The 57,671-nt window shown below is 61.7% G+C and carries 41 protein-coding genes (2 of these 41 running past the window's edge); 17 read left to right on the forward strand and 24 right to left on the reverse strand.

Going from position 1 to position 57,671, the window contains the following annotated elements:
- The 7 genes from KRX12_RS03720 to KRX12_RS03750 form a co-directional block, all read right to left on the reverse strand.
- Positions 1–244, reverse strand: partial view of a sodium:alanine symporter family protein gene (locus KRX12_RS03720; RefSeq protein ID WP_218363478.1) — the 5' portion only. The gene continues 1,217 nt to the left of window position 1, outside the view; the window shows 244 of its 1,461 coding nt (coding positions 1–244); it begins with the start codon at positions 242–244; its stop codon lies beyond the left edge, outside the window.
- A 60-nt stretch (positions 245–304) separates the two neighbouring features.
- Positions 305–1,159 carry a bifunctional DNA-formamidopyrimidine glycosylase/DNA-(apurinic or apyrimidinic site) lyase gene (mutM, locus tag KRX12_RS03725; RefSeq protein ID WP_218365781.1) on the reverse strand — a complete coding sequence of 285 codons (855 nt, stop codon included), beginning with the start codon at positions 1,157–1,159 and terminating at the stop codon, positions 305–307.
- A gap of 7 nt (positions 1,160–1,166) precedes the next feature.
- Positions 1,167–1,943, reverse strand: a complete 777-nt coding sequence (gene rnc / locus KRX12_RS03730; RefSeq protein ID WP_218363480.1) for a ribonuclease III — start codon at positions 1,941–1,943, stop codon at positions 1,167–1,169.
- On the reverse strand, positions 1,940–2,488 hold the full coding sequence (locus tag KRX12_RS03735) for a DUF177 domain-containing protein (protein ID WP_218363481.1): 549 nt from the start codon (positions 2,486–2,488) through the stop codon (positions 1,940–1,942). The genes rnc and KRX12_RS03735 overlap by 4 nt, the downstream gene beginning before the upstream one ends.
- A gap of 64 nt (positions 2,489–2,552) precedes the next feature.
- Positions 2,553–3,293: a DivIVA domain-containing protein gene (locus KRX12_RS03740; protein ID WP_151528499.1), complete on the reverse strand. Its 741-nt coding sequence runs from the start codon at positions 3,291–3,293 to the stop codon at positions 2,553–2,555.
- Positions 3,294–3,468: 175 nt separating this feature from the next.
- Positions 3,469–4,845: an NADP-specific glutamate dehydrogenase gene (gdhA, locus tag KRX12_RS03745; RefSeq protein ID WP_255550066.1), complete on the reverse strand. Its 1,377-nt coding sequence runs from the start codon at positions 4,843–4,845 to the stop codon at positions 3,469–3,471.
- Positions 4,846–4,940: 95 nt separating this feature from the next.
- The gene (locus tag KRX12_RS03750) at positions 4,941–6,083 is read right to left on the reverse strand and encodes a triacylglycerol lipase (RefSeq protein WP_218365782.1); all 1,143 of its coding nucleotides are present in this window, start codon (positions 6,081–6,083) and stop codon (positions 4,941–4,943) included.
- 168 nt (positions 6,084–6,251) lie between these two features.
- Here KRX12_RS03750 and KRX12_RS03755 point away from each other — a divergent pair, with 168 nt between their 5' ends.
- The gene (locus tag KRX12_RS03755; RefSeq protein WP_218365783.1) at positions 6,252–7,361 is read left to right on the forward strand and encodes a glycerate kinase; all 1,110 of its coding nucleotides are present in this window, start codon (positions 6,252–6,254) and stop codon (positions 7,359–7,361) included.
- Positions 7,362–7,378: 17 nt separating this feature from the next.
- Here the strand turns inward: KRX12_RS03755 and KRX12_RS03760 are convergent, their stop codons facing one another.
- Complete coding sequence (locus KRX12_RS03760; RefSeq protein ID WP_218365784.1) at positions 7,379–8,212, reverse strand: hypothetical protein; 834 nt, start codon at positions 8,210–8,212, stop codon at positions 7,379–7,381.
- A gap of 190 nt (positions 8,213–8,402) precedes the next feature.
- Positions 8,403–8,804, reverse strand: coding sequence for a hypothetical protein (locus tag KRX12_RS03765; RefSeq protein ID WP_218365785.1), 402 nt, complete (start codon positions 8,802–8,804; stop codon positions 8,403–8,405).
- Between the two features lie 42 nt (positions 8,805–8,846).
- Here KRX12_RS03765 and KRX12_RS03770 point away from each other — a divergent pair, with 42 nt between their 5' ends.
- Entirely contained in the window at positions 8,847–10,181 is a 1,335-nt protein-coding gene (locus tag KRX12_RS03770) for a DUF4921 family protein (RefSeq protein ID WP_218365786.1), read from the forward strand.
- 40 nt (positions 10,182–10,221) lie between these two features.
- Here KRX12_RS03770 and KRX12_RS03775 read toward each other — a convergent pair whose 3' ends face one another.
- Positions 10,222–11,178, reverse strand: a complete 957-nt coding sequence (locus KRX12_RS03775; protein ID WP_218365787.1) for an LCP family protein — start codon at positions 11,176–11,178, stop codon at positions 10,222–10,224.
- Between the two features lie 452 nt (positions 11,179–11,630).
- Here KRX12_RS03775 and KRX12_RS03780 point away from each other — a divergent pair, with 452 nt between their 5' ends.
- The 6 genes from KRX12_RS03780 (at position 11,631) to KRX12_RS03805 (ending at position 19,569) form a co-directional block, all read left to right on the forward strand.
- A complete protein-coding gene (locus KRX12_RS03780) occupies positions 11,631–13,016 on the forward strand; it encodes a sugar transferase (protein WP_255549013.1) in 1,386 nt (461 codons plus the stop codon).
- Between the two features lie 87 nt (positions 13,017–13,103).
- The gene (locus tag KRX12_RS03785) at positions 13,104–14,522 is read left to right on the forward strand and encodes a polysaccharide biosynthesis tyrosine autokinase (protein ID WP_218365788.1); all 1,419 of its coding nucleotides are present in this window, start codon (positions 13,104–13,106) and stop codon (positions 14,520–14,522) included.
- Positions 14,523–14,526: 4 nt separating this feature from the next.
- Positions 14,527–15,795 carry a polysaccharide pyruvyl transferase family protein gene (locus tag KRX12_RS03790; RefSeq protein ID WP_218365789.1) on the forward strand — a complete coding sequence of 423 codons (1,269 nt, stop codon included), beginning with the start codon at positions 14,527–14,529 and terminating at the stop codon, positions 15,793–15,795.
- Positions 15,796–15,798: 3 nt separating this feature from the next.
- Positions 15,799–17,313: a hypothetical protein gene (locus KRX12_RS03795; protein WP_218365790.1), complete on the forward strand. Its 1,515-nt coding sequence runs from the start codon at positions 15,799–15,801 to the stop codon at positions 17,311–17,313.
- A complete protein-coding gene (locus KRX12_RS03800) occupies positions 17,310–18,122 on the forward strand; it encodes a WecB/TagA/CpsF family glycosyltransferase (RefSeq protein ID WP_218365791.1) in 813 nt (270 codons plus the stop codon). The genes KRX12_RS03795 and KRX12_RS03800 overlap by 4 nt, the downstream gene beginning before the upstream one ends.
- Before the next feature lie 4 nt (positions 18,123–18,126).
- Positions 18,127–19,569, forward strand: coding sequence for a Coenzyme F420 hydrogenase/dehydrogenase, beta subunit C-terminal domain (locus KRX12_RS03805; RefSeq protein ID WP_218365792.1), 1,443 nt, complete (start codon positions 18,127–18,129; stop codon positions 19,567–19,569).
- A gap of 8 nt (positions 19,570–19,577) precedes the next feature.
- Here the strand turns inward: KRX12_RS03805 and KRX12_RS03810 are convergent, their stop codons facing one another.
- Positions 19,578–20,879: a hypothetical protein gene (locus tag KRX12_RS03810; RefSeq protein WP_218365793.1), complete on the reverse strand. Its 1,302-nt coding sequence runs from the start codon at positions 20,877–20,879 to the stop codon at positions 19,578–19,580.
- Positions 20,880–20,958: 79 nt separating this feature from the next.
- Here KRX12_RS03810 and KRX12_RS03815 point away from each other — a divergent pair, with 79 nt between their 5' ends.
- Both KRX12_RS03815 and KRX12_RS03820 read left to right on the forward strand, forming a co-directional pair.
- Positions 20,959–21,504, forward strand: coding sequence for a low molecular weight phosphotyrosine protein phosphatase (locus KRX12_RS03815; RefSeq protein WP_218365794.1), 546 nt, complete (start codon positions 20,959–20,961; stop codon positions 21,502–21,504).
- 156 nt (positions 21,505–21,660) lie between these two features.
- Positions 21,661–21,981 (forward strand): hypothetical protein, encoded by a 321-nt coding sequence (locus tag KRX12_RS03820; protein WP_218365795.1) that lies wholly within the window; start codon positions 21,661–21,663, stop codon positions 21,979–21,981.
- A gap of 2 nt (positions 21,982–21,983) precedes the next feature.
- On the opposite strand, the gene KRX12_RS03825 is transcribed toward KRX12_RS03820, so the two are convergent.
- A complete protein-coding gene (locus KRX12_RS03825; RefSeq protein ID WP_218365796.1) occupies positions 21,984–22,355 on the reverse strand; it encodes a PH domain-containing protein in 372 nt (123 codons plus the stop codon).
- Positions 22,356–24,097: 1,742 nt separating this feature from the next.
- Positions 24,098–25,183 (reverse strand): redox-regulated ATPase YchF, encoded by a 1,086-nt coding sequence (gene ychF / locus KRX12_RS03830; protein WP_218365797.1) that lies wholly within the window; start codon positions 25,181–25,183, stop codon positions 24,098–24,100.
- A gap of 122 nt (positions 25,184–25,305) precedes the next feature.
- Between ychF and KRX12_RS03835 the strand changes: the two genes are divergently transcribed.
- The 3 genes from KRX12_RS03835 (at position 25,306) to KRX12_RS03845 (ending at position 29,322) form a co-directional block, all read left to right on the forward strand.
- The gene (locus KRX12_RS03835) at positions 25,306–26,721 is read left to right on the forward strand and encodes an AI-2E family transporter (protein ID WP_218365798.1); all 1,416 of its coding nucleotides are present in this window, start codon (positions 25,306–25,308) and stop codon (positions 26,719–26,721) included.
- Positions 26,722–26,757: 36 nt separating this feature from the next.
- A complete protein-coding gene (locus tag KRX12_RS03840; protein WP_218365799.1) occupies positions 26,758–27,921 on the forward strand; it encodes a DNA recombination protein RmuC in 1,164 nt (387 codons plus the stop codon).
- Positions 27,922–28,008: 87 nt separating this feature from the next.
- Positions 28,009–29,322 carry a DUF6542 domain-containing protein gene (locus KRX12_RS03845; protein WP_370625533.1) on the forward strand — a complete coding sequence of 438 codons (1,314 nt, stop codon included), beginning with the start codon at positions 28,009–28,011 and terminating at the stop codon, positions 29,320–29,322.
- A 97-nt stretch (positions 29,323–29,419) separates the two neighbouring features.
- Here the strand turns inward: KRX12_RS03845 and KRX12_RS03850 are convergent, their stop codons facing one another.
- Positions 29,420–30,421: a 4-hydroxy-3-methylbut-2-enyl diphosphate reductase gene (locus tag KRX12_RS03850; RefSeq protein ID WP_151528477.1), complete on the reverse strand. Its 1,002-nt coding sequence runs from the start codon at positions 30,419–30,421 to the stop codon at positions 29,420–29,422.
- 167 nt (positions 30,422–30,588) lie between these two features.
- Here KRX12_RS03850 and xseA point away from each other — a divergent pair, with 167 nt between their 5' ends.
- A complete protein-coding gene (xseA, locus tag KRX12_RS03855; protein ID WP_218365801.1) occupies positions 30,589–31,833 on the forward strand; it encodes an exodeoxyribonuclease VII large subunit in 1,245 nt (414 codons plus the stop codon).
- 19 nt (positions 31,834–31,852) lie between these two features.
- Positions 31,853–32,095 carry an exodeoxyribonuclease VII small subunit gene (locus KRX12_RS03860; protein WP_151548843.1) on the forward strand — a complete coding sequence of 81 codons (243 nt, stop codon included), beginning with the start codon at positions 31,853–31,855 and terminating at the stop codon, positions 32,093–32,095.
- A 10-nt stretch (positions 32,096–32,105) separates the two neighbouring features.
- Here KRX12_RS03860 and KRX12_RS03865 read toward each other — a convergent pair whose 3' ends face one another.
- Positions 32,106–32,687, reverse strand: a complete 582-nt coding sequence (locus tag KRX12_RS03865; RefSeq protein WP_370625535.1) for a DUF4245 domain-containing protein — start codon at positions 32,685–32,687, stop codon at positions 32,106–32,108.
- Positions 32,688–32,961: 274 nt separating this feature from the next.
- Between KRX12_RS03865 and glpX the strand changes: the two genes are divergently transcribed.
- The gene (gene glpX / locus KRX12_RS03870; RefSeq protein ID WP_218363504.1) at positions 32,962–33,969 is read left to right on the forward strand and encodes a class II fructose-bisphosphatase; all 1,008 of its coding nucleotides are present in this window, start codon (positions 32,962–32,964) and stop codon (positions 33,967–33,969) included.
- A 200-nt stretch (positions 33,970–34,169) separates the two neighbouring features.
- On the opposite strand, the gene KRX12_RS03875 is transcribed toward glpX, so the two are convergent.
- Both KRX12_RS03875 and betT read right to left on the reverse strand, forming a co-directional pair.
- On the reverse strand, positions 34,170–35,759 hold the full coding sequence (locus KRX12_RS03875) for an aldehyde dehydrogenase family protein (RefSeq protein ID WP_218365803.1): 1,590 nt from the start codon (positions 35,757–35,759) through the stop codon (positions 34,170–34,172).
- Positions 35,760–35,891: 132 nt separating this feature from the next.
- Positions 35,892–37,991: a choline BCCT transporter BetT gene (betT, locus tag KRX12_RS03880; RefSeq protein ID WP_255550090.1), complete on the reverse strand. Its 2,100-nt coding sequence runs from the start codon at positions 37,989–37,991 to the stop codon at positions 35,892–35,894.
- Positions 37,992–38,403: 412 nt separating this feature from the next.
- On the opposite strand from betT, the gene betA reads away from it, so the two are divergent.
- A complete protein-coding gene (betA, locus tag KRX12_RS03885) occupies positions 38,404–40,170 on the forward strand; it encodes a choline dehydrogenase (RefSeq protein WP_218365918.1) in 1,767 nt (588 codons plus the stop codon).
- 85 nt (positions 40,171–40,255) lie between these two features.
- Here betA and KRX12_RS03890 read toward each other — a convergent pair whose 3' ends face one another.
- From KRX12_RS03890 to KRX12_RS03920, 7 genes are all read right to left on the reverse strand, one after another.
- Positions 40,256–42,619 carry an ATP-binding cassette domain-containing protein gene (locus KRX12_RS03890; RefSeq protein WP_218365805.1) on the reverse strand — a complete coding sequence of 788 codons (2,364 nt, stop codon included), beginning with the start codon at positions 42,617–42,619 and terminating at the stop codon, positions 40,256–40,258.
- A complete protein-coding gene (locus KRX12_RS03895) occupies positions 42,616–43,602 on the reverse strand; it encodes an ABC transporter permease (protein ID WP_218365806.1) in 987 nt (328 codons plus the stop codon). Before KRX12_RS03895 ends, KRX12_RS03890 begins: the two co-directional genes overlap by 4 nt.
- A gap of 44 nt (positions 43,603–43,646) precedes the next feature.
- Positions 43,647–45,185 (reverse strand): ABC transporter substrate-binding protein, encoded by a 1,539-nt coding sequence (locus tag KRX12_RS03900; RefSeq protein ID WP_218365807.1) that lies wholly within the window; start codon positions 45,183–45,185, stop codon positions 43,647–43,649.
- A gap of 90 nt (positions 45,186–45,275) precedes the next feature.
- A complete protein-coding gene (locus KRX12_RS03905; RefSeq protein WP_255550067.1) occupies positions 45,276–54,218 on the reverse strand; it encodes a type I polyketide synthase in 8,943 nt (2,980 codons plus the stop codon).
- Positions 54,167–55,291 carry a class I SAM-dependent methyltransferase gene (locus KRX12_RS03910; RefSeq protein ID WP_218365809.1) on the reverse strand — a complete coding sequence of 375 codons (1,125 nt, stop codon included), beginning with the start codon at positions 55,289–55,291 and terminating at the stop codon, positions 54,167–54,169. Before KRX12_RS03910 ends, KRX12_RS03905 begins: the two co-directional genes overlap by 52 nt.
- Positions 55,288–57,054 carry an ABC transporter ATP-binding protein gene (locus KRX12_RS03915; RefSeq protein WP_218365810.1) on the reverse strand — a complete coding sequence of 589 codons (1,767 nt, stop codon included), beginning with the start codon at positions 57,052–57,054 and terminating at the stop codon, positions 55,288–55,290. The genes KRX12_RS03910 and KRX12_RS03915 overlap by 4 nt, the downstream gene beginning before the upstream one ends.
- Positions 57,051–57,671, reverse strand: the 3' portion of a protein-coding gene (locus KRX12_RS03920; RefSeq protein WP_218365811.1) for an ABC transporter ATP-binding protein. It continues 1,149 nt past the right edge of the window; 621 of the gene's 1,770 nt are visible here — the last part of the coding sequence; the start codon falls outside the window, past its right edge — the gene reads right to left on this strand; its stop codon occupies positions 57,051–57,053. The genes KRX12_RS03915 and KRX12_RS03920 overlap by 4 nt, the downstream gene beginning before the upstream one ends.

Consider the following 57,671-nt stretch of genomic DNA (forward strand, 5'->3'; position numbering starts at 1 on the left):
CGTTGCCGGTGCCCACGCGCGAGGCCGCGGAGATGGTGAAGGCCTTAAACGCGGAGACGCCCTGTTTGCCTTCCGAAATATCGGAGGGCTTTTCGGTGATGGACTTGAACATCTCCGGCACGAACCGGAGCTGGACGAGCACGGTGCGCACACCGAAGTACACGCCAGCAATGACCAAAAGGGCGATGACCAGGTACCAGAAGTACTCATTAAATGAGTCAATCGCAGCGGTTAAAGATTCCATGAGGAAAAATATACCGCCGGACACGAATTCTTCCTACCGTAATGCTTCTCACTTAGGCGGTTAGTGCTGGCAGCGGCCACAAAAATAGGTCGAGCGACCCACCACTGTGATTCTTCTTATCTCGGTGCCACAGCGCGCACAGGGTAGCCCCTCTTGCCCATAGGCGTTGAGCGATCGCGCGAAATAGCCGGATGCACCATTGACGTTCACATAGAGATCATCGAAACTGGTGCCGCCTTGGGCGAGGGCCCGCCGCATCACCTGCTGTCCCGCCTCCAGCAGCGCCCGCAGCCGCTGCAGGCTGATGCGCTGGGCCGAGCGCGTCGGCGCAACCCCTGCCGCCCACAGCATCTCATCAGCATAAATATTGCCAATACCGGAGACGATGGTTTGTTCCAGCAGCAGTGCCTTGATCGGGCGCGCCCGCTGCTTCAACGCCGCCGCCACCTGCGGCAGCGACACCTCGGGATCGAGCAGATCGCGAGCGATATGGCTTATCGACGCCGGTATGCGCTGCCCCGACGTGCCCAGAGGCACCAGCTCATCCAGGCGCCAGTAGCCAAAGGTGCGCTGATCCACAAACCACACGGCAGGCCCGTCCTCCAGCTGCAGGGCGGCCCGCAGGTGCGGATGGGTGTCATGGACATGGGGATCGGTGCTAAGCAGCATCTGCCCCGACATGCCGAGGTGCACCACTACTGCTTGGTGGCTATCAAGACGCAGCCACATAAACTTCCCCCGCCGGGAGACCGCCTCGATCCGGCGGCCACACAGCCGGGCGGCGAACGCCTCCAGCGAGTCCTCATTGTGGCGGATAGCCCGCGGATGCAGGATGCGGGCCGCTGCGATGCGGCGCTGTTCCAATCGTGGCGCCAGGCCGCTGCGCACCACCTCTACCTCGGGTAGTTCCGGCATGGGGGTACTAGTCCACGCTGGCGGCGTCGAAAAGCGGCAGGGTGTCCCAGTCGTGCTCGAGGGCGGGCACCGCTTCGCGGGCGGCCTGCTGCTCGGCAGATTTCTTATTGGGACCTTCTCCCCTACCCACGAGGCGGCCCTCGATCACGGCATAGGCCGTGAAGTGGCGCTCGTGATCCGGCCCCACTGCAGTGCAGTGATACAGCGGTGCTTCCCGCTTATTCTCTGCGGCGCGTTCTTGCAGCGCCGTCTTATAGTCCACGTGCAGCCCCGTGCTGCGGGCGGTTTCAATCTTGCGCCCGAAGAGGGTGAGCACCACCTGCTCGGCCACGGCGAAACCATGCTCGATATAGATAGCACCCAGCAGCGCCTCGGTGGTATCGGCCAGGATGGAATCTTTATTGGCACCATCGGTCATCAGCTCGCCCTTGCCCAAGAGAATATGGGGACCGAGATTGATCTCGCGGGCGATATCCGCCAGGCCATAGCGGGAGACAATAGAGGCCCGCATCTTCGAGATATCGGACTCGGGGCTGTGCGGATAGTTGTGATAGAGCCGAGTGGCCACGGACAGCCCGAGGACGGCGTCGCCAAGAAACTCGAGCCGCTCATTATTGGGCAAATGTTCGTGCTCATTGGCAAAAGAGCGGTGAGTCAGCGCCAGCTTCAGGCTGTCATCGGAAAGCTCCACACCGAGCGCCTGCAGCAGCGGGGCGTGATCGACCTCGTGAAAACGTTGCTCCCATGCCTTTTCGCGGGGAATACGCTGTTTACGACGACTCACTGAAACTTCTCCAATCCTGCCCACCGCGGATCAATGCGGTCTTCCTCTTCTTCGCCCGATACCCCATCTGGGGCAGGCACGAGATCATAATCGCACTCGTCGCCGTAGTCCTCGCACGTGGGGCTAAAGGGTAGCTCAAGGCCCACCGTAGTGGTCAGGGCATCCAATAAATCGATGCGGCCGGAATCAATGTGGCCGAGAGAATCCTGCAACTCCTCGGCTGCATCCTCGTCATCGGCGGCGTCATCATCAATAAAGTCGGCGGATTCGGAATACACCCGCGAAATACGGAAGTCCTGCTCCACGCTCAGCGGCTCGAGACACCGGGCGCACTGCCCGCTCAAGGTGGCGTGGACGGTGGCATCAACCATGATGGCATCACCCAAGGGGGCCAGGGTGGCGTCGACGGCCAGCTCCGAGCCCTGGTCAATAGCAATCAATTCCAACCCGATGCGCTCAGGCGCGGGGCCGGTGGTGGATTGATAGTCCGTATTCGCCGAGGGCGAAAGCAGATGTGCTACATCGAATGTCAGTGGTGATGTCATGCACTCTAGACTACGTTGCTTGCCCCGCGCGGGCGAAAGCGCGGGAGTCAGCGACGGCTGCGGGCTAGAGCTCCTCGCCGTAGTCGTAGCGCTGGTTATCGCTCGAGCGGCCGCTTCCTACGGCACCGGCGCCGCGTCGCAAAGCGGTGCGGTCACGGGAGACCACACGCAGGGTGGCGTTGAGGCTGTCCTCGAACTCGGCCAGCTTGGCATCCACATAGTCATCGCACTCAGCGCGCAGGCGGTTGGAATCAGCATGGGCGGCATCCACCACGCGATGAGCTTCCTCGTTGGCGCGGCGCACTACCTCGGACTCAGACACCAAGCGCTGCTGCTCCGCCAGGCCCTCGGACACGGAGCGATCATAGGAGTCATTGCCCTGGGCTACGAGGCGCTCTGCCTCGGCCTCAGCGCGATCAATGCGATCCTCCGCCTCACGGTGGGCATCGTCGGTCACCCGGCGAGCCTCATCCTCTGCCTCGGCTACGAGACGGTGGGCGCGATCCTGGGCGTTATTAACCATGGCCTCGGAATCGCGGTTAGCGGTATCCATAATCTCGTTGGCATCGGCCTGCGCCTCGCCGACGATGGCATCAGCCTTGGTAGTGGCCTCGTGCACAATCTCGTCACGCTTATCCAATACGTCCTGCGCATCGTCAATTTCTACCGGCAGGGCATTACGTAGCTCATCAAGCAGCATGAGCATGTCATTGCGCGGCACCATGCAATTGGGAGTCATAGGCACGCCATAGGCCTGCTCTACGGTTTGGACCATTTCATCAAGGGTTTCAAAGACGCGATACATGGCCCTTAGTTTAGCGTGACATAGCCGCCACAGCGTGGAGTGACATGGGCGTATGCAGGCGAAGAAAACGGCACTACGCTTTCTTAACCCCGCAACGACAGACACCCTGCCCGCGGCCACAAGGACCGGAGGACAGGGTGTGTCAGTAGCGGGATAGCATCCCGCGGGGAGGGTGTTAGATAACGCCCTGCGCCAGCATGGCGTCGGCAACCTTCTTGAAGCCGGCGATGTTCGCGCCGATAACGTAGTCGCCCTCGTGGCCGTACTCCTCGGCGGTACGCTTACATGCGCGGAAGATATTGCGCATGATCACGTGGAGACGCTCGTCGGTGTACTCGAAGGACCAGGAGTCGCGGGAGGCGTTCTGCTGCATCTCCAGTGCGGAGGTAGCAACACCACCGGCGTTGGCGGCCTTACCGGGGCCGAAGGCGATCTTCTTCTCGCGGAAGACCTCAACAGCCTCCGGGGTGGAGGGCATGTTGGCGCCCTCAGCAACGTACTTACAGCCGTTGTCGATGAGCTTCTGAGCGTGCTCACCGTTGAGCTCGTTCTGGGTAGCGCAGGGCAGGGCCACATCGCACTCGAGATCCCAGATGGAGCCCTCGGAGTGGTAGGTAGCACCCTCGACCTCGTCGGCGTAGGCAGAGATACGGTCGCGGCGGACCTCCTTGATCTCCTTCAGCTTGGCCACGTCGATGCCGTTCGGGGTGTGGATCCAGCCCTGGGAATCGGAGCAGCCGATCACCACAGCGCCGAATTCCTGAGCCTTCTCGATGGCGTAGATAGCCACGTTGCCGGAGCCGGACACGATCACCTTGGCACCATTGAGGGACTCGCCGTCGGCAGCCATCATTTCCTTGGTGAAGTACACCAGGCCATAACCGGTGGCCTCGGTACGCACCAGGGAGCCGCCCCACTCGAGGCCCTTGCCGGTGAGGACACCGGACTCGTGCTGGTTAGCCAGACGACGGTACTGACCGAAGAGGTAGCCGATCTCGCGGCCGCCCACTCCGATGTCACCGGCGGGGACGTCGCGGTACTCGCCGATGTGGCGGTGCAGCTCAGTCATGAAGGACTGACAGAAACGCATGATCTCAGCGTCGGACTTGCCCTTGGGGTCGAAGTCGGAACCGCCCTTGCCGCCGCCGATGGGCAGGCCGGTGAGGGAGTTCTTGAAGATCTGCTCGAAACCGAGGAACTTGATGATGCCCAGGTTCACGGAGGGGTGGAAGCGCAGGCCGCCCTTGTAGGGGCCGAGAGCAGAGTTAAACTGCACGCGGAAACCACGGTTAACCTGAACCTCGCCCTGATCATCAACCCACGGCACGCGGAAGATCAGCTGACGCTCCGGCTCGCAGAGGCGCTGGATCAGGCCGTAGTCCGCATAGTGCGGATCATTGTCGAGGACGATCTTGAGGGATTCCAGAACCTCGAGCACCGCCTGGTGGAACTCGGGCTCGCCGGCGTTACGCTGGCACAAGCGGTCGTAGTACTCCGAGATCTGTGCGTCTACAGACTGCACATCATCGTTCTTGGTGGCGGTATTCGTCATAATTCTCCAATTCCCATATCCCTCGTGAACTCGAGGGATGAATTTCTATCGTCTTACCGATATCCAGTCTCTTGCTCAGGGGGAATATGCGCAACTTAGCCATGTGTTATGTATGTCACACCTTCAGGGTTTGCCGTATCACCCCTCAGTTTCCGCAGGTTGTCCACCACAATCAGCTCGGGCATGTCGAAGCCGAGAGGAACCGGCCGACAGTCAATCTCCCCCCATTCACCCCCGCTTTGCCAATTGTCCAATAGGTTTAACACCGCGCTGAGCACAGTCGGGTTGTAGGGAGAGTACATATGCCCACCGAGATTCTGCGGGCACACCTCCTGCAGCACCAGATTCTGCGTGTTCGGGCCGTAAATCTTTTGCACGTCCACATCCCAGATCATTTCGTCCATCCGCGTGGAAATAGTGGTATAGCGCGGCCCGGGCACGGTCTCTGCTGGGGTGTTCTGCTCCTTGATCGCCTGGGAGTCGCGCAGGAGTTGCTGCAGGCTCGGCTGCAGCACGCGATCGAGGCCACGGCTGAGTGCTGCGCTCGACTCCCCCGCCGCCTGCTCGTGGAGATGATCCACCACGGTGCCGAGATGCGCTGGGCCACCGCCGCGCGTCGGCGAGGCGATTCCGATCCAGCTGCGGGTGAGCTCACCCCGATCGATAGCGTTCACCCACATGCGGGCCACCGAGGCGCCTTGGGAAAAACCAATGATGTGCACGCCCGTCGCCCCAGAAGTGGCCAACGCCGCGCGCACCAGCTCATCCACCTGGGCCGCCGATTCTTCAAGCGGGCGATAGCCGAAGCCCCGATCCGGATCGGGCCCCATGCCATAGTCCAGTCCAAATACACACCAGCCATCGTCCACGAGCCGTGGCCCTAATTCCGCGTAGTCGCCATAGAAGGTGGAATCCGTGCCATGCACCAAGATCACGGCCTCCTGCCGCTCTGCGGTGGCGCGACAGGAAGGATCATTAGTCCCCTGCGGCTGCAAGGGGCGAACCTCGGAGTCGAGCAGCACCCGCTTCGCGAGAGAGGGCCGCGCCACGCGGGGGCCATCCACACCCGTGCTTGCAGCTGCAGGAGTCGCGCCGGCGGGAGGTGTTGCGGCTGCGGGAGTCGCGCCCACGGGGCTGAGAACCGCCCCGGCCACAGCCATGACCGCCAGAACCGCAGCCACCGCCCTCGTGTGCCCCATCGCCGCTGCGCGCCGCGTGCGCCATCGTGTATTTATCATCACCGCTCCTTATAAGAACCACGGTCGAGATTTCTCTGCTCCTGCGCTGCATCGTTGCTGCGCAGCGCCGTGTACTGGCCGTTCTAGTGAGAATAATAATCCAGTGCAGCGCAGAGGGCGCCGAAAGCGTGCCCGTGGGAAGCGGCGGGCCTTATACACTGTGAAGCTATGACTGATCGCCCGATGACGTTTCTTCTGGCCCCCGATTCTTTTAAGGGCACTGCCACAGCCCAGCAGGCCTGCGCCCATCTTCGCGCCGGTATTCACGAGGTGCTTCCGGACGCCGAGGTCATCGCCACCCCCATGGCCGATGGCGGCGAGGGAACATCCAGCCTCTTTGCCGGAACCCCGATCACTCTGCCCACAACCTCCGCCGATGGCAGGCTTATCGACGCCACCTACACCTTCATTCCGGCCCAGGACTCTACCCCGGCCACCGCGGTAATCGACGTGGCCGCCGCCTCTGGCCTGCCCCAGGTCGGCGAGGGACACAGCCCGCTGAGCTCGGATACCTATGGCACCGGCGTGCTCATCGCCGATGCGGTGGAGCGCGGCGCGCAACGCATCGTGCTCGGCTTGGGCGGCACTGCCACCGTCGATGGCGGCACCGGCATTCTCGTCGCCCTCGGGGCGGCGCCCATGGATCGCCACGGCTATATGCTGCGCCAGGGCGGCGGGGATCTACGCAATCTCGATGTCATCGATACCGCGCAGCTGAACGTGAAGGCCGCCGCCGTGGATTGGGTACTGCTGGCGGATGTAACAAACCCCGCCACCGGAGCGCAGGGGGCGGCGGCAGTATTTGGGCCGCAAAAGGGTGCCAGCGACGCAGATATCGAGGTCCTAGACGCCGGTATTGCGCAGCTGTGCTCGGTCTGCGATGTGGACCCTGCCACCGCCGGGCTTGGCGCGGCGGGGGCACTCCCGGTGGGCCTGAGCTGGCTATCGGGGCTGATCCACGGCACGAACGAGCACATTCAGCTCGTACCCGGCGCGGAGTTTGTGGCTGCCCACCACGGCCTTGCCGCAAAGATTGCTGCCGCCGATGTGGTGGTCACGGGCGAGGGCCGAGTGGACGATACTTCCTTCGGCGGCAAGGTGGTAGGCCATATCAGCGAGTTGGCTGCGGCAGCTGATACCACCGCCGTGGTGGTGTGCGGGAGCTATGAGGCACAGCAGCGCCCAGCGATGGTGCAGGAACTCGCCCCAGGGATGGATGTGGCCGAGCAATTGCGCGCTGCCGGCAGGCAGCTCGCCGCAGACTGCGCTCGAAGCTAACCGCGGCGGCGTTGAGCTTAGAGCCCCAGCTGGCCCATCAGGTCTTGGTACTGCTGCTCCCAGTCCTCGATGCTCTCCCCGGTGATGTCATTGAGCCCTTCAAGGGTGTCGAGGCCGCCGAGGTCACCAAAGAGGTCGAGGCCGCCATCACCAAAGAGTGATCCCACGAGGGAGTCCACTCCGTCTTCATAGGCCTCGCTCAGCTGCCGCATGTTCACATAAGGATCACACACGAGCCAGGCCCCATCCTCCTTTTTCAGCAGGGTGGGGTATTTACTGTCCTCAAAGCGGATGCGCTGGCGATCGTCCCCCACAAAATGCAGTTTTTCCACGGTCACGGCCTCCATGCCCGGCCCCGCCTCAGTGTCCCCCGCCAGCTTATCGAGCAGAGCGAGGTGATCAGTGTTGCCCTTGTGCTCCTCGCACATGTACTCATTAGCTTCCACGAAGGTGCTTGCCGAGTCATAGGCGGTGAGTGTCTCTTGGATGCCATCGACCTCTGCGGCAAGGGCGCGTTTCTCGCTGCCGGCCATCATCCACGCGGCGATACCAACGACGAGTGCCACCACGAGACCGATGGCGAGTCCGATGAAAAAGGGGCCGAAGGCAAATCGGCCGCCGGACGCCCCGCCAGCCCTACCCGGCCCTTGGGGACCGGTCGGCCCACCGGGGCCGCCTGGCCCACCGGGGCCGCCGGCGGGAGCAGGTGTATCCCACTGGCCGTCATAGGCCTGGTTGCTCGTACCCTGCGGCCTAGGCTGGCCGGGGCGGGGTAAAAATTGGGTGTCCTCTGCTGCGTTCTGGGGACGATATGCGTCCTCGCGGCCATTCCACGAGTTCTGGGGTGCCATGAAATATCCTTGTTCGCGCTGTGCTCGGAATGTCGGTTGTGGCCCAGATACCGCGGTCTAGATACCGTGGTCTAGCTCCGCACTTGTTTGAGCCACAAACGCACAGTGTAGCGCCCCTCACACGCGCTGGCAGCGGTATCGCTAGCGAGCGAAGAAAACAGAACAGGGCAGAACAGAACTGCAGCGATGGTTAGGGATGGACCTGCACGGTCCAGGGATAGCGGGCCGGCAGCTCGAAAGCCATCTCGTTTTCGAGAGCAGCGGGATCACGCGGCAGCGTGGCGGCGGGGGTGAAGAGCCGGGAGAGAACCATAACCAGCCCGTTGAGAGAGTGGGCGGGGCGCTCAATATGCATGAGCATCCGAATCACCTCAGCATTGGCGAGCTCTCGCCCCTCGTGCTGTTCGGCGTAGGTGTCGCGCAACGCCTTTTCCACCCCCTCGAGAAGGGCTGGGTTCTGCTCGACGGCGCGGAGCTGGGCTTCTCCTACTTTGTTGTACTCGATGAGGCGAGAAAGTAGCAGTTCACAGCGCTGCTTGAGCGAGGGAATCTCTGCGGTGGGAACGAGACAATCGAAGATGACCTGTGCCATGCTTGCATGCTAGTCGAGGGTGCAGCTAATACGCTAGGGTCTATGAGTTCTCCCATGTATTCTCGGCCCGCCCCCTTGCAAACGATGGCGGACGGCACAATCAAGCAGATTAACCCGTTCTCCGGCACGGAGGTGTGGACGGTGCCCGGCCGCGGCAATCGCCCACTTGCCGTGCCGAAGGTGGAGACCGCGCCCCTACGGGACGAGGACCGGGATACCTCCTGCGCCTTTGGCGCGGCCCGCCTGCTCGAGACCCCGCCGGAGAAATCACGCATCGTGCGCACCGATCTTGGCTGGGAGATCAAGCGCGGGCTGCTGCCGAGCGAGCTGGATGAGAATTACGCCTTCCGCCGGGTGCCGAACCTCTTCGAAATCCTGTCCTTTGATTATTGGCAGGCCAATTATGACCTGACCATCGATGAGGAGATCTCGCAGCGCATGCACACCTATATCGCGGATCCCGCGGGGCGAGAGCATGTGCTCAATATTGTGCGGACCCGTATGCGCGCCTCCGGTATCCCCGAGGCCCAGGTGATGGCCACCACCGAGGAGGACTTGCTGGCCAAGGCGCCGGGCTATTTCGCCGGCGGCCATGACGTGATTATCGGCCGCCGCCACTTCCGAGACGACGCCACCGACACCTCGGGGCTGGCTTCATCGGGCACCCTCAGCGTGGATGAGCACCGCGCCTTCATCCGTTTCACCGTGGACTCCATGCAGGATCTCTACCGCCACAACCGCTATGCCCCCTATGTGGCGGTGTTCCAAAACTGGTTGAAGCCTGCCGGCGCCTCCTTCGATCACCTGCACAAGCAACTGGTGGCCATCGATGATCGCGGGGTGCAGGCAGAGGGCGAAATCTCGCGGCTGCGGGCGAATCCCAATATGTATAACGAGTGGGCTGTGGATTATGCCCACCGCCACAATCTTGTGATCGGCGAGAATGATCACGCCGTGTGCTTTGCCGGGTTCGGGCACCGCTACCCCACTCTCGAGATCTTCTCTAAGTCGGCGCGCTCCGAGCCGTGGAATCACACTGATGATGAGCGCGATGCCATGAGCGATCTCATCCACGCCTGCCACGCCGCCACCGGTGCCGAAGTTCCATGCAATGAGGAGTGGCACCACAAGCCCATCAACCTAGATTTGCCGATGCCGTGGCGCGTGATGATCAAATGGCGCGTCTCGACGCTCGCTGGTTTTGAGGGCGGCACCAAGATTTATCTGAACACCATGTCGCCCTACACGGTGCGCGATCGGGTGGTCTCCCGGCTCTACGAGCTGCGGGAGCAGAAAAAGGTGGCCTCTAACCTGCGCATTGCCACGGAGGTGGAGCTGCGCCCCAACCCGCTGCGCTATACCCCCTCTTTGCCCTAGACAGCCGAGAAGACGGCGCTGCTCGGCGCTTATCGACGCTTTATTGCCTGCTCTCCTGCTCGCCGCGCAGTCGCGCCCAGGTGTGCTCGGCCTCGGGCGCGGGCTGGACGTTGATTCCGTCTGGGGCAGGAACAAAGGGCATGGTTTCTGCCTGCACTGAGCCATTACGGGTGGCCGAGAGCGCCTTGGTGGCGTTGTTCATCGAGATCAGCCCCTCCGAGGTGGTGATGTGCGGCCCTAGGTCGTGGACAATATCCATCAGCTCTGGGATGTCCCAAGGCACGCGCTTTTCCGATAGGCGCGCGGCAAAGGCCTCGATGAGCATGTGCTGGCGATCAATGCGGGCGATATCCGACTCATTGTCGATGCCATAGCGCGCCTGGGAAAAAGCAAAGGCCGTGGCGCCGTCGACGGTATGGCAGCCCTCTTTCAGCCCCGCGATGGCGGCAGCATGCGCCGCCGAGGCGCACAGCTCTACCCCGCCGAGACGGTCGATGGCCGTCTCAATAGCCTTCGAATCCAGCACCATCGAGCCTTCCACGCTGATACCAGAGAGATCGTGCACTGTTTTCTCGGCGCAGGCGATTCCATAGGGGGAGGCTTGGGCGGCGCTATCACTCGAGGCACCGAAGGCATAGGCGGCGTTGATCTTGGTGTACTGCGGCTCTGTGCTGCTGCCATCAGAGCGCTTACATGCCGGAATATCCACCAAAGTATCGCGCGGGATCGACACCATCTCGATCGGGGTGCCCGACTTCAACCGCGCCAGCACCATGACATCGGTACGGCCCACATCACTCGGGCGTTCGCTGCGGGAGTTCAGCAATTCGGCGTTACCCCCGGCGCGCGTATCTCGCACCATCACGAGGTAGATGCCGTTGTGGCTCGGTGCTGCGGCTGTGTCGGTTGCCGTGCGCTCGGAGTTCGCGGTCTGATAGCCGGAAAACATCCAATACGCAGCGCCCAAGGCCACGATGGAGCCGATTATAAGAAGCACGAACACTGCTACAAGGGCAATAAGTCCACGTCGTACCATCCGGTGCATAACTGTCATGCTAACACCTCGGATAAGTGATCCCGCGCTTTACAGCCAGCATCATTTACCCTCACCTTGGGGTGCCCTAAGCACTCGGATACGCAGCCTCTATGTACCCACAGTGGGGCTATTCTGGGCGTTTTCCACCCCACGCGCAATGCCCATTTATGGCAAAAAATTCAATACGTCACACTGAGCTGAAACTTTGACATGTCTGAGTAAATTTTCGATAAGATCACCGTGTTCCACATCCGCACCGTCTACAACGTTTGGTGGCCGACCACATGCTTGACGCGATACGGTCTGTATCGACGAACAGGAAGCCCTCGCCTACAGAAAATTATTCCGAGCCTGTCCCTTCGCGGCTGAGCATACGTCAGGCCCAACACAGTCTGCGCCAGCGCATAGTGATCATGGATGCGGTGAGCGTGGCCATAGCCGTAATCTGCGCGGATTTAGTGCGCTTTGGCACCCGCGATTCTTATGCCCAAGCAGGCGCGCAACAAATTCCCTACCTGCTCATCACCCCCTTGATCGCCATTGGATGGTTCATCACCCTGCGCATCATCCAGGCCGCCGATGAGCGCGTGATCGCGGATGGTGCGGAGACCTATACGCGGGTGCTCCACTCCACCTTCATCGTCTTCGGCCTGATCTCCATCACGAGCGTGCTCACCGAAACCGATCTCTCTCGCGGCTATCTCTTCGTGGCCCTCTCCCTCGGGCTGACGCTACTTTTCCTCACCCGCTGGTTCTGGCGGCGGCGTTTGTGGCGGAGCTACATTAAGGGGCGCTGCGAGCGCCGCGTAATTGCCGTCGGCAGCTCCACCCTCAGCGAGCTCCTCAACACCGTTGTCAGCAACCGGACCACTCCATGGCGCATCGTGGGCCTGTGTACCACCGGCGCCGCCGAGGAGCTCCAGCAGCTGCCGGGGGTTACCTCCTCCACGCCGACGGTATCGAGCTGGCGCGATATCAAACACCTCGCGGAACGCACCGGAGCCGATACCGTCGCCATCGCCGGCGCGTACACCATCGGCTTGCAGGGTATGCGCGAGCTCAGCTGGGACTTGGAAGAACTCAATGTGGACATCTTGGTGGCACCGGGCATTATCGACGTCGCCGGGCCGCGCATGATGATGCGCCCTGTGGCGGGTATCCCGCTGATTCACGTCGATAAGCCGCGCTATCGTGGCGCCAGCAGGCTGGGCAAGCTGCTGCTGGACAAGATCGGCGCGTTCCTGCTCATTCTGCTCTTCTCTCCCCTGCTGCTGATCTGCGCCCTCGGAGTAAAGCTCACCAGCCGCGGCCCGGTGTTCTATGTGGCCGAGCGGCTCGGGATGAATAACGAACCCTTCGGCATGATCAAGTTCCGCTCCATGGTCGTGGATGCGGACAAGATGAAAGACAAGCTGCGGGAGCAGAATGAAAGCGATGGTGGGGTGCTCTTCAAGATGAAAGACGATCCCCGCATCACACCCTTCGGTAAGTTCTTGCGCCGCTTCAGCTTGGATGAACTTCCCCAGCTCTTCAATGTTCTCGGCGGCAGCATGAGCCTGGTCGGTCCTCGTCCACCACTGCGCGAGGAAGTCATGCAATACGATCCCTTCGTCGCCCGCCGTATGCTCGTCCGCCCCGGTATGACTGGGCTATGGCAAGTCTCGGGCCGGTCCAATCTATCGTGGGAGCAGTCCGTACGCTTGGATCTGTCTTATGTTGAAAACTGGTCGCTGTTGGAAGACATCCACATTTTGTGGAGCACCCTGCGTGCTGTGCTCTCCCGCGACGGCGCCTACTAGCCCCCTTTTCCGACGGTGCGCCCTGCCCCTCCTCGGCCCACCACCTGCTGCCCTAGCCCACCGAAACATCTGTCAAGGACGCCCTTCATGACTTTCACTTCATTCAAGAGTTTCTTTTCTCACCGTTGGTGGATCATCCTGCTGGTGATGTTGCTTGGTATCCCCGCCGGTCTCGGCGTCTCCTATCTGCGGGAGGATCGCTACGTCTCCCAAGCCACGGTGTATATCTCGGTGAACCAAGCCACCGGCGAGGCCGCCAACCCCTACCAGGCCAGCTTGACCTCGCAGCAGATGGTGAAGTCCTATGCGGAGCTGGTGACCAACGCCGCTGTCACCAACAAGGTGGTTGATCGTGTGGTGCCGCCGATTTCCCGCAAGGAGGTGGAGCAGGCGCTCTCTGCCAGCGCCAATGCCAATTCGGTGCTGCTGGAAATCTCCGCCACCACCGACCAGGCGCAGCTGTCCAAAGACATCGCCGATGCCACCATCGAGGTATTCACCAACATGGTGAAAAAGACCTCCACGCCCGAGGGTCAGTCCCTGCCTACTATCTCCGCGAATGTGGTGGCACCTCCGTCACTGCCGGAGGAACCGAGCAACCCCAGCCCCGTGGCCTTCGCCCTCGCCGGCGCTTTCCTCGGTCTCGCGCTCGGCCTGCTCATCGCCCTGATTGTGCACATGACCGACCGTCGTCTGCGCACCCACGATGACGTCGCCGAGATCACCACCCTGCCGCAGCTGGGCACCATCCCCGAGGACAAGCACATCAGCGAAAACAAGCAGATCGACTTCAGCGGCGGCTTCTCCCGCACCGCGGAGTCCTTCCGCACCCTGCGCACGAACCTGCAGTTCTGCGCCATCGATAGCAACCCGCGGATCATCCAGATCACCAGTGCGCTCGCCGGCTCCGGTAAGTCCATCACCGCCCTCAACCTAGCCGCCTCGCTGGCTGAGCAGGGCGAGAAGGTCTGCCTCATCGAGGGCGACCTGCGCCGCCCCCGCCTCACCGAGTACATGGAGATCGACGCCCCTGTCGGTTTGACCAATGTGCTGCGCCGCGAGATGGACCTCGAGGATGCGCTTATCGACGACGCCTCCGGGGTGACTCTCCTCGCCTCCGGTCCGATCCCGCCGAACCCGGCCGAGATCATTGGCTCCAATGCCATGTCCGAGCTGCTGCAGCAGCTCAAGGACACCTACGACTATGTGATCGTGGATTCAGCACCCGTGCTGCCGGTCACCGACGCCGCGCTGCTGGCCCGCATCGTCGATGGCACCGTGATGATCGCCCGCTGGAACACCACCACCCGCGATAACCTCACCTCCTCTATCGACGCCCTCGAGAAGGTCAACGCCCAGCTACTCGGCGTGGTGCTCAGCCGCACCGTGGAGTCCGGCCGCAAGTCGGACTACAACCACTACTACGACCGCGTGGACGAGGCGAAGAACACGGAAGAAAGCAGCGAGGAAAACTCCGAGTCCTCCACCCCGAAGACGGAAAGCTAGGCCTGTGGCATCCACCAAAGACCGCATCATCAGCGTGCTTCCCCAGCCCGTATTCCAGCTGCTTCGCCGCGGCCGGGCCACGGCGCTGAACCTGCGCGATCACGACCGCGCCCTGGCCGGCTATAGCGCCAGCGATCAGCGCGTCTTCTCCGCCCACCCGGCGGAGCACTCGCAGCAGCGGCGCGGCACCGTGCTCATCGCCTCGACAGGCGTGGCCAATATCGGCGACCAAGCCATGCTCACCGCCGCCTTGCAGACAGTGCCTGGCCCGGTGACTGTGGTGGCCAAGCCTGAGGCGACCTACACCATCGAGCGCGAGGACGTCACCGTCCTCCACGCCGCCGATGCCTTCTATGGCCATGGCCGCGCCCGCGCCGCTGCGGTAGAAACTCTCGCCGAGCACATCGCCCAGGCGGAACATCTCTGCATCATTGGCGCCGATATCATCGATGGCGGCTACCAGCGCGGCGTGGCATATAAAACGTGGTCACTGGCCCGCGCCGCCGCCGCGGCCGGCTATGACACCCGCATTCTCGGCTTTAGTTGGGGCACTGCAGTAGACGAGCAGGTCAGCTCCATCGCCCGCGCCGCGCTCGCAGCCGGGGTACAGGCCTGCTGCCGCGACAGCATCTCCTATCAGCGCTTCCGCGCCGATACTCAAGCGGCCGGCGACTGCGAACATGTGGCCGATGTGGTCTTTAACCTGCCCACCGCCACGGCGCCGGCAGCTGCCGCCCCCACCCAGCCCTATACGCTCATTAATGTCTCGGGCCTGATTTCTCATCGCATGGATCAGGTGCAGGATTATCTGCAGGTATGCCGCTACCTATCGAGCCACGGCCGCGAGCTCGTCTTCATCCCGCACGTGGCCAATCGCGGCGGCGACGACCGGCAGGCTATTCGCGAGGTCACCACGGCTCTTGATTCCGAGCAGATCCCCTATCGCGTCCTGCCTGATCTTCTCTCCCCCGCCGAGGTGGCCCAGTGGGCAGCCGGCGCGGAGAGCGTGGTCACCGGCCGGATGCATCTCTCGATTCTCAGCTTCTCCAATCTCACTCCCGCAGTGGTGCTCGGCACCCAGGGCAAGGTGGAGGGCTTGGTCTCCGATCTGGAGCTGCCGTGGCTGCTGGTGGAGCCGCGCCCGGGCATGGGCGGAGCCATCTGCGCCGCCCTAGAGCGCATCGCCAGCGACCCCGAGGCTGTCCAGGACACCCTGCGCACCACGGTGCCGCAGCTACGAGAGCGGGCGGCTGAGAATTTTAGGGGGCTATAAACCGTGGCCCAGCACACCTCCGTGCTCGTCAACCGCGAGCAGCAGGACATCACCAGCGTGGTGGCGCAGGAGTTGCTGCGCTTCGGCAGCTCCCTCGTGCTCGTTCTGGTGCTCTACGGGGTACCGATGCTGCTCTTCGCCAATGGAACCATCATCGAGTCCGCCGTGATGTCTTTGCTCTTCGTCAGCATTGTGGCGTTGCTGCTCTCGCTGCTCTCGCCGATGACGGCGCTGCTGGTGGCCATTTTGGCCGCGGTATTTCAAAACGCCATTTTGGGAGTGCTGCACGATGGCTCCGGCAATATCACCGTCGTGATCAGCGAAACCAAAACCATCATCGCGTTCATCTTGGCCGGGGTGCTGCTGCTCAAGGCCGTGTATCTCCGCCGCTCCACGCTTCCGCTCTTCCTCACCGCTGTGGTGTTCGGGCTATACACCATCGGCCACAATGCTGGCCTCGACGCCAGCTTCGCGGCCAATGCCCGCAATTTCCTCGGGCCTGTTCTGCTCATGCTCGCTCTGGCCGCCTATACCCCTGCGGCTCGAGCACTGCCGCGCGTGCAACTCTATGTCATGGTCTGCACCCTGTCGGTGGTGCTGGTGCTCGGATCACTGCTGGAGTATGCCATCGGCTCGCGCCAGTGGAAGGCGCTGCTCAATGTGGAGCACATCGCGGGACTGAACGCGCTCTCGGAGCAAACGATCGTTTTCGGCCGCACCGCCACCCGTGTCGGCGGCTTCCTCGTGGAACCCATCAACGCCGGCTATGTGGCCAGCTTCGTCTTGATCTTCGCGCTGATCGAAATCATCCGGCAACTCTTTGTCTGCGAACGCCCGAACGGGCTGGCCCTTGGTGCGCTGGGAACCTCCGCGGTGTTTTTGATCATCACCATTTCTCTGGCCGCCACCAAGAACTCCATTCTGGTGGTCACCACCGGCATTATCGCCTATGTGCTGCTGCTGTGGTGGCGCAACCACCGGCATTGGGCTTTTTGGGCTTCGGTGGCTATTGGCACGGTTCTCACGTTCGCCTACACCACCATGGTCAAAGGCCCCTCCTACATCGTGAATGTCTGGACGAACCCGGTGGGCACCTCCGGCGGCGAATCCTCCAGTATTCACATCGCCGGGCTGCTCAGCGGGCTGTATTCGATCGCCGATAATCCCCTCGGTTTCGGTGTGGGCAGCGGCGGTAACTTCTACCGCCTCTACAACCCCGAGATCCCCCGCCAGTTGTGGCTGGAATCCGGCGGCGAAAGCGCCATCGGCACCTTAGTGTTCCAGATGGGCATCATCGGCCTGCTGCTGCTGGGCTACGCGATCTACCTCGTCTTGCCGCGGTTGGATACCACCGGCGTTGCAGTACTCGCCGCGTGGTTTGCCGCCGCGCTCTTTTCCGAGGCCACCTTCGGCTCTATCGTGACCGTTCCGGCACTCGCCTTCGCCGCCTATCTCTCGGCCCACTCTGATCCCGCCCTCCCCCAGGGCGCATCCACTAAGAACGGAGATCCCGCATGACCGTCCTCCGCCGCCTTTGGGAGCGTATTCCGCGCGTTGCCGTCGATAAGCGCTCCGAGCATTCCCCCAGCATCAACGGCATCGCTGTATTTCGTGGCGATCTGGCCGCGGCCACCACGATGCTTCTCGACGCCACCCGCCCCTCTTCTCCCCTGCTGGCGATCACTCCCAACGTGGATCAGCTCAACCGCCTGATCAGCGATGAAAACTGGCGCGAGGAGTTTGGCTCCGCCGATGCGCTCTTTGTCGATGGCGCCCCGCTGCTTGCTCTTTTCCGCCTCCTAAAGGCCCACGATGTACACCGCGTTACCGGCGCGGACCTTCTGCCCGCGGTGGCCGCTGCGGCCGCCACGCAGGATCGCACCATCGCCGTACTCGGGGGACGCGATGATATCCGCGAGGCCGCAGTACGCCAGCTGCGCGCAGATAACCCAGGGGCCTCGATCCATGGCGTCTCTATTCCCTTTAGCGAGGATCTCACGGCCGCCCCTGAGACCATCGCGCAGCTGCGCGAACTCCAACCGGATGTGTCTTTTGTCTGCTTGGGCAGCCCGAAGCAGGAGCGCTGGGTGCTAGCCAATATCGAGCAGCTGCCCGCCGGCTGGTATGTTGGCGCGGGCGCAGCCGTGGACTTCGCCGCGGGCACCACCCAACGCGCCCCACAGCTGCTGCAAAAACTCGGCCTCGAGTGGGCCTATCGCCTCTCCCAGGAGCCGCGCCGCCTCGCGAAGCGCTACCTGGTGGTGGGCCCACTCTTCCTCGTTGTTATCGCCCGTGCCCTTGTCCAGTCAGCCCGAAAGAACAGCTAAATCTATGTCTACGCCCCGCACAGCTTTTAGCATCCGCGATGTCACCCAGCGCGACTTCTGCATCGGATGCGGCGGCTGCTCCATCGCTACCGAGGGCAGCATCCCCATCACGCTGTCTCGCGATGGACAGTATCGGGCAGGCGATCTCTCCGAGCATGCCGAGGCTGTGTCTGGGGTATGCCCCTTCAGCGATGACTCCCCCACCGAGGACGATCTCGCCGCCCCGCGCTATGCGGAGCACTGCAGCTACACCACCGCGATCGGCTATCACCGCGCCCTCTATGCCGGCCGAGTCCTCAGCGATGATTATCGCCTCGGTTCCTCCTCCGGCGGGCTGGTGTCTTTTGTCGCCGGCGCGCTGCTTTCATCCGGGGCTGTCGATGGCATCATCCACGTCAAGCGCACCTCCACAGACGAGGCCGATCAGCCGCTCTTTGCCTTCGGGATCTCCACCACCTTGGAGGAGCTACGGGCCCACCGCAAATCTGTGTACTACCCGGTGGAGTTTTCCCAGGCGCTCGCCAGCGCCCAGCGCGCCGGCGGCCGCTATGTATTCATTGGTATTCCCTGCCACGTGCGCGCCTTGCGGCTGCTCCAGCAGCGCGATCCGGAGCTGAGCGAGCTTGTGCCCTACACCATCGGTTTGGTGTGCGGGCATATGAAGACCACCGGTTTTGCCGAGTCGCTGGGCTGGCAGCTCGGCATCGAGCCGGCGAATCTGCGGGCTGTGGATTTCCGGGTAAAAGATCGCGTCGGCCCAGCCAATCGCTATGCCACCTCGGCCACCGATCGCGCCGGCCGCACCCGCACCAAAAAGACCTTCGAAATGCTCGGCACCAACTGGGGCCATGGCTTCTTCCAGCCCAAGGCCTGCAATGTCTGCGATGATATTTTCGCCGAGACCGCCGATATCGCCTTCGGCGACGCCTGGCTGCCCCGCTATGCCTCGGATCCGCTGGGCCACAATGTGGTGGTGGTGCGCAACCCCGAGCTACACGAGCTGCTCCTGCGCGCCGAACAGGCCGACGAGGTGTTTTTAGAGGAGCTCTCTGAGGAGGACACTCTCAAAACCCAATCCGGCAATGTGCGCCACCGTCGCATCGGCGTGGAAGTGCGCCTCGCCGACGATATCGCGGCAGGGCTTCCCGTGCCCCACAAGCGCGTCGAGCCCGGCTATGAGCACGCCGATGACAAGCGCGTCGCCCTCATCCGCCGCCGCCGCGCGCTCAGCGAGCTCTCTATTTCTAGCTTCCTGGAGGCCCGCGAGAAGAACTCCTGGCGCCACTTTCTCGCAGCCATCGGCCCCAGCGTGAAGGCCTATGACGCCCAGGGCGCACAGTCGCGGCTGGCCCGCATCCTGGCGCCGCTGCCACTGAGTATGCAGCTGCGGCTACGCACAGTGTTGATGGGTACGCGCACCCTGATTTCTCGGCTGCGCCGTAAGTAGGGACGCCCCTAGCGGGCACCCTTGCGGTGCTTCGGCTGGTAGCTCTCCGCGCCGGAGAGCTTGTGGATTGCCCGCCAGTACAGCACAGCGGTGGTAACACGGCTGAGGAGCCGGCCAATGAGCACGCCCACCACGCCGATGACGCTAAACAGCCCGAGGCCCACCACCACCATCACGGTGATGGAGACCAGCGAAGCGGGCACAAAATAGCGCTGCCCGTTGAGCATCACCAGCAGGCGCATGGCGGCAAAGACGTACACGATCGGCAGCGTGGCTACCAGCAGCACGGAAGAATAGGCGGCGACCGAGCCCACGGCCTCTGGGCCAATGCCACTCATGGCCACCACGAGGGCCACGCCCGCTCCCGGCAGGGCAATGGCGGCGACGGCGGCGAGGAGGCGTCGAACATCGCGGGCGAAACGTGCATAGGCCTCGCGATAATCCGACTGCCCGGCGGCATCCGCCCACCGCTTCATGCGCGGCAGAATCCCCAGCGCATAAGCTGCCTGGATGATGATGTAGGCAATCTTGTCCGCAAGCTCATAGAAGGTGATAGCGCCCTGGCCGACAGAGGAGATCACCGAACGCTCGATCAGCACCGATGCTTGAGTGATGCCATTGGAGCCGAATTGCTGATACAGCGACAGCGCGCCACCTGAGGCTTGCGGGGAAGAATCGGTGGTGTCGAGACCGGCTGCCGTGGCACTATCGATGGGTTCATCGGCGAGGAAGCGTCGTTGCGCTAGGGCGAGGACCACAACGCGCAGGATCTCCCCGAGCAGGAAGAACACCACCAATTCTCCGCCTTCGAAGGGCAAGACCAGCACCGCCACGATGAGCACGAGATAGCGCAAGCCCTGCGTGCTGAGGGGAATATAGCTGCGATCTTCCAAGATCAAACACGCCGATAGCGGGCTGGCGAAACACGCCACCAGCACCGCAACCGCCACCACCAGCAACCACACGCCCTGATCAGCGGGCAGGCCGCCGGTGAAGAGGAAGGCGATAAACGTCACCGCCGCCACTACTGTCACGCCGACCGCGGCGGGCACCGCCAGCGCCCGTACACAGCGCAGCACCGCGGAACGCACCGTTGCCCCCGTGCTGAGGGAGCGGGACAGCTCCGCCACGGCATAGGCTTCCGCGGCCTGGGTGACGATAGCCGTGCCCAAAATGCTCACGGTGAGCAGCACGATGACGCGGTCCGAGTCGGCGGCATCGAGGCGCAGCGCCAAGATAAAAGGAAGAAGCAACCCGGGGCCGAGCCCGAGCCCCATCGCGATGAGCTGGCGGAGCTTAGAAACTGTCACTGCGTCGCCTCGCTAGTCGCCACGTCTGCATACCTCCACTACTGCTGGCCGCGTTGAAGAGCCGTGTTCTAATAGGCCTATGACTCTCAAGATTCTGACAGTGTGCACCGGCAATATCTGCCGTTCCCCGTATATCGAGTATCGCCTCGCCCACGCGGCCGCAGCCGCCGGGCTCGAGGTACAGGTAGATAGTGCGGGCACCCAAGCAACTAATGGTACTCCCTATCATCCGCATACCTTAAGCCTGCTTGAGAAGCAGGGAATAGACGCCAGCCAGGGAAACTCGCGGTATCTCACGGCAGCCATTGCCCGAGATTTTGACCTGATTATCGCCGCAGCTGAGGACCACATTCCCGCAATCGCTCGCACCGCGCCGGCGGCGTGGCGGTCCTGCATTACTTTGAAGCATCTCGCGAGCCTTAACCCGGAGGAGATCCGCCCCAGAACCCCCATCATGGGCCAGCCCGAGACGAAACGAGTAGCCCAGAACGCCTCGGCTGGATCATTCAGCATCAGCGACCCCATCGGCCAGCCCCTCGCTGCTTTCGAGGCCATGGCCGCGAGCGTCGACGCCGCCCTCCCCCACGCCCTGCGGGTGATCGAGAAACTAGCGCCGGAAGAGTAGAGCACCCTGGGAGCGGGCGGGGCGGCTGAGGTGTGCTGGAGTTCCTCGGCGATCGGGACGGGAGTTCACACGCGGGGCGTCTGTCACGCACGGGGGTGAGTGTGGATCGTGTGGGGTGAATAGCTGGCATGTACGTGCGCAGCCTCTAGCCACAGGGTGGAACAGCACCGCCGGATAGTGGTGCCGGCTCCGTGGCTGCATGCCAGCTTTGGTCTGGGCGTATCGATGCGGTTCAGGCAACACAACGAAGACGTAATCAAGGCGATGATCACGCGCTGCGACAACAATACTGCGGTTTACAAGGTGGATTGTGACAGCGTCATCGCCCGCGAACTGCCGAATACCTCGACTGGAAAGGTCGGCAATGCAGAGGTTCGCGAAACTGCTTCGGAAAGCCTCGGGCAGCTCATTAAAATTAGACAAAGCCCACGCACGATTACTGCGCGTGGGCTTTCATTTTCTGCGGGGCGGTTCTAGCTCTACCCAGCTACCAATACCGCGTGCGAAATCAGGTGGTCGATCCGGCGGATATCGGCGTCGCGGCCAATCTTGATTTTGATCCGGCCGGCACGCGTCCACATCTCAATTTCTGCATTGAAGTCAAGAGTGCCGGCGTTTTCCGAGGACCACATGTTGATCGACGAATACGGTAGGGAGTACATCTCGACCTTCTTGCCCGATATCCCCTGCGCGTCACGCACGATGAGGCGCTTGTTCGTGAAGATCGCACTGTCCCGAAAGGTCTTGAAGGCGACCCAAGGCTGCTCGCCCTCAACCAGAATGGGCCCAATATCACTGGGAATTTGAATTTCTTTTACGAATGTCCATTGGGCAATTGGCGCGATTTCCATTAGCGTTCCTTTCTTCGCCGTTAACGCCGATGATACTACATCCGACCGACTGCGGGTGACGAGTTCGGTTAACCTACCGGCCACAGACCACACCAGACCAGAACCACCGACCCCATCACCCACTTATGGGGGAGCCCACAATTAGAGTGGGGCTTCGTTTATAGCACGGGAGTGGTGAGGCTTTATAAAGCCATGAAGAACCCCCCAAAACGAACTAACTAAACGCTTACCCGTAGCGAGCCAACTAAACGATGGGATGTAAAATCGAAAGATAAAGCGAACGTGTATTTGATAACCATGAGAACCTAGGTTAGACCAATCACTAAATCCACCACGTTCGCAGGTACGAAATCAATTCACTATCGTGCACGTCACTGATTTCATTTTGTCAACTATACCTCGTGTGATGGCGGTGACAGAGCCCAGCATCGTTCTTTGAGGTGGGACATCTATATCCGTCTCAAACACAGTAGATGGCATCGCGTTACCCCCAGCGAGGACTCTCATCTTTTCTAGATACGACTGGGAGCTCAAGGTTACTATCAGCGATCGTTTTCGTAGTAGAGTAGCGTCGATTATGCCCGATGAACCTATCTTGGTGACCGGTAGACTTGAAGCGCCTCTAATGGTCGCCCCTAGGTACTGTTCGCGCTCTTCATTTCCGTGGTTTTTATCGGAGTCCTTCATTACCGCTATTCGTCGCACGATCATCGACCGCAGGTCTATTACCTACACCTTCCATTTCCGCACGGTAAGATTAGCATGCGTGTGTCGACCTCGCCTTCCGCTCACGACGAACACCTAAACGTTAGTTCCGATATTTTAACCGGTTTTTTCACGGCGGTTCATGAAGCGAGAGGATGGACGACGGTGTTCTGTTCCTGCTACTAGGTGGCGCTGCCGATGATTGAGCCGTGTACTCGAATTAGGTCCGGCCTCGGCTTCTGTTATATCTTTCCGCGGCGCTTTAACGTATTTTTGCCGCGGTTACTCTCTAGCTTAATCCCCCGACTTGTAGACGCCGCATGAGTCTCGTCTAGCAATTCTAAATATCCGACTTAAAATTCTGTTTGGCAAGTGTCGTGTAGTGCGCTGTTCACGCCACTACGACCATCTGGGGTGTCCCCTACTCCTTGTATCGCTTATCGCGCGGAGGGCGGGAACACCGAGGAAGGTTTTGTACTTCGAAGGCACAGTTTCATCCTCGACATGGCCGGTCCCAGAGTTCACGGTGCAACCGAAGAGAGCGACTTCCTTGGGTACTGATGCTTGTTTGGCATATTGGCGCTGCTGACTGCCTCGCACCTTCTCGTTCTACCTCAGAATACCTCGCAGTGATTTAGATACGCGCACCCGGCCATCGTTGGACAAATTAGCGTCAGGTTTGGCTATGACTAGCACCAAAATACGGGTTCCGCCTCTGTCGAGAGGATCTTCAAGTTGCGCTATCTGTCGCGTATGACGGTCAAGGTCGTATCAGACACAGTCGCTCGGGCAGCCCGCTCTCACAGGAGGCAGGCCTGTGGTTATTCACGGAGCACTTTTATGCCCGTCCGCTCCACTGATCGGATAGACGCCACAGGTGTCATAAAATTCCCAGCCACGGAAGGTAGCGAGGACCCATTACTCACGCTGGCGATTGATCACCGGTCCGTCCATGAACCAATAGGAATAATTTTCGACTCTACCTGCGCCAACCGAGCTCATTCCTACCGCCAATCGTCGATGTGGCGTCACAGCACCTACACGTTGAACTTAAACTCCACCACGTCACCGTCAGTCATGATGTAGTCCTTGCCCTCTTGGCGCACCTTGCCGTGAGCACGGGCTTCTGCCATCGATCCGGCGGTAGCGAGGTCCTCGAAGGAGACGACTTCAGCCTTAATAAAGCCCTTCTCGAAGTCGGTGTGGATCACGCCGGCGGCCTGGGGCGCGGTATCGCCCTTGTGGATGGTCCAGGCACGGGCTTCCTTCGGGCCGGCAGTGAGATAGGTCTGCAAACCAAGGGTCTCGAAGCCGGCGCGAGCCAGAGAGGCCAGGCCCGGCTCGTCTTGGCCGACGCTTTCGAGCAACTCGGCCGCTTCTTCCTCATCGAGTTCGAGAAGCTCCGCCTCGGTCTTAGCGTCGAGGAAGACGCAGTCGGCGGGGGCGACGAGCTCGCGCAACTCCTGCTTGCGGGCGTCATCGCTGAGCACGTCTTCGTCGGCGTTGAACACGTACAAGAAGGGCTTAGAGGTCAAAAAGTGCAGCTCGCGGAGAAGGGAGAGGTCCACATCCCCAGATACGGATGCGGCGAAGAGCGTGCGGTCATCCTCGAGGATCTCCTGCGCCTTCTTCACCTCAGCCACCATCGGGGCCTTGTCCTTATCCTTCTTGGCTTCCTTCTCCAGACGCGGCAGGGCCTTCTCAATGGTCTGCAGATCTGCCAAGATCAGCTCGGTCTCAATGACGGAGATATCCGAGCGCGGGTCCACTGCACCATCCACGTGGATCACGTTCTCATCGGAGAAAGCGCGCACGACCTGACAGATGGCATCGGCCTCGCGGATGTTCGCGAGGAACTTATTGCCAAGCCCCTCGCCCTCAGAGGCACCCTTGACAATGCCGGCGATGTCCACGAAGGACACCGTGGCGGGGAGAATGCGCTCGGAGTGAAAAATCTCCGCGAGGGTGTTCAGGCGTGCATCGGGAAGCTCCACCAAACCCACATTGGGCTCGATGGTGGCGAAGGGGTAGTTCGCAGCTAGCACGTCGTTGCGGGTCAGGGCATTAAACAGCGTGGACTTGCCCACATTGGGCAGGCCGACGATTCCAAGTGTAAGGCTCACGAGGCCTAATCCTAACAGCCGCGAGGCTGGGTCTTGGTGAGGTGTGCGTCGATAAGCCTGCTCCACAACGGGCTGAGCGTTCGCGGTTTCGCACGAGAGGTTTTTTGGGCAAGATAAATGATGTGAGCACTTCCACTAATGACGGCAGCGACTCCGCCCGCCCAAAACAGGATCGCGCGGCGGACACCACGAGCCTGAACGATGAGGCGTCCAGCACCTTCGAAGCGCTGGAATCCGATCCCATCGATCGCTCCGTGGTGATCTCAGATCTGATTAAGGACTTCGCATGGTGGTGCGTGCGCATCCTCGTCATCTTCGCCACCGCGCTCGGGGCGGGCTGGCTGGCCACACAATTCTGGAAAGGCCTGCTTCCCCTCATCCTCGCCCTGCTCGTCTCCTCGGTGCTGGTGGGGCCCACGAAGCGGCTCCGCAAGCTCGGGGTGCCCGCTGGGCTGGCCGCGATTCTTGTGTTGCTAGCGGCGGTGGCGCTGCTCGCCGCGATTGTCTCCTTGATTGCGCCGTCGATGATTCGGCAGTCCCAAACGCTGTATCTCCAAACCTTGGAAGCAGTGCAGCGCTTCCAGCTCTGGCTGCAAGGACCGCCGCTGAACCTGCAAGAAAAAGACCTCACCGAGGCCTTTCAGTCCGGAACCAAATGGCTGCAGGAACAATCGGGCAATATTGCCGGCGAGCTCTTCGCCGGGCTAGGCGCGGCCGCATCCGTGATGCTCACACTCGTCGTGGTGTTGGTGCTCACCTTCTTCTTCCTCAAAGATGGCGAGCGCTTCCTACCCTGGATGCGTAGCTTCACCGGCCGACGCGTGGGCTGGCATCTGACAGAACTACTCTCTCGTATCTGGGTCACGCTGTCCGGCTATATCCGGGTGCAGGCGGTGGTGTCGTTCATCGACGCCTTCTTCATCGGCCTCGGGCTGGTAGTGGTGGGCGTTCCACTGGCGCTGGCCCTTGCCGTGCTGACCTTTCTTGCCGGCTTTATCCCCATCGTTGGTGCTTTTGTTGCCGGGGCGCTCGCCGTGGTGGTGGCGCTGGTCTCACTCGGCATCAAGCAGGCCATCATCATCCTCATCATTGTGCTGGCAGTACAGCAGCTTGAGGGAAATGTGTTGCAGCCGATGCTGCAGTCCAAGGCGATGAACCTGCACCCGGTGATCGTGCTGGTATCCGTGACCATTGGCGGTAGCCTATTCAACATTATCGGCGCCTTCCTCGCCGTGCCCTTCGCGGCAACCGTGGCCGTTATTTTGCGCTATATCTCGGATGTAGTCTCGCTCCGCTCCGGCGAGAAACGAGCCGAGGATATTTCCTTCATCACCCAGCAGGGCTCTATCTCCGGCAAGCACACCGAGAAAGAAGCCCGCGAGCGACGCACCCGCCTGCCCCTCCCCCTGCGCTTCAGCAGCAATGATGGCAGCGATGATGATAGCGACAACGACAACACCGACGCCGCCGCGAAGCGCTCGCACCGCGACGCCCCGAACTTTATCGCCAATTTGTTCGACAATCGCTCGAAAAAATAGCACCAGTGTCCGGCCCTGCCTTTAGAGTGGGGAGCCATGACTAGCTTTGCCGCGATCCTTCTTGCCCTCATTGCGCTCGTGGTCGGCCTGGTGCTCGGCTGGATAGCCCGCGGTAACGTTGATCGGGGCGCGGGCGGGCAGGCACACCCGAGGGATCCCCAAGCACTCGAAGCACCGGACCAGCCGGCGCACTCCCCTGCCCCGGCCCTAGAATCGCATCTGGCGCCGCTGCAGGCCACGATGTCTGCGCTCAACGAGCACCTCAATCAGATGGAGCGCCGCCAAACTCAGGCCCATGCCGAGTTCAGCGGCCACCTCCACACCATGTTGCGCACCTCGGCGCGGCTCTCAGATCACACCTCCAAACTCGTCACCGCACTACAAAACCCCACGGTGCGGGGCCGCTGGGGCGAGGTACAACTCGAGCGGGTGGTGGAACTTGCCGGCATGGTGAAGCATGTGGACTTCGATACCCAAACCACCGTGAGCGCACAGGGCAGCCGCGTCCGACCAGATATGCTCATCCACCTCTCCGGTGGGCGGCACATCGTGGTGGATGCCAAGGCCCCCTATAGCGCGTATTTGGATGCGCTTGAAACCACCGATCCGGAAGAACACGCCGGCTATCTGCGTCGGCACGCGCATCTGCTGCGCAGCCACGTCACTGCTCTGTCCAGCAAGGATTACCAGTCGGCGTTTCAGCCCACTCCCGAATTCGTCGTACTTTTTGTTCCCGCCGATCCTTTCCTCGACGCCGCCCTCGGCGCCGATCCGGAGCTGCTGGAATACGCCTTTTCCCGCGATATTGTGCTCGCCACCCCGTCGACATTGATGGCGTTGCTGCGCACCGTGGCGCTGGGCTGGCAGCACTATGAGGTTTCTGAGCAGGCCGCCGCCATCCAGCAGCTCGGCGATGAGCTCTACCGCCGCCTCGGCACGATGACCGAGCATTTCACCCGCATGGGCGCCAGCCTCGAGAAATCAGTAGACACCTATAACGCGGCCATGGCCTCCCTCGACTCGCGAGTACTGGTGAGCGCGAGGAAGCTAAAAGAAACCTCCTCGGTTAGTAGCACTACACGGCCGATCACTGCCCCCGCTGAGATCCGCACCTCCCCCGCCCGGCCGCGGCACGCAGCTCAGCCGGATTATCCTCATGCGCAGGGGATGCGCGCTCGGCACGAGGGGTTGACAGACTAGATCGCCGTATTCTGAGAAGCCTGAGAACACCGCCGCGGCGGCGTTCCTCGTGGATTAACACATGGTGAATAGGTAAGATATCGGTTCGTGCCAACCCAGCCACGACATAATCCCTCAGCTCACCGCCATTCTTCACCGGGCGGTGGTTTTTCGGGTTTGCCCACGTGGTCATCCACCTCGATCCTGCTCGCATCCCTTTTCACCGGGCTTGTGATCAGTCTGAATCAGCAGTCCTTGGGCACCTTATACCTCATGGCCTTCGCCGTGGGTGCCCTCGTGACGGTGCTCTGGGTGGAACCCCGCGGCTTGACCCTCACCGTGGCGCAGATTCCTGTGATCTTCGGTATCGCCACCCCGTGTGCGGCGCTTTTGCTGGGCAAGTCCAATTCCGTCAACGGCGGCGATGGGCGATTATCCAAGACAGAGCTTTTGACTCTGATCTATCCGCTCGCGCAGTTCTTCCCCACTCTCATCGTGGTCACTCTCAGCGCTGCGGCGATCGCGGTGCTGCGCTATCTGCATCATCGCCGCACCAACATGAAACTCGAGCGCAAGCTCAGCGCCCAGCGCAAACGGGCCAGCGATTCCGATCGCCGCAATCTCAGCACCACCGCCCGCGCTCGGGAGGCGGCCAACCGCTCTCGCCGCTATCGCGGCGAGGCGGGCAATTCTGAGGTCACCGTCGAAGACTTGTTAGAGCGCAGCCGCGCCGATCACAAGCGCTCGAAGAAGCGTGGCTTCGCCCGGGAACACCAGCCGGCCAGCGAGCACCCTAGCCCCCACGCGCAGGGCGCGCCCCACCACCCCGAAACACCGGCCCGCTCGGAGGCCCCGACCCGTGCCCGCGACTATGAGGAGATCCGCTCCCCGCGCATCCCCCGCCCGCACACGCCGAGCGCACCGAGCACACCGCACACGCCTGCCCCCACGCCCGGCGATCCCGCTGCGGCGGCACGCAGCGGTAGTGCCCAGCCAAACTCTGGCTCCCGCCCGAAGGCCACGCCCCGCCCTGTTGCTTCGAACGATGGCGCACACCCGCGCCGTGGTGATGCCCAGCAGCATCGCACGCGCCGGATCCGGCGGCCGGACCACGAAAACCGTTTCCGTCGTCTCAGGCGCGATGAGCGCGGCCGGATGAGCGGCCGCCAGGACTCTCGGGGGATGCGCGAGCCACGCGCCTCCCGCGACTTCAGCACGACCCGCGGCGGCGATATGCCCCCGCGCACCCACACGGAGGGCTATCGCTCAGAGCAGCGTGGCGCGCAGGATAAGCAGCGCAACTACCGCGGCTCCCGCGCACCCCATAATCCGCGCCGCGATCCCCGGCGCGAGCCCTTCCCTGTGCGCCCTGACGATCCTGACTCCTACGGCTTTCGTACACCTCCCCGCCGCGGGCGCTAAACGCCCACCTCGATCAGGAGCAAAGTAGACACAGAGCACAAAAAGCGCGGCCCCACACTCATGTCGGGGCCGCGCTGTCCGTATATCTCGTCGCGCGCTAGCGCTTCCTGGTGCGGTCGCTGGGACGCAGCACCCGCGGCAGCGAAAAGACGATCTTCTCCTGCGCGGTGGTTACTTCCTCGGCATCGCCAAACCCGTATCCCTCGAGGTACTCCACCACCTCTTGAACCAGGATTTCCGGCACGGAGGCACCGGAGGTAATGCCCACCGTGCTCACCCCCTCTAGCCACGCGGGATCAATTTGGTTGGCGTAGTCCACCAGATAGGAGTTGGCGGCACCGGCATCGAGGGCGACCTCCACCAGCCGCTTGGAGTTGGAGGAGTTTTGCGAGCCCACCACGATGATCAGCTCTGCTTGTTCTGCCACCTTCTTCACCGCCACCTGGCGGTTCTGGGTGGCATAGCAAATGTCATCGCTCGGCGGGTTCTCGAGATTGTCGTAGACCTCATGGAGCTTGTCGACGATTTCCATGGTTTCATCCACCGACAAGGTGGTCTGCGATAACCAGATGAGTTTTTCCTCGTGGAGGAACTCGGGCAGGGCCTCGATTCCTTCGAGCCCATCTACAAGGTGCACCACATCCGGGGCTTCGCCCGCGGTGCCCTCCACCTCCTCGTGGCCTTCGTGGCCAATGAGGATGATGTGATAGCCGGACTTGGCGAAGCGCTTGACTTCGTTATGCACCTTCGTCACCAGCGGGCAGGTGGCGTCGATGGTGTCGTGGTTGCGCTCCGCAGCGGCCGCGTGCACCGCTGGGGATACGCCGTGGGCGGAGAAAACGAGGTGGGCGTTGGGCGGAACCTCGTCGGTATCGTCGACGAAGATCGCCCCCGCCTTAGCCAAGGTTTCGACCACATATTTGTTGTGCACGATTTCTTTGCGTACGTACACCGGAGCGCCATATTTCTCCAGCGCACGCTCAACGGTTTCGACTGCCCGGTCCACGCCCGCGCAGTAGCCGCGCGGCGAGGCCAGCAGAATTTTCTTCACGCCAGCGGCGTGGGGGTTCGTCGCAGTTGAGGTAGCAGGTGAACTCATGCGCTCAACAGTACTTGCCTTGCGTGCATGCACACCACACAGCCATGCCTAGCCCGCTAGACTGAATGTCTGTTCTTTTCCTCGCCGCATCATCCACGCCCTGGGCGCTGCCCGTGCGGTGAATGTGCGGGGAGGCGACGTCGATAAGCGCATAGGCAAAGAAGACTATGAATCAACAAGCGGCAAGCTCGGCAGAGAGCCCCTGGTCCGTCAGTCTGTTGAACTCCAAGGTCAAGGGCTGGATTCAGCGGCTGGGGCACGTGTGGGTGGAAGGCGAGCTCGCACAAATTAGTACCAAGCCGAGTTGGAAGCTGTCCTATCTCACGCTGCGTGATGTGGAGAAAGAAACCTCGGTGCAGCTCACTGTGCCCACGCAGATGGTGCTCAACCATGAACCGCCGCTGACCACCGGCGACCGGGTGGTGTGCTATGCCCGCCCCGCGTTTTATGAGGGGCGCGGCTCCTTTTCCCTGTGGGTGACGGAGATCCGCCACGTCGGTATTGGCGAGCTGCTGGCGCGCATCGCCCAGCTGCGAGAAACGCTGCAGCGCGAGGGGCTTTTTGCCCCAGAACGCAAGCAGGCGCTGCCCTTTTTGCCCAACCGGATCGGGCTGATTACTGGCCGCGGCTCGGCCGCCGAACGCGATGTGTTGGCGGTGTCGAAGGACCGCTGGCCCGAGGTGGATTATCGGGTGATCAATACCGCCGTTCAGGGCTCGCGCGCGGTGCCGGAGATTATCGACGCGCTGCGCACCCTCGACGAGGACGAGAGCGTGGACGTGATCATCATTGCCCGGGGCGGCGGCTCGGTAGAGGATCTTCTGCCCTTTTCTGAGGAGTCGCTCCAGCGCGCCGTCGCCGCGGCCCGCACCCCTGTGGTCTCTGCGATTGGACACGAGCCGGACACCCCCATTCTGGATAATGTGGCCGATCTGCGCGCCGCAACCCCCACCGATGCTGCCAAGCGCGTGGTGCCCGATGTGGTCGCCGAGCGGCAGCTCTTGGCCGAGGCCAGCAGCCGTTTGGCCCAGGCGCTGCGGGGCTGGGTGGCCCGCCAGGAGGAGGCGCTGCAGGCACTACGCAGCCGCCCGGTGCTCGCCGATCCTTATCTGCCCATCACCCAGCGCGAGGAGCAGATCAGCCAGGCGCGCGAGCGGATTCGCCGCACCATTGAGCACAGTCTCTCCCGCGCTGAGACCCAGACTGCCAGCCTGCGCGCCCAGGTGACGGCGCTGGGACCGGCCGCCACTTTAGCCCGTGGCTATGCGGTGGTGCAGGCGCTGCCACGGGATGGCTCCGATCCGGAAGTGGTCACCTCTATCGAGCAGGCTGGCCCGGCCACCAATATGCGCATCAGAGTGGCCGATGGTTCCATCGCCGCAGTGTCCATGCAGACCTTCCCCAAAGACTAAAAATTCCAAGGAGATTTCCATGTCCAACCCCAACACCTATGGCCACGGCACCCCGAATGATGACAGCTTCACTCCCATCGAGGAGTTGAACTACGAGGCCGCGCGCGATGAGCTCATTGAGATCGTGCGCATCCTGGAGCTCGGGCAGATGTCGCTCGACGAGTCACTGAAGTACTGGGAACGCGGCGAGGCCCTCGCCAAGCGCTGTGAGCAGCAGCTGGCGGGGGCCCGCAAAAAAGTGGAGGATGCGCTCTCCGAGTAGCGCTCACGCATTAAGGCTTATCGACGCTGACCTCAATCGGTGTTGCCGCCGCATAGGCTTCAGCGAGCGTGGCAAAATCCTCGGCATCGGCGCTACCGGCTAAAACAATGCGCACATCGCCGAGATCCGCGCCCCAGAGGTCACGGCTGTGGCGATCCTCCTTGATATAGGTGGTGAAATCCATGCCGGCCACGCTCACCGGCTCGCCCTTGGTTTTTAAGCCGGAGTCATTGGCCCGCAGCACATCCTCCAAGGGCTGATCGCTTTGCATCAGCTGGACATAGGCGCCACCTGTGGTCACCCATCCTTGAATCACCGCGGGCTGGCCATTGACGCTGCCGCGGCGCGCCGAATTTGTGATCCAGCCCTCGGGGTCAGCGGGCTGACGCAGCTCAAAGTCCACGGCCCGCGCCTCCATGTGCAGCACGGTAGAGGCATCGACTTCCTGCACCGGGCCGTTTTCCGGGGTGCCGGTATTGAAGGTGCACAAACCGGTAAACGCCACCGATGCTGCCGCGATGCCGATGATCACCAGAAGGGTCATGCCGATATCTCGGCTATCTTGGAACAATTTGGGTTTTTCGCTCGCCACGGGCTCAAGTATGGCAGAGACTCCGAGGCCACTCCCAATTGCTCCGGCCGGCGAATGCCCGCTTGGGCATGACAGCCGCCACAGAGCCCCATTTCGGGTGCATAAATCGCCGCACGCGCTGCACAAGAGTGCAACAATAGACAGTGTGGGTTGTGCGGCTGGGTTCTCATTCCCACTTGGTGGTTACGTGCCACCGCCACCCCACGCTCACCTAACCGGCTCTCACATGATGATGTGAGCGAAGCGCTACTTGCCTGCAGGAGGCTTTACACCTATGTCTAACCATTCTTTGGAGATCCCCGATCGGAACCTGGCGTTGGAGCTTGTTCGCGTGACTGAGGCGGCCGCGCTTGCCTCCGGCCGCTGGGTTGGTCGCGGCCAGAAGAAGAAGGGCGACGGCGCCGCTGTGGACGCCATGCGCAAGCTCATCAACTCCGTGCAGATGCGTGGTGTCGTGATCATCGGTGAGGGCGAAAAAGATGAAGCCCCCATGCTGTTCAACGGCGAAAAGGTGGGCACCGGCGAGGGACCTGAGGTGGATATCGCCGTCGACCCGGTGGACGGCACCACCCTGATGGCTGAGGGCCGCCCGAACGCCATCGCTGTTCTCGCCGCCGCCGAGCGCGGCACCATGTACGATCCCTCCGCAGTGTTCTACATGCGCAAGATCGCCGTGGGCCCCGAGGCCGCCGGCACCATTGACATCGAGGCACCGGTCAAGCACAACATTCAAGCCGTGGCCAAGGCCAAGGGCATTGACCCCACCAACGTCACCGTGGTGGTGCTGGATCGCCCCCGCCACAACAATCTGATCCAGGATATCCGCGAGGCCGGCGCCAAGGTGCGCCTCATCCGCGACGGCGATGTGGCCGGCGCCGTGGCCGCCGCCCAGGACACCAACTCCGTGGACATCATGATGGGCACCGGCGGCACCCCCGAGGGCATCATCACCGCCTGCGCCATGAAGTGCATGGGCGGCGAGATCCAGGGCATCTTGGCCCCCACTGATGACGCCGAGGTGCAGAAGGCCAAGGACGCTGGCCTGGAGCTCGATACCGTGCTCACCACCGACGATCTGGTGTCCTCGGACAACTGCTTCTTCGTGGCCACCGGTGTGACCAACGGTGACATGCTGCGTGGCGTGAGCTACCGCCGCAACGGCGCCACCACTCGTTCGCTGGTGATGCGCTCGAAGTCCGGCACCATCCGCTTCATTGAGTCCACCCACCAGCTGGCCAAGCTGCAGGAATACTCCGTGGTGGACTACTCCAAGCTGGACTAATACCCCTCTTCCCTCCTGCTGCCCTCGATGGGCGGCTGGGGTAGACAGACACCACCCCTCTGGCGGTATCGGATGATCATCCGAGTTTCCTGCCAGAGGGGTGGTGTTTCGTGTGCGGGCTGCGCCGACCGCTACGCGGCTGCGCCGTCGCTGCCGCGCGCTAGCCGGCGCTGCTGGGTGCTACTCGGCGCTGCCGGGTGCTACTCGGCGAACCAGCCAGTCACCGCGGGAGCAATGTTGTGATACACGTGCTTCTTTTCCTGGTACTCCTCCAGCCCGGTCGGCCCCAGCTCGCGGCCGATGCCGGACTGTTTCATCCCGCCCCACTCTGCCTGCGGCAGATAGGGGTGGAAGTCATTGATCCAGATGGTGCCGTGGCGCATGCCGCGGGCTACCCGCTCGGCGCGACCGGCGTTGCTCGTCCACACCGCACCAGCCAAGCCATAGGTGGTGTCATTGGCGATGCGAATAGCCTCATCCTCCGTGGTGAACGTCTCGATGGTGGCCACGGGCCCGAAGCCCTCATCGTGTACGCAGTCCATGCTCTGGTCGCAGCCGGTGATGATGGTGGGCAGGTAGAAATAGCCCGCAGCAAGATCGGTGGCACCCGTACCATTGCCGGCGGAGGAATCCTCCGCGGTGGCGCGTCGGCCACCACAAGCGATAGTGGCACCCTGTTCCTTGGCGCGGTCCACATAGGCGGAGACCTTGTTCAGATGCTCCTCCGAGATCAGCGCCCCGGTTTCGGCGGCCTCGTCCCGCGGACCTCCGAGCTTGATGGCGCTGGCGCGCTGCACCAGCGCCTCGGTGAAGCGCTCGGCGATGGACTCCTCGACGATAATGCGGGCACCTGCGGAGCACACCTGACCGGAATGCACGAAAGCGCCATTGAGCGCGTTATCCACGGCGGCGTCGAAGTCCGCATCCGCGAAGATCACATTCGGGTTCTTACCACCCAGCTCGAGCGCGATGTTCTTAATCGTCTCTGCGGCGTTGCGGGCGATGAGCTTGCCGGTCTGCAGCCCGCCGGTAAAGGAGACCATATCGACATCGGGGCTCTGCGATAGCGGGTTGCCGCAGGCCGCACCGGCGCCGGTGACTAGGTTGGCCACCCCATCGGGAAGCCCGGCCTCCCGCAGCACGGCCATGAGCAGCATCGCGGTGTGCGGGGTGAGTTCGGCCGGTTTGAGCACGAAGCTATTGCCGGCTGCCAGCGCCGGGGCCACCTTCCACGCCACCTGCAGCAATGGGTAGTTCCATGGGGTGATCAGGCCGCAGACACCAATGGGCTCGACGTCGACACGCGAGCGCACATTCTCATCGCCCGGGTCCACTACCCGACCCGCATCATGCTGCGCCAAGGTGCCGAAGTACTCGAAGCTGGAGATGATGTCATCCATATCGGCTTCGGCCTCTACGACGCGCTTGCCGGTATCGGCGGCTTCGGCGCAGGCGAAGGTGTCCTTATTCTCACGGATAGCGGCAGCAACGCGCAGCAACAGGGCGCCGCGCTCCACTGCGGGAACCTGACTCCACACCTGCGCGTCGAAGCTCTCGCGCGCGGCAGCGATAGCCCGCTCCGTATCCGCATCGGCAGCTTCGGAGACCTCCCCTACGACGCTGCCATCGGCGGGGCAGCTGATCGTGCGGGTCTCGCCGGACGCTGCTGGTTGCCAGCGGCCGCCAATAAACAACGAGGCGGGTCCTTCTGCCCCGTGCACTCCCTCGAGGAGAGCGCAGGTGGTGGGGTCGAATACGGGCTCGGACGGGGTTGTGGCCACGTCGAACACACTCCTTTTTCATCGGGGAATATTTCAGAATGGTTTATGCCAACAGTCCACGCTACCTATCTTGTTCCGGTGGCGTAGGGACGCGGACTATCGGACGCTGTGGTGCGCCTGCCCGTCGGGGCAGGCTCGTGGCTAGTTCTCTTCCCACACGCGGGCTGGGGCGGCCCCATCGGAGACGTCGGTGTTGCCGCGGTTTCCTTCCTGCATGTGCAGGAACTCGAGGTGACGTTCGAAGAGATCGAGCACGCTATTAAGCAGCTGCTCCTCGCTATAGCCGTAGACGTCATAGCCCAAGGAGCCCTGGAGGTCGTGTACCTCGAGACGGTAGTAGCACTCGGAGTCTGCGGTGGCCTTGCCGGCATAGGAGGGAACCTCGCCCACCACGGGATAGATCTGGAAGCGGAAGTCCTTCTCTGCGCCGAAGCTGACGGTGAGATCCAGCTGGCTGACCTCGGAATCGGGCACCTCGGAGTACAGCAGCAGGCTGGCGAAACCGAGATGACGGATCTCTTGTGTCACCTTCTCCATGGCCGGCTTCGCCACATCCACCATGTAGCTTTGTGCGTCCTCGGCCGAGGGCCAGTTGATGGCCCGCTCCAGGCGGCCCTGCCAGCCGCCACGGCTGCGCAGGCGACCCGACATCGCGGAGTGGATGGCCACCATGCGCGCCTCAGACTTATAGGCCTCGATGCGCAAGGACTTCCACAGGCTGTACATGATCAAATAGATCACCACGGTAAACGGCAGGCCCATCACGATGGTGGCTGATTGCACCGTCACCACCCCATCGATGGCCAGCAGCACCAAAGTGAGCACACCGACAATCGCCGACCACACGATGCGCGACCAGCTGGGGCCATCTTGGCGGCTATTTTCGATCTTCGAGGTGAAGTTGGACAACACCAGCGCCCCCGAGTCCGCCGAGGTGATGTAGAGCAGCAGCCCCACAGCGGTCACCAGCACCACCAGGATCATGCCGGCGGGATAGGACTGGATGAGGTCATAGAACCCACGCTGGGGTTCAGCCATAGCCACGGCGCCGAATTCATCGTCTCCACCGATAATGCGCTCCAGGGCGGAATTACCGAAGAAGCTCATCCACATCACGATGAAGAGGAACGGGATGGTGAGCGTGCCGAAGACGAATTGGCGGATGGTGCGGCCGCGGGAGATGCGGGCAAGGAAGAGCCCCACAAAGGGCGCCCAGGCCACCCACCATGCCCAGAAGAAGAGAGTCCAGGAGGCGAGCCAGTCGCGGGTGGCCTGCGGGGTTTCCGAGAAGGCGTAGGTATCGAGAGTCCAGTCCACGAAGTTGGCGGCATAGTCTCCCACGTTCATCACGAGCGAATCGAAGAGGAAGGCGGTACGACCAGTGAACACCACGAAAAACATGAGCACCAGCGCGATGACCACGTTCAATTCGCTGAGCCGCTTAATGCCGCGATCCACACCTGATACGGCGGAGACGGTGGCGACCGCCACGGCGATCGTGACCAAGATGATCTGCGCGGTGGGCCCTTCCTCGATGCCAAAGACCATCTTCAGGCCGTAGTTCAGCTGCACCACACCGATGCCGAGGGAGGCCGCGATGCCGAATACCGTGCCGAGGGTGGCGGCAATATCGACCGAATCGCCAATGGGGCCATGAATGCGGCGCCCAATGAGCGGATAGAGTGCACTGCGCAAGGCCAGTGGCATGTTCAAGCGATAGGCGAAATAGCCGAAGGCCATGCCCATGAGCGCATAGAGGGCCCAGCCACTAATGCCATAGTGGAAGAGCGCAAACACCACCGCGTCCTCTGCGGCCTTGCGGGTTTCCGCATCCCCTACTGGCGGGTTGTAGTACATGGTCACCGGCTCCGCGACGGCGAAGAAGATGAGGTCCACGCCGATGCCGGCGGCAAAGAGCATCGCGGACCAAGAAAAGAGACCAAATTGCGGGCGAGAGTGATCCGGGCCGAGCCGCACCGTGCCGGTGCGGGCGAGCGCGATCACTAGGACAAACACCACGGCTGCGGTGGCGGTGAGAATGTAGAACCAGCCGAGATTCACCGAGATCCACCCGGTGATCGAACCCAGCGCGGACTCGGCGGACTCCGGGGCGAGGGCGGCCCACAGCACCATGGCGAACACACCCAGCACCGAGATGGCGAAGACCGGCATATTTACTTTCGGCTTCTCCGCGATGCCGTCGCTGGTGCTGCGCTCCTCTGCGGCAGCCACTCCAGACATATCGCTGGGTTGGCGCTCGTCACTTCTTTCTTTTCTATTTGTTGATCTGGACTCTAGGCTCACGCTCTCACTTCCTTAAAAATATGTTTGTCCACACACGTACTTATGAAAGGGAGTTAAACATGAAAAAACCTTCCACGTGCTTTCGAGGGTGCATTAAACTTCCCCAGAAAACAACCGCCTCAGCCCCCTCATCGTGGTGTTCGGCCACCCCTCCTGCCTGCCCTATCGACGCTCATTACTCCAGCGTAGGGGGTTGTAGGGCGCCGCTGACGTGCTGCGGAGCAACCTGTGGTAGCCAGGCGACCACGAAAGTCATTAGCATGAGTTCGGTAGGTTGTGATCATTTGTTGGATTTGTGTCACGAGGAGGATTGTTCATCTTGGGTTTTAGCGACAGCCTGAAGAATGGTGTGAAAAAGCGTCTCGGACTTGCCGAGGACACTGTGGAATTCGTGCAGGAGAAACGACGCGATGTGATTGTGGTGGGCGGTGGCTCCGCCGGTTCCGTGGTTGCTGCCCGCCTCAGCGAGGACGCCGATACTGATGTGCTGGTGCTTGAGGCCGGCCGCATGGATTCGCTGTGGGATCTCTATGTGCATATGCCTGCCGCGTTTTCCTTCCCCATCGGGAACAAGCACTACGACTGGCAGTACGAGTCCGACCCCGAGCCGGAGATGAACAACCGCCGCATCTACCACGCTCGCGGCAAGGTGGTTGGTGGGTCGAGCTCCATCAACGGCATGATTTTTCAGCGCGGCAACCCCATGGATTATGAAAAGTGGGCGGATTCTGAGGGGATGCAGGACTGGGATTATGCCCACTGCCTGCCCTATTTCAACCGCATGGAGACTGCCCTCGCGGCGGATGAGGACGATCCCCGCCGCGGCCACAATGGCCCGCTGAAGCTCACCCGCGGCCCCGCCCAGACCCCGCTGTTCCAGGCGTTTTTCCGCTCTGTGCAGGAAGCCGGCTATAAGCTGACCAATGACGTCAACGGCTACCGCCAGGAGGGCTTCGCCCCCTTCGACCGCAATATCGTTGGCGGCACTCGTCAATCCGCGGCTCGCGCCTATCTGCACCCCGCACTCGACCGAGACAATCTCGAGCTGCGCACCCGCGCCTTCACCCGCCGCGTTCTATTCGAGGGCACCAAGGCCGTGGGCGTGGAATATGAGTGGAAGGGCCATACCCGGCGCGTGTACGCGGACAAGGTGATTCTGTGTGGTGGCGCGATCAATACCCCGCAGCTGCTGCAGCTCTCGGGTGTCGGCCCGGCGGAGCTGCTCCAGGAGCACGGCATCGACGTGGTGGCCCCGCTGCCTGGTGTGGGCGAGAATCTGCAGGATCACCTCGAGGTCTATGTGCAGTACAACGTGACCAAGCCGGTGTCGATCATGCCGGCTCTGAAGATATGGAAGCGCCCCTTCATTGGGGCGCAGTGGCTGGTGTCCAAGAAGGGCCCGGTCTCCTCCTCCCACTTTGAGGCGGGTGGCTTCGCGCGCTCGAATGAGGGGGAAAAGTATCCCAACTTGATGTTCCACTTCCTTCCGGCGGCGATCCGCTACGACGGCACCACCTCCGGCGCCGCCCATGGCTTCCAGTTCCACGTGGGCCCGATGTATTCCGATGCCCGCGGCCACGTGCGCATCACCAGCGATGACCCGCACGCCAAGCCCAGCATGTTGTTCAACTACCTGAGCACGGACCAAGATAAGCGCGAGTGGGTGGAAGCGATCCGCGTCGCCCGCGAGCTCTTGGACACCGAGGCCATGCGCGAGTACACCGACGGCGAGATCTCTCCCGGCCCCTCCGTCCAAAGCGACGAGGAGATCTTGGAGTGGGTGCGCAACGACGGCGAGACCGCGCTTCACCCCTCCTGCACCGCGAAGCTGGGGCCCGCCTCTGATGAGATGGCGGTAGTCGATCCGGAGACCATGCAGGTTCACGGCACCGAGGGGCTGTATGTGGTGGATGCCTCGGTGATGCCCGGTATCACCAACGGCAATATCTATGCGCCGACCATCATGATTGCGGAGAAGGCCTCCGATCTCATCGCTGGCCGCGAGCCGCTGGCCCCCAATAACGCGCCCTTCTACCGGGCCGATGCGGACATGCCGCTCTACGCTGAGGGCGAGGTAGCGAAGGACCACACGGACACTCCCCGCGGCGGGATTTAATCGCCCCGAGATGGCGTCGATAAGCATCGCGCTTATCGACGCTTTTCTCTGTCTTAGCGTGCTGCGCGGGGTGTATCTGCAGCGCCTAGGAATCCACGCTCCAGCGACTGACGTCGATCACGTGGTCGGCGCGGTGCAGCACAGTGGGGTCGTGGGTGATGGCCAGCACCGTTGTTCCCTGCTGCGCCAGCTGGTCGAGCAGATCGACGACTTCCGTGGCGTGCTGTGCATCGAGGCCGGTGGTGGGCTCATCGACCACCAGAATGGGCCGGCCGGCGGCGAGAGCACGGGCAATGCTGGCGCGCTGGCGCTGCCCGCCCGAGCACGCGGCTGGCTTGTGATCCGCCACCGCGCTCAGCCGCACCGAGGCAAGCAACTCGTCTGCATATGCCTGCGGATGCGGGTGCCCGCCGCAGACCGCGGCGCGCCGAATCTGATGCCGCAGGCTAAACATAGGATGCAGCGCCTGGGCGGCGTCTTGGGCGGCATAGGCGCACTCCCCGCGAATCGGGTCGGGTCCGAGAAGCCCCAAGATATAGCGGATGAGCGTGGTTTTCCCGCAGCCGCTCGGGCCGCTCAGCACGGTGAAGCTGCCGGCGGGTACGCGGAAGTGGACGTCGTGGAGAAGCAGCTCCCCCTTCGCCGTGTACACCTCCATGCCCTGCACGCTCAGGCCACCATGATCCTGGAACACAGTGCCCTGCCCCGCATCCCGGCGCGGCGACACCTCAGCGGAACCGTTGCCCGCATGCGGTGGGTGTTCTTCCTGCTCTGCGGTGTCTCCGCAGGGCAGTTCAGCCACGGTTGAGGGCCTGATGATGGTGCGTGTGTCCTGTTCTTCCACCACCACAACCTGATCGCACACTCGCCGCAGGAAGTCGGCATCGTGGCTGCTGAGAACAATGGCGACCCCGCGGGCTGCCGCATCCTCGAGCACGCGCGCCACCGCATCGATGGCGGCGGCGTCAAGACCAGTAGTGGGCTCGTCCAAGACGAGAATCTCTGGCGCATGGGCTAGGGCACGCACTAATGCCAAGCGAGTGCACTGCCCGCCGGACATGCGCGCCAAGGAGTCAAACTTCTCTGGATCGAGGCGCACGCTCCGGGCAACCGCATGCACCGCTTCCCTATCGATCGCGCGCCGGGGGCGGCCGTCTCGAATAATCGACCATTGGGAACGAGCCGTATCCACGGTGGTGGCCGCGTCTTGCTCGACGAGGCCGCAATGCTCGCGGCGCCAGCGTCGCCACCACCTATCGCTGTGCGCGCTGGCGTGCGTATCAGTGGGAAAGCGCCTACCGCCCAGCCACACTTGGCCCGTAACCTGCAGGGCGGGTGCGGGACAGGCGGCGAGCAGCGAGAGCAGCGTGGATTTTCCGCTGCCGGAAGCACCGCTGATCCCTAGGATTTCGCCCGGTTGGACGCGCAGGGACTGCACCTCGATGGGCGTGGAGTCTGGATACCCCATGCGCAGCTGCTCCACCGCGATGCGCGCAGAGGGCGCGGTCTGGTGTGCTGCCGCAGGCCCGTGCTCTGGCGCCGCGGTGGCTGCAGTGTTGGTTCCGCGACGCTGCGGGGCGTGCGCGGAGCGCGGAGTTGGCGGCTGGACGGCATTGACCAGCACATCGAAAAACAAGACGACGACGAGCAAAAGCGCAACGATAGCGCAGGTCGGGGCGATAACCGCCGCCGGATTCAGCATGACCCCGGAGAGGTTTTCTCGGATCATCAGCGCCCAATCCGCTGTGGGGGCCGTGGGCCCCAGCCCGAGGATATGAACGCTCACCATCAGCTGCATCGCGGCCAGACACCGCACTGCGGCATCGGCGACGATGAGGGGAAATAACGCCGGCACCATCTCCCGGAGCGCGATGGCGACGGTGCTTTCTCCTCGTACTCGCGCAGACTCGATGAAGCCGGCGCTCGTCAGCGGCGCCGCCGCCGCGCTGAGCTGGCGCATGCCCTGCGGCACCCCGAGCAACAACATGGCCGCTGACACCGCGATCCACGCCGGAAAGATACTCGCCGCCGCAAGCACCACCACCATTGCCGGGATCGCTAACAGGGATGTGGACAGACGGTTGGCCACCCTTCTCCACCGCGGGCGTTGCACAGCAAGAAGAGACAGCACAGTGATGCAGAGGGTGGTCACAGCACCAATCGGCAGCGCCACCAAAAGACGAGCGCCGCCTGCCAATAAGCGTTGTCCCACGTCACGGCCCAAAGCATCGGCGCCCAGCAGTCCCACCTCTTGGTCGTAGGGAAACGACACTGGGTGCACTGTATCGCCGGCCCGCATTGGGCCGTAGAGCACCAGGGCGCACACCAGCGCCATCAGCAGGCTGACTACGACAGCTGCTATCTGGGTTCCTGGCCACCGCCTGCCGCGGCGGGCCTCGGCGCCACCCACGCTGGTGCGTGGCTGCTGCCGCATTCGTATCCGGCTCATCGCTTCACCCGCCTCTCCAGGGCAACGCTGAGCGCATCAGCACTGGTGTAAACCACGACTGCGATGCAGGACAGCACTAGGGCGATTCCCTGCACCACCGGCATGTCGCGTGCCCCGAGGGCGCTGGCGAGCAGCCCGCCCACACCGGGATAATTCAGTAGCGCTTCCACCACCACACCAGCTCCCAGCAGGCCGACGGCACTAATCGCCGCAGTGTGCAGCACCACGGGTGCCATCCGGATTGCCACGCACCGCCAAAGCCGCTGCAGCAACGGCATGCCGCGACGCTGGGCCGAAACATACAGTGGCAAAGCGAGCAGCTCCTCTGCGGGGCCGCGCAAGATCCGCGCCACCCAGGCGGCCACGGGGATGGCCAGCCCGAGCACCGGGAGCACGAGCTGCTCGGGCGATCCCCACGGCGATTCCCCGAGGGGGATCATGGTCACAGCCGGTAGCAGCCGCCACTTCACCGCGAAAAGCAGGACGAGCAGCACGACCACAATGGCCTCTGGGATCGCAGCGCAGGCCGCGACGAAGGCGCTGAGCACAAAAGCGCTCGGGCGACCGCGCAGCACGGCCTGAATCAGTGCCCCACCGATGCCAAAGGTCATGGCCAGGATCCACGCGGGCAGCACGATGGCAGATGAGGCCCCCAATCGATGGGTGACAGTACTGAACACATCGGTGCCCCCGATCCAACTCGTTCCCAAATCGAGCTGCAGGGCGCTCCACCACCAGCTAGCCAGCCGGTACAGCACCGGCTTGTCGAGGTCATAGTGGGTGCGCAGGCGCTCGGCGGCATCCTGGTTCGCCCCAGCGAGCTGGGAGGCGAAGTCTCCAGGAAGCCACGCAGTAATCAGGAACACGATGCTCACAACGACCAGCAAGGTCACAAGTGCAGAGCCCACATTGCTCAGCACACGGCTCAGCAACGCTGCACCTTTCGGCGGCCTGCTCTCGGCGGTGGGTGGGGCTTTTTTCATCGCGGCTCCTGATTAGCTGACTAGCTGATTAGCGTGGTGCGGAATTAGGCGGTTTCGACCCCGTCGAGGGCGTAGCGGGCAGAGCCATCCCGCCAGCCGCTGACGCCCTCTGCCATGCAGTCCAAGCCGCTGCCGAAGCCCCATACGACCCAGCCGCCTTCTTCTGCCATACGGTGGTGCAGCTTGCCGAGGGCCTCGTTCCGCTCCTTTTCATCCTGGATGCTCATAGCGTCAGCGAAGTCCTTGTCGAACTCCGGGTCCTTGAAGCCCGTCTCGGAGAAGGGAGAGGAGGAGAGCACCGTCTGGCGCACGGTCACCGCAAAAGGAGTGTTGGTGTACATGCCCACAGTGAAGGGCTCCACCGTGTACGCGGTGGACCAATAGGTATCAGGGGCGTGCTCTTCGATCGTGACGCGAATGCCCGCCTCTTCCAGTTGCGCTGCGGCAACGGTAGCGGTGGTCATCATCCCGGGGTAGGACTGCGTGCTGTGCAGCGTCAGATCGAGGCCATCCGGGTGTCCCGCCTCGGCCAGCAGCTTCTTGGCCTTCTCCACATCGCGCTTGATGGGGGTGACATCCTTCGGCACCGAGGGATCATTCTGCTTGATCATGTCATAGCCCACAGATCCATAGCCCAGGAAGACCTGCTCGACGAGCTTCTCCCGGTCCAGCGCTAGCTTGATGGCGTCTCGAACTTCCTTCTTGTCGAAGGGGGCGGTATCAACGCGGAGCAGCAGCGGATAGGTCTCGTAGCCGGGGCGCTGCCGGATGGTGTAGCCGGACTGCTGCTCGAGAGACTTCGCGGCTGCTGGGGCGAGCGAGGAGGCAACCATGACTGCGCCGGTGGACACGGCGTTTGCCATCGCCTGGGGATCGCTGAAGCCGTTGATCTCCACTCGTTGTGCCCGCACATCGCTACCCCACCAGTGCTCATTGGGGCTCAGGACGGCATTGGTGCCTTCTAGCGCATCCTGCACGAAGGGGCCAGAAGCAATCGGCGAATCGAATTCGGTCGTTCCGTCCTTGACCACGAGGATGAAACCAGCCAGCATGCGCGGCAGCTCCGCATCCGGCACGGAGGTCGCCAGCTCGATGGTGTAATCATCGACAATGCTCGAGGCCTGAATATCCACGGTGCCCAAGCGCACACCGTTTTGTTCCTTCATCTCGTCGATACGGTTCAGGCTGTAGAACACGTCTTTCGCGGTGAGCGGGGAGCCGTCCGCGAACTGGGCGTCCTCGCGAAGCTCAAATACCCAGCGGGTGGAGTCCTCGTTCGGGGTCCACTTCGTTGCCAAGCGCGGCACCAGGTTTCCGTCATCGCTGAGCAGCAGCTGGTCGTACACGCAGCTGAGGCGGAACCAATCGGACTCGGAGAACAGCGAGCCATGGGGGTCGATGGAGGCCTGGCTGCCTGCAGCAACGGCGGCGAAGGTCAGGGTCGCGTCCGCGGAATCGGCGGCACCGGAGGACGAGGACTGTGCACTGCTGCTGTCGCTGTTATTAGAGCCACAGGCTGCGAGTACGGCACCAGCGATGCTTAAGCCGGTGACAGAGAGGAATCGGCGGCGGTTCATTGCCATGTCAGTCTCCTATGAGAATGGGCTTTCGCGTTTGGGCGAAAGGATGGGTGATGAGAGGGATGGAATGTGCTAGGCACGATCAGCACCCCATCAGGGAGGCTTATCGCCTTCTTCAGCTGCGGCGGCGCGCGAGCACCGCGATCGTCCCGTGGTATGAGTTCCCGTGGTGTGGGTTCGCACGGCCTGCGAGAGCAGCGTGGCCACCCGGGCTACCTGTGGTTGCCGAAGAATCGAATAGTGGTGTGCGGGCACGCCATGTACCTCGAAGGAGCCATCGATCCAGGAATCCCACCCGAGGTGCTCATCCGTGCAGTCGTCGACGCCCATGCCTTCCCCGCTATTTCGGGGTGAGCGCTGATCCGCCCGCACCAGAAGAACAGCTACTTCTTGGTCCAGCAGGTGCGCATGATGATCATAAAGCGCATGAATATGGCGAGAAAATATGTCGTTTCGCACCTGTAGCGCTTTCGGGGACACATCTACACCGTGTGCTTCGAGTTTGTCGCACAACGTGTCTACATCGGCGTCGGGGCCGCTATCACCGTCGAGGCCGAGATAGGCCTCGATAGAACGCAGCTGCCGCAACATCATGCGATTGTCGCTACACTGCTGGCGCTCTTCTTCGCTCAGAGACAGCGCTTCGCCTTGATTGAGAATATCGATAATTCTTTCTGGAGAATTAGAATCCACCATCCACACAAGATCGACCGAATCCCCTTGCTTGCGAAGAGCACACGCGATTTCGTGAGCCAATGTTCCTCCCATTGACCAACCGCCAATCGTGTAGGGACCATCCGGTGATATTTCTTTGATCAAACTATAGTAAAGCTCAACCATCTCGGCGATACTCGCCCCGAGAACGTCATGTCCGGCAATCTGCGGATCCATAATCGCCACGCATGGACGATCCGTCTCTAGGCGCCTCGCTAATTCTAGATAGCACAATGCGTCGCCTCCAGAGGGATGAATGAAAAAGATGGGCCTTCCCTCGCCTCGGGTGAGATGCAGACAACAGTCTCGAACCACACTCGCGATATCAACCTCTTTTAGCCGAGCCGGCTCTGCAGACACAGTGTGCGAATCCGCGGCGCTTTCATCGGCGTCGGAGATTCCTTCTTCCCCCTGCGCAGCGGCAGATATATATGCCTGCGCCAGTCCTTCCCGAGTGGGGTGCGCAAAAAACTCTGGGGCTACTTCTGCCATTGATAGCTGGTGGCTGTCCACGCACTCCAGCTCGGTGGAACACAACCTTTGTATAAGTTGCACGGCCAGTAAGGAATCGCCTCCGGCCCTAAAGAAGTGTTCTTCGCTTGCAATAGGAACGAGCTCGTTCCACAGCTTTTCAATGCACTTCTCTAGCTCAGCGGGGATCTCCCGGACGTGTTTCTGCGGTGAGTTATGAGAATTCTCATTCTCCCCTACCGTGAGATAATCGCTCAGAGCCATGCGCTCTTGAGGAATCTCGACAGTTTTATCCCATGCGGATTCGCTGCCCAGTTCCAATAAGAGCTCATGTACTCGATCGAGGATCAACGATGGCGCATCCCCAAACCGCTCCGGAAGAGCGGCCATGGACAACACACATTCCCCGTAGAGCTCGAAACAACGCAGTTCAAGCTCCACCTGAGGCGTGCGAACCTGCTGGAAGTACTCCGAGATATCTATCGTTCCCAAAGGGCCAGCATTGGTACTCAAGTCACCGCCCAACGCTGCGTCCATTCCGAGTGTGGACTGGAATACAATCGGCGCCACAGATCGCGCTCGACCCATGTTCTTCAGCAGCATTCGGCTGATGTCCACTGCGCTTACGAGGTTGTGGGACAAGCACTCACCAGATTGAGCAGCAATCGACCGTGCCACTTCTCGTATCGTCGGCTGCGCATCAGAGGAATCGTTCCTCCCAAGTTCGAGCGACACTAGAGCTGTGCGCGAGAAGGGACCCATCAGGTCCATCACATCTGGGTGTATGCCATGTCGATTGTGCTGCAGCGTATTAAGCAGCATCGCACCACGGTGAGTGCGCTCTGCTAAAGCAAGCGCGAAAGCCGTCATTGCTGCCGTGGTAGCAGTAACACCTTCTTTACGTGCCCGTTGACAGATGCGTGACCACGTCTCTGCAGAAATCCTGCGTTCTAGCATGAGCATCGAACCAGCGCTGTTAGTCACAGTGGCAGAACCATCTGCGGGGTTAAGCACTGGAGGCGCAGGAAGAGTAGGAAGCCGTTCGCTCCACCATTGCCGGTCCGTATCCACGGCATCTTGTTCATACTCCTGCACAGAAAGCGCGTAATCCGCGAAAGTGATGTCGAGTTCAGGGAGCGGCTCTTCACTACACAGTGCCTTCAGGAGTGCACGGTCAAATAGTGACGCAGACCAGCCATCGAGCACGAGGAGGCTGGAGGAGACGAAGAAGCGACCATGACCGCCAGGCAGAAGTAGTGCCCCGACTATCGCGGTAACTCCACCATTTACTGGATTCGGCCCTTGGTGAGTCATAGTGTGGCGGTGCTGCTGCAGGGCTGCCTCGAGTTCTTCCGGCGCAGTCAGCCCACGCATATCGACAACACGCACGTCCACGCATGAATCGATAACGTCTGCCGACGCTGGCCGGAAATATTGGAGTGAGTCTTCGTCAATGCTCACGCGCAGCATTGGGTGCGCCACAGCCACACGGCGGCAAGCAGAACGCAGGATTCTCGTCACCTCCGCTGGGTCGGTGATCTGCATATTCCACAGCGGAACGTCGGTATAGACGTGCGCGGTCGGATATGACACGTCGAGCGCCTGCGTCTGGCCCACAAAATATGCCTGTTGGAGCGACATCAGCGGGAAGCGCTGCTGAGGATCGGCACGCTTGAGCTCGATGCTGGCTTGGCCCTCTGGGTTCTCTGCCGGGGACGGTGCGAGTAGCTGTGCGAGCTTGTCCACGACCTCATTGACGGTGACATCCGCCCTCATCAGGGGCGCCGGAAGGGTGCACCCCAACTGGGATTTCAGCGTGTTCGCGATACGAACGGCCAAAAGTGAGTCTCCCCCGATATCCAGGAGGGTGGAGTCTCGTTGAATGGTCTCAGCCGGCACGCCAACAAGATCGGCCCAAGCCTGACGCACGACCTCTACAAGGTCAGTGGCATCGCCGCTGAGCTGTTCCTCCTCCGCAACCGAGGATGTCTGCTCATCCGCCGCGGTGTCCTTGGACGAGGAGGATTCGAGCCGGTCCTGATTGTGCTGCTGGCCGTCCTGAGCTTGCTGCGCTGTGATGTCGGTGGTGCCGCCGAGGATCCGAAGATATTTCTCGAAGAAGGTTTCTGCTTCATCGATATCCACGACGTCAGCAACATCCCATTGCAGTACAAGCTCACCGCGATGGAAGAATGCCTGGTGATCCAGCCACACCTGCGGAGTTTGGGAGATACCGGTGACATACTCGCCCAGCCAACTGTGGTCATGGTCTTGTTCGAAGTCGACCATGCTGGTGAATACCACCGGAACGCTGACGACGTGTCCCCGCGCACGAGACAACGCATGAAGCACTTCCACTCCGGACATTGCGCGATGATCCAAGGCATCAAAAAGTTCTCGGTTGGTCGCCCTCAGTCGATCGTCCTGCAACGCTTCTCCAGCATCAACGTGACTGCGCAGGAGCAGCATGGAGGAGAATTCCCCGACCACCGAGTCGACCTGCTCTGCCCATTCGGCAGGAAGCGCACTCCGGCGATCAAAATGGGTCACCGAGACAGCAATATCTTCTTGCCCTGCATAATCGTGAAGCACGTAGGTATAAGCGCTGAGTAGCAGGCTAGTGAGCGACACTCTCGCTTGCTGAGCACGCTGACGCAGCTCTGCTAGGGCTTGGCCCTGGACACGGCCGCTCAATCGTGTGAAGCGAGGCGCACCATGAGCGGGATGGCGCGCAATAGCAGGTGCGTCAGGGAATCCGTCGAGCTGAGAGTCCCAATAGTCGCGGGCTCGCCGACGCTGTGCCGTCTCCCCCGGTTGGCTGGCGTGGAAACGCTGAATGTCCTCAAATGTCAAAGGCAGCGGCTCCAGAGCTACCTCGGGGTGCTCGTAGTAGTGCTGCACACAGGAGTCGACGATGAGCCATGATGCGGAATCAACCATGAGCACATCGACCGCGATCATTACATGATCGCCGGCATCGGTGCGCACAATTTCCACCAACACTGGGAAGTCCACGGAGGGATCAGACACCCGGCGCGACACGCGCTCTCGGGTGCGTTCCACGAGCCTGCGCTGCGTCTCAGCCGAGGTGGCTCGTGCATCATGCACGTCGATCGTGGGAGCTCGACGATCACGAATGCACTGCTCTCCGCTTTCCACGATGACAGCGCGAAGCATGGGATGGTGTGCCACTGTGGCATCCCATGCCGCCTGATACCGAGCGATATCGAGATCCTGCGCACGGTACTCGAGGTAGAACTGGCACGCCACCCCACCAAGTTCATAGCCATCGCCTCGGCCCACCCAGTAAGCGTGCTGAATACGGGTCAAGGGAAATGGTTTATGAACAGTGCCGAGGGTAGAAGCCACAGCTTCCGTGGGGGCAGGTTCCGGAGCATGAGCTTCGCGCTTATCGACGCTATGCTCTCCGTGGTCGAGGTGATCTGCGAAGGTCCGTACCGTTGGATAATCGAGAAGATCGCGCAGCCGGGCGTGGATTCCGTGCCGCTGTTGCAACAAAGAGAGCACTCGGGTCGCGAGGAGCGAGTGCCCACCCGCGGCGAAGAAATCGGTGTCTAGATTGAGGTCACGTGCACCTAGAACCTCCGCCCACACTTCTGCTACTGCGCGTTGCTGAGTTGTCCATAATGCAGCTTCTTCTTGCTGCTCCATGCACGCTGGCGTGGTCGATCGACGGGTGACCAACGTACGGGAGCGAGCGTTGAGCTCACCGGCAGATAGCGCGAAGTGTAATCCGGTGTCAGACGTATTTTCTTCCCGCACAACCTTGTCAATGACATTCAAGGCATCATCGATATCGATAGCGTGACGCAAAGATACTTCCGAGGCGGCGGTGTTTTCCTCTTCACTTCCCAGCCGGAAACGATCGAAGTCGATCACCGTCCATCCTCGGGCGGTAGCACAGGCATCAATGAAGGCACTGGCGGCAACATATCCACCGAGCCCGAAACCACCGATAGTTACTGCTGCGGAGGACATCACGAGGACACGTGGGCTACTGCCGCTGTCCTGAATGGCTGTGGCCAGACACTCCAGACCTGCAATCTTGGCCGACATGACGCGGCTAAGCCCGTCCTCATCCATCTCTTCAAAGGTGAGCAGATCAATCTCCGCCGGAGCGAAAATGCACACGTCGTAATCTTCGTGGGCCAATATCTCCTGCACCCTGGATTCATCGGTGACATCTACGGCTTCCCACCGCAGCTCCCCCGCAGCGATCGCCGCAGCTAGCCGGGCTTGATGCCCCTGTGCGGCCGGCGCCGTACGCGAGCACACCGTTACCTCGTGGCCGTGGCCAACTAGGTGCAAACACACGTTGCTACCGACACGGCCTGTGCCACCAAGCACTAATACTTGCAGCGCCGGGGCCGGTGTTGCAGCGCCGTCGGTGTGCGTGTCCTTGTGCAGCACAGTATCCAACGCTGGATTATCTTCGGCACTAACCCAGCTTCGTTGGAGCAGCACACCACCGCGCTGCGCATAGTGGAATCCACCGCCCGCGCTGCGGTTGAGCATCCTCGCGAGAAGATGTGGGTGTGCCTGGGTTCCCAGCGGTTCCTCGAGATCCACGGTGGCCCAAGCGATCCCGCCATGCTCCTGAGCGAATACTCGAGCGGCCGCTATCGTGGCGGCGCGATGGGCTTCGGGGCTATCTGCGGAAGTGACCGCGGCGCTCGCGTGCGAGACAACGAGCAGCGCTGGCCCACCCTGCTGAGACTCTGACGGCTGGCTCCATAGATTGTGCAGCTCAACATAGGCCATGAGCTCCGATCGCACCCGATCGAGTGCGTGCGCAGTGTTCTGCGTGGACAGCAGCGTTGGGAAGAACACCACACCATCGAGGTCGGCCCACGATGCGTGGTCCTGTGCGCCACAGTCCACCCACTGCACACTCGGATCGAGTGTGGCAGCCTGGTGGCGAGCCTCAGGGGGCCAATAAGCGAACACATACGAGCGTTCGGTGTCCCCAGCCTCGGGCGTATCGACCAAGCAGTACTTGGGGATGTGGGCCTGAACCGTGCGCGATCGGCGACTGATCTGGGTGCTGCTGTGGCTAGGTTTCACCGTCGGGGTGCGTCGATAAGAAAACCCCATCTCTGCCACTAAGTGGGGAGCAAAGCCCTCATCTGTGACGAGTTCGGAGGCTGCAGAGTCACGGCCGGCCGCCCACACATAACCGCGCACCAGCTGGTGTGGAGTCATACCTGGGTTCTGCTGTGCTGGGGCAAGACTGAGACTCGCCTTGCAGATGCGCCTCCGAGCGACCATTTTCGCAAGCCCCAAACCGGGCCCGATATGGCAGGCGAGCACACCGTCATATCCTTGGCGCTCGAGGGCGTCGATGGCTGTGTCCACCGCCGCATCGAAACGCACCGGCTGGCGCAAATGCTGCACCCAATACTCGGGGTCAATCTTCTCCCCAGCACCGTGAACCTGCGTGTCGAGACAACTCACCATGGTTCCTTGCCCAGTGGGTGATCCGACAGTGGTGGCTACCTCGCGAAACGCCGCCATTTCCCCTTCGATGAGCCGGGAATGGCTGGCTGCCGCAATACCGACATTTCGGGTCGTTGCGCCCGCTTCTTCCACAGCGTGTCGAAGCACAGCGATGTCCCGACGCGGCCCACTCAGCACCACGGCATTGGGCGCATTGATTGCAGCGATATCGCAGGCCTCAAACGCTGCGCGGACAGAAGCATCGGTGGCGGAGTCACGACAGAGTTCCTCGAGGGCCGTCGCGCCCAGCCCCACGCTGAGCATCTCTCCTTCTGGTGCGTTCTCCATCGCTTGTGCCCGGGCGCACACCAGAGAGACGGCGTCATCAACCGAGAGCGTGCCTGCGATCGTTGCCGCAGCATACTCGCCGGCACTATGACCAAGCATCACATCCGGCATGATCCCTTCCGCCTGTGCGGCACGGGCAAGCGAGACGCTGTAGGCGTAGAGAGAAGACAAGAGGAGAAGGGGCGCAACAGGCTCATGCTGGGCCTGCTCGGCAGCAACGTCTTCGGTCAAAAATGCGAGACAATCTGTGCCGGTTTTTTCATGAAAGCGCTGGCACAAGTCATGCAGGTGAGCCCAGAATTCTTGCTCACCGTCATGTCCTAGCTCGGCACGGTGCAGTCCCGCTGCAGCTCCCCGCAGTGGCACACCAGCACCGGGGAATACCCACAGTAGGGCGGGGTTATTCCCACTATCCACAACGGTGGGCTCGGCGATGTCATCGTCGTGTGTATCGGATGCACGTGCCCGCAGCTGGGAAAGGGAATAGACCGCCCGATAGCGTCGCTGCTGTCGATGCACGGCCAGCATCCCGGCGAGTTGATGGCTGCGATCAGGATGCGCAGCGAGAGTGACTCCAACGCGTCGCGCCATGTCGCGCACACTGTCTGCGGAATGCGAACTGAGCAAAAATAGAGGATCATCCTGCGGGTTCAGAGAAACATTGTCCCGCTCCGTCTCAGTGCTTTGCACCGATGTGTAGCGCTCATCATATCCGGCGATAACGTGGCAGTTCACGCCCCCGATGCCCAGTGCACTTACTCCTGCCCACCGTTGCGCTGCATCCCACGTACGCGGGGAAGAAAGGAGCTTAAGATGCTGTGTGCGCGCAAGCGATGGGTGCGGCGAATGCGCGGTGTGCGCAGGCGGCTGAATACCAGTAGCCGCGGCTTGAATCGAAGCAATGAGGCTAGCGATGCCCGCTGCACTATCAGTGTGCCCAATCTGGGCTTTGATCGAACATAGAGGGAGGTCATCGTCGTGACGTTGCCCGTATGCTTGGGAAAAGGCCGCAATCTCTACGTCGTCGCCTAACACCGTAGCTGTGCCGTGACCGTGCAACAGCCCAATATCTTGTGTTTCAAGGCCGGAGACCGCCAAAGCTTCTTCAATGGCGGCGACGTGCCCTTCTACTGATGGGGCGCTAAAACTGGCTCGGCCATACCTACCATCATTAGATACAGCAGAGCCTGCGATCATTCCCAGCACGGGCTGGTTCGCACGCAGCGCGTCTGTCGTTCGCCGCAATACGATAACGCCCGCGCCCTGGGTGAACACGGTTCCATCGGCATCACTGCCATAGGAGTGGGTAAAGCCAGACGGCGAGTATGGCCCATCAGGAACAGCGACATAGCCGCCCAGATGCGCCCCCACGTCTTTCAGGCTCACGCCAACGACGATGGCGGTATCGCACTCATGCACGTGCAAGCTATTGAAGGCTTGATGAACAGCCACCAAAGACGATGCACACGTTGCGCCGATACTCATCGTTGGACCGGTGAGGTTGTACCGGTACGCAATGCGTAGAGGCAGATAATCCGCAACGTTGCGGGAGTGCAGATCGAGGCTGCGGACAGGATCCGTGCCGCCCCTCGGATCGAAATCATCAGAAAGGTTGTCGTGGAGATAGACCGATTCAGCGCAGGAAGAAAAAACACCGGTAACTCCCCACTCGTCTTCCCCTGTAAAACCGGCAAGATCAAGCGCTTCGCCAACCAATTCCATCGCCAGCAGCATTTGCGGGTCAGTGGACTGCGCGGCGCTCTCACTCAATCCGAGTGCCTCAATATCGAATGCGTCCATGTGACTGAGATCGCCAACGACGGGAACAAAATGCGGATGGCGATGTAGTGCTGAAGCACCTGCGTCATGCGACGGTGTGCGGCGACCATAGCCGAACTCACCGTCTACTTGGAGGCCAAGGAGTTGCGCTGGGGTGTCGGCACCGGGGTACCTGCACGTCATAGATACGACGGCGATAGCGGGGTTAGCCCGAGTCACGAGACTGAATCCTCCTTGATGAGCTCTAGGCTGAATTGGTCCAGCCATTCCAGGGGGTGGTGTTTTTCTGGGTATCGGCTTTTTACTGTGAGACCCGCTGCAGTGGCTGCTTCTACCCATTCCTCACGGTTGAGAAAAATGCGTCCGCTGCTTCCGCGGGCATCCTGAAATTCTTGGCGCGGTCCATTCGGATCTGGCGCCATCAGAAACCTCATCGAAATCTGCAGGGGAAGATGTTCTGTACCTGTCTCGATGAGATAAATGCTGCCTTTCGGCCGCAGTTGTGCGGACAGCTCCGAGAGCAGTTGCACAGGGCTCAGTGCGTTATGGGCAACGTTTCCACAGGCGATTACATCGAACCCCGAGCCTGGATGGAGAGAATCCAAAGCCTCACTAGGGGCAGCATTGATATCGACGATGCCAAAGTTCATACCGGGACGTCCTGCATAGCGCAGCTTGGCACGATGCAGAAACCACCGCGAGACATCGCTAAAGGTGTAGTCCACGTGTGTGTTCCGGAGAGCATCAAGAACCGGGTCAGTGAGTGCGCCTGTACCCGCGCCTATCTCTGCCACGGCGAGCCTAGATGGGCAGCACGCTGCGCGGGCAGCGAGCTCGGTCGCCACGGTGGTATTGATGGCACTACTGATCGGGTTGTTCTGATACATCGCCGATGCGGCACTGAGTGCATCGTTGTCGAAAAGTATCTGTCGCACGGTGTTTTCTCCCACAATGAGCGACTCGAGATCGGCATCACAGGTGGAGAAAAATTCGTCAAGATTCTTTTGATTGTCGATGGTGCTCTCGTCCCACCCAGCTTCGGACAGTAGCTCCTCGCCACGCACGCCGACTTCGGCCCACGAACATGACTGGGGCACGTCAGCAGTGTCCTGAGCAAGCAATTCCCTCCACCGTTTCTGCTGGGCGTCGGGGTTCGAGGTAATGCTTTCCCAGCGGCGCAGAATCGGTGTGAGGTGCGCCGGTACACGAGCGTGATCGACATTCCGCAGCGCTCGGGATATCGAGTCGTAGGCGGCCTGCTCTCGGTAGACATGGTGCACTTTCAACGCGTGGACGCGCCCGTCTGTGAGATCAGGGGAGACTGTATCCATGCTGGTCATGACCGGCTATCCCCTCCCCGCTCCGCAGAAGACGAGTGCATCGCTTGGAATGTGGAACAGCGCGACAGCAGTTCGCTGTAGGTGCCGGCATCGACGATGCGTCCAGAATCCATGACGACGATGCAGTCGGCTGACACGACTGTGCTCAACCGGTGTGCCGCCATCACAACGGTGGAGTCTTGCCGCAGCTGCTCGATGGCCTGCATGATGATTCGCTGCTGGAAGGCATCGAGCGCGGAGGTGACCTCATCAAGCAACACCACGGGTGCTTGTTTGAGTAGGGCGCGGGCGATGGCCACACGCTGCCTTTCTCCACCCGAGAGTCGCTCGCCGCCTTCGCCCACGACGGTGTCGACGCCATCCTCAAGATGCCGCGCGAGGTCCTCTACCCCGCAGATGTCCATAACGTGCTCGATCTCTGCAGCGCTAGCGCTGGGTCGAGCAAGGGCAATGTTGTCACGAATACTGGTATTGAGCAGGTAGGTGTCCTGAAAAACCACGCTGACGTGGGCGGAAATATCCTCGACGCTCATTCCGCGTACATCCCGCCCCATGAGGTGCACTGTTCCGGAATCAACATCCCCGAAGCGTGCCAGCAGGGAGAGCAGGGTGGTTTTCCCAGATCCGGAAGCGCCGACAACCGCGACCAGACCCGGCCCGTCGAAGTCCAAGGAGAGGTCATCGACCCCAGAGGTGGAGTTCGGATACTGCATGCTCGCGTGTTCCAGCGAGAACGCCGCGGGCTTTCCCGTCTCGGGGTTGATCTTGGGTGGCTGAGCAGCACGCTCAGGGTCCTGCTGTAGTTGTGGGGTAGCGAAGAAATCCAGCAACCGCTGCACTGCATTCCGGGCCATGCGCAGCGCTGCTGCGAGTTCAGCAACACCGCGTAGAGGTTCGATACACCTCAACAGCAGCAGAATATTTAGCACAATTGCTATACCGCTGTGCCCGCTGTGTACTCCGTGCACCACCGCCACCACCAGGCTCAGCGCAATGGTGAGCTGCACCATGAAGGCGAATACAGTCACGCCTGGCAGGACCAAGCGGATCATGCGTGCGGTGTCGTCGCGAACGCGATCGAGTGCGGTATCGATGCGCTGCCGGCCGAAGCTTTGGGCGGAAGCCAGGCGCAGAGTCGGTTGCAGCCGAGCAAACTCAATCACCGCGCTAGCGGCTAGTTCTTGGGCTTCATGCAAGCGACCGTCGCTGGCGGCCACCATAGCGCGCCCCCATACTGCCGCGCCCCAACAGAAAAGCAGGAGCACCCAGAGGATCCCTCCCAGGAGGAGATCACGAGATGTCAGCAGCACTGCCAAGGAACACGGCACGATCACCGCTGGAATGAGACGCGGGAGGAGATGCGCTGGGATCGACATGGCCTGCATCACGTCCCCCGTGGTCAGGGTCGCGAGATCGCCCCTGCGGTCCGTACGGAACCAGCCATAAGGAAGCGAGATGAGAGTGCGGCGCACCCGCTCTAAGAGTCCTTCGGCCAAGGAATATCCTGCGCCCCTACTCGCCATGACGCCCATGCTGGAGACGATCACCCACGCTGCGGCGAGCAGAAACGCCGGCCACAGCGGAGCGTCCTCGGTCAGTGCCACGGTGGCCATGACTATTGCCGCGACCTCTAGCAGGCTGGCAGCGGCTACCACGCCGATCGCTATCCCGACGCGGCGGCGATCACGAGCGTTAAGAGAGAGCACCAGCCCGCGAAATGTGGATCGTCCTGCGGCACTCGAATGTGTGCTGTGAGTACTCATCGCGGACCTACAACCCCCGCACACAGCTGGCTGAATACCGAGTCGCGCTGGGCGCGTAAGTCCGCCGGACTACCGTGTTCGACGATGCTGCCGCGGTCCATCACCCACACCTGTTGCGCCTGTGTGGCAAAGGTGAGTCGGTGGTCAATCCTGATAATGGTGACTCCTTGTTGGTGGTGTTCTTCCAACCCCTGATCGATGCGTCGCTCGCCGAGCACATCAACTGCAGCGGTAGGTTCATCGAGGATGAGCACGGGATTTCGCTGGTAGAGAGCGCGGGCAAGGGTGAGCCTTTGCCGTTCGCCGCCGCTGAAAGAGGCTTCCCGGCCAAGAATGGTGTCCGTGCCCTCCGGCAGGGCGTGTACCCGCTCATCGAGTTGCGCCTGCTGCAGACAGGAATCGATGCGGGCGCTGACTGCGTCGCGCCCCATGGTGACGTTGTCTGCGATGCTCGCCTGCAAAATTCCTGGGTGTTGACCCACGAAGGCGACATGCGTACCGATTGCTCCCAGCGGTAGGTGCGTCATGCTCACCGCTCCCGAGGGCGCATGGATGATGATGTCGCCCTCATCGATGGAATACAGCCCCGCGAGGACCTGGGCGAGTGTTGATTTTCC

Origin of the sequence: Corynebacterium sp. TAE3-ERU2, from assembly GCF_019209955.1 — a bacterium.
GTDB classification, from domain to species: domain Bacteria; phylum Actinomycetota; class Actinomycetes; order Mycobacteriales; family Mycobacteriaceae; genus Corynebacterium; species Corynebacterium megadyptis.

Coding starts and splice junctions, on each gene's coding strand:
- KRX12_RS03895 (WP_218365806.1), bottom strand. CDS start 43,602: ATGAAAAAAGCCCCACCCACCGCCGAGAGCAGGCCGCCGAAAGGTGCA.
- xseA (WP_218365801.1), top strand. CDS start 30,589: ATGAATCAACAAGCGGCAAGCTCGGCAGAGAGCCCCTGGTCCGTCAGT.
- KRX12_RS03805 (WP_218365792.1), top strand. CDS start 18,127: ATGTCTACGCCCCGCACAGCTTTTAGCATCCGCGATGTCACCCAGCGC.
- KRX12_RS03755 (WP_218365783.1), top strand. CDS start 6,252: ATGACTGATCGCCCGATGACGTTTCTTCTGGCCCCCGATTCTTTTAAG.
- KRX12_RS03800 (WP_218365791.1), top strand. CDS start 17,310: ATGACCGTCCTCCGCCGCCTTTGGGAGCGTATTCCGCGCGTTGCCGTC.
- KRX12_RS03735 (WP_218363481.1), bottom strand. CDS start 2,488: ATGACATCACCACTGACATTCGATGTAGCACATCTGCTTTCGCCCTCG.
- KRX12_RS03780 (WP_255549013.1), top strand. CDS start 11,631: ATGGATGCGGTGAGCGTGGCCATAGCCGTAATCTGCGCGGATTTAGTG.
- KRX12_RS03910 (WP_218365809.1), bottom strand. CDS start 55,291: ATGACCAGCATGGATACAGTCTCCCCTGATCTCACAGACGGGCGCGTC.
- KRX12_RS03815 (WP_218365794.1), top strand. CDS start 20,959: ATGACTCTCAAGATTCTGACAGTGTGCACCGGCAATATCTGCCGTTCC.
- KRX12_RS03770 (WP_218365786.1), top strand. CDS start 8,847: ATGAGTTCTCCCATGTATTCTCGGCCCGCCCCCTTGCAAACGATGGCG.
- KRX12_RS03915 (WP_218365810.1), bottom strand. CDS start 57,054: ATGAGTACTCACAGCACACATTCGAGTGCCGCAGGACGATCCACATTT.
- KRX12_RS03765 (WP_218365785.1), bottom strand. CDS start 8,804: ATGGCACAGGTCATCTTCGATTGTCTCGTTCCCACCGCAGAGATTCCC.
- KRX12_RS03750 (WP_218365782.1), bottom strand. CDS start 6,083: ATGATAAATACACGATGGCGCACGCGGCGCGCAGCGGCGATGGGGCAC.
- glpX (WP_218363504.1), top strand. CDS start 32,962: ATGTCTAACCATTCTTTGGAGATCCCCGATCGGAACCTGGCGTTGGAG.
- KRX12_RS03785 (WP_218365788.1), top strand. CDS start 13,104: ATGACTTTCACTTCATTCAAGAGTTTCTTTTCTCACCGTTGGTGGATC.
- KRX12_RS03825 (WP_218365796.1), bottom strand. CDS start 22,355: ATGGAAATCGCGCCAATTGCCCAATGGACATTCGTAAAAGAAATTCAA.
- KRX12_RS03860 (WP_151548843.1), top strand. CDS start 31,853: ATGTCCAACCCCAACACCTATGGCCACGGCACCCCGAATGATGACAGC.
- KRX12_RS03905 (WP_255550067.1), bottom strand. CDS start 54,218: ATGGCTGGACCAATTCAGCCTAGAGCTCATCAAGGAGGATTCAGTCTC.
- KRX12_RS03890 (WP_218365805.1), bottom strand. CDS start 42,619: ATGAGCCGGATACGAATGCGGCAGCAGCCACGCACCAGCGTGGGTGGC.
- KRX12_RS03850 (WP_151528477.1), bottom strand. CDS start 30,421: ATGAGTTCACCTGCTACCTCAACTGCGACGAACCCCCACGCCGCTGGC.
- KRX12_RS03760 (WP_218365784.1), bottom strand. CDS start 8,212: ATGGCACCCCAGAACTCGTGGAATGGCCGCGAGGACGCATATCGTCCC.
- KRX12_RS03740 (WP_151528499.1), bottom strand. CDS start 3,293: ATGTATCGCGTCTTTGAAACCCTTGATGAAATGGTCCAAACCGTAGAG.
- KRX12_RS03900 (WP_218365807.1), bottom strand. CDS start 45,185: ATGGCAATGAACCGCCGCCGATTCCTCTCTGTCACCGGCTTAAGCATC.
- mutM (WP_218365781.1), bottom strand. CDS start 1,159: ATGCCGGAACTACCCGAGGTAGAGGTGGTGCGCAGCGGCCTGGCGCCA.
- KRX12_RS03840 (WP_218365799.1), top strand. CDS start 26,758: ATGACTAGCTTTGCCGCGATCCTTCTTGCCCTCATTGCGCTCGTGGTC.
- gdhA (WP_255550066.1), bottom strand. CDS start 4,845: ATGACGAATACCGCCACCAAGAACGATGATGTGCAGTCTGTAGACGCA.
- betT (WP_255550090.1), bottom strand. CDS start 37,991: ATGTCTGGAGTGGCTGCCGCAGAGGAGCGCAGCACCAGCGACGGCATC.